The following is a 55345-nucleotide window of genomic DNA, read 5'->3' as shown; positions in this document are numbered from 1 at the left end:
CCGGCTGAAGGTCACCACCGAGCGGCCGGCCGAGACGCGGGCCGCCACGCTCTCCTTCTCCCGCTCCTGGGGCGAGAACTGGCTGCACGCCGGGACCGTCACCGCCCAGGGCACCGTCCGCGGCTTCTACGCCTCCGTCGAGGGCCGCGCCCAGGACGGCGACTTCTCGTTCGGCAGCCACTGGCGGCAGTACGCCCCGCTCGTCTCCGAGCTGAAGACCTCGAAGGGCGTCGCCCTGCATCCCGTGCCGTCCGGCTCGGGCAGCACCAACCTCGACGGCACCGGCCGGGCGGCCCTCGTCGACGCGGGCAGGGGAACGCCCGAGGAGCTCGAGGCCGCGGACGTCAAGGGCAGGATCGCCCTGGTCCTCGTGCCGGAGGGCGGCTCCGTGACCACCCTCGCCAACGACGCCGAGGCCGCGGGCGCCACGGCGCTCGTCGTGCACCGCACGGCCCCCGGCCGCTGGCAGCCGGCAGCCGGCTTCACGGGTGCCGCACTGCCGACACTCGCGATCCCGGCGGACGAGGCCCGCGCGCTGCTCGGCGAACTCGCCGCCGGCGAGGTGACGCTGCGCTGGAAGGCCACCGCGAAGAGCCCGTACGTCTACAACCTGTCCTTCCCCGAGGACGCGCCGGTCCGCGGCGACCGCACCTACCGGGTGCGCGACGACCGGCTCGGCAAGGTGACGTCGACGTATCACGCGATGGGCGTGGCGGGCGACTTCCTCGACAGCACGGGCGCCCACCTGCCCGACGGCACCTCGGCGTTCCTCGGCTTCACCGAGCCCGTCGCGGTGCCCGGTGAGCGCACCGAGTTCTACTCGGCGGGCGACGTCGCATGGGACCACTTCGTCTCCAGCAGCTTCCCCTGGGGCGAGACGATGACGGACCAGCGGCGCACCTACCGGGCCGGCAGCAAGCGCTCCGAGTCCTGGTACGACGGCGTGGTGGCCCCCACCGCACCGCGCGACGCCGAGGGCGGGGCGGCGCTGGCCGCCGAACGGCAGGGCAACCTGATCGGCTTCTCCGCGGCGATGTGGGGCGACGGCACGCACTACGCGCAGCCCGGTTCCTTCGGTGACATCGGCAATCTGGTCCTGCGCAGCGGCGGCGAGGAACTCGGCCGCAGCAGCTACCCGTTCGGGGCCTTCGAGGTGCCGGCCGGGGAAGCCGCGTACGAGTTGGAGCAGAACACCATGAAAACCGGCTCGCCCGCCCGGGTCTGGGAGCGGTCGCAGCAGGTGCAGACCGTCTGGACGTTCCGCTCGGAGCTCGACGAGAGCCAGTACTCGCAGGGACTCGGCATCCTCTTCCCCCGTTACGTCCTGCCGGAGGACGGGCTCAAGACGGTGGCCGCGCGGGACGGGCTGCGGATCGGCCTGGGCGTCACCGGCCATGCCGGGTACACCCCCGGCAGGCTGACGTCCGCGAAGCTGTCCTACTCCTACGACGAGGGCAGGACGTGGACCGAGGCGGACGTCACCCTCACGGGCGGCGGGGCCACGGCCACGGTGAACCACGCCGGTGCCGCCGGCCGGCAGGTCTGGCTCCGCAGCGAACTCACGGACGCCGCGGGCAACTCCGTGCGTCAGACCGTCTCCCGCGCCTACGACGTGCGCCCGTAGCGCCGTCGCAGGCCGGTGAACCGTTCGCCGGGCGGCCCCCCTTGAGGGTGCGCCGCCCGGCGGACGGGTCTGTCGGGAGCGTCAGCCGCCCGTCGCGGAATTCGCGGGCTCCGGTTCCGCCTTCCGGTCGGCCGGCTCGCCGGGCGCGTCGGACTCGTCCGGATCGGGGACGAACGGGATCTCGCCGTCGAGGACCTTGCGCGCCCGGACGCGGTCCAGGGCGCCCTCCCAGCGGGAGACGACGAAGACGGCCACGCAGTTGCCGAGGAGGTTGGTGACCACGCGCATGGTGTCCATGATGCGGTCGACCCCCAGCAGGAGCGCGACGGCGCCGGCCGGGATCACGCCGAGGGCCGACGCGGTCGCGGACAGGGCGAGAAACGCCGAACCGGGCACGCCCGCCATGCCCTTGCTGGTGAGCATGAGTACGAGGACCACCGTGATCTGCTGGCTCAGGGACAGGTCGACACCGACGGCCTGGGCGATGAACAGGGTCGCGATGGAGAGGTAGATGGAGGCGCCGTCCAGGTTGAAGGAGTAGCCCGTCGGCAGGACCAGGCCGACGGCGTCGTCACGGCAGCCGGCCTGGCGGAGCTTCTGCATCATGCGCGGCATCACCGTCTCGCTGGACGCCGTGCCCATCGCGAGGAGCAGCTCTTCGCGGGTGTACCGCATGAACTTCCACAGGCTCACGCCGGTGACCGCCTTCAGAGCGACGCCGAGCACCATCAGGAAGACCAGGGCGACGGCGTAGCACACCCCGATCAGCTTGCCGTACGTGGAGAGTGCGCCGAGTCCGTACTCCCCCACGAGGTGAGCGGTGGCCCCGAAGACCGCGAGGGGTGCCAGCCTCATGATGAAGCCGACCACGGCGAAGACCACTTCCTGCGCCTGCCCGACGGCCGGGAGGATCGCCGGCACCTTGGTCAGTCCGAGGTGCAGGACGGCGGCGCCGACGAGGCAGGCGAGGACGAGGACCTGCAGCAGGGAGTTCTCGGCGAACGCGCCGACCGCGCTGTCGGGCAGCGAGTGCAGCAGGAACTCACTGGTGGACGGCAGTTCGCCGCCGCCCGTCTTGGCGTCGACGGCCGCGGTGTCCAGCGACGCCGGGTCCACGTTCATCCCGTCGCCGGGCCGGACGAGGTTGCCGGCCACCAGCCCCACGACGAGGGCGACGGTCGTGGCGGCCTCGAACCAGAGCAGGGCCTTGACCCCGATCCGTCCGAACGCCTTCAGGTCCCCGGCCTTGGCGATGCCGGTGACCACCACGCAGAAGACCAGCGGAGCGATCATGGCTTTGATCAGCCGGACGAAGCCGTCGCCGAGCGGCTGGACGACGGTGCCCACGTGCGGCCACAGCGCTCCGACGAGGACGCCGGCGACCAGGGCACAGGCCACCTGGACGAACAGCGAGGTCCGCAGACTTCGGACGAGACGGCGCGCCAGGGACGGGCTGGCATTGCGCATGGACGCACTCCCCACACTCGCAAGATTCCATATAGCGAAAGAACCTTTTCGCTGTGTGGTCACTATGGTCGGCGGGCGGCCTTGGAAGAAGACCCGTGCGGCGAGCGACCGTAACTTTGGTGCATGATCCAAGGATCAAGCGGGACCACAGCACAACTCATCGGCATACGCACGCGAAGAGGGCATCCCGTACGCGGCCCCGGGGGCAGACGGAGCGCGCCGCCTTCTCCAGGAGGGTGAGCGGCTTCGGCGCACCGCCCGGCCGCCGGACGCGGGCACGGGCCGGCACCGGCTGCGCCGGTGTCACGCCGGCCGGACGTCCGGCGCCGCGTCGCCGCTCCCGGCCCCCGACGCCTTCACCAGCACCTCCCCGGCCGCCGTGCGGACGTACAGCACGGACCGCCCGGACCGACGGCGTTCCACCAGTCCCGCGTCCAGCAGCACCCGCAGATGCCCGCCCACCGAGCCCAGGCCCTTGCCGGTGACGGCGACCAGTTGCGTCGTGCTCATGGGGGTGCGCAGGAACACCAGCAGCGCCGCCCGCGCGGTGCCGACGAGCGCCCCGAGTGCGGCCGGGGCCGGGCGGCGGTCGTGGTCGTCGGCGAGCACGCCGAGACACGGGTAGACGACGGCGTACCGTTCCTGGCCCTCCCACGACACCCAGCTCGTCCTCGGTGTTACCGGCATGAAGAGCAGGTCGGCCCCGTCGGCGATCTCGCGCGGCGGGTAGGCGTTCGGGTTGACCTGGAGGCGGCTCTCCCCGATCCACCGGGCGCCCGGTTTCAGGGAGTCCAGCACCGCCGCCCAGCCTCCCCGGCTGACCTGCGCCGTCCGGGCGACCATGTCGGCCTCCAGGATGCGCCGCCGGCGCTGCCAGTACGGCCGTACGGTCTCGTCCCAGACGTACGTCAGCAGCGCGGTCGCCCGCTGGGGCAGGTCGTCGCGCTCCAGGGCGGCGGGCAGCGGGCCGCCGAGGGACACACGGAGGTCGGCCCGGGCCTGTCCCGCCCCGGTCGACCGCACCCGGGTCACGGTCTCCTCGAAGCTCTCGCCGATGCGTGAGGTGGGGCAGAAGAAGTCGGCGATCCAGGAGGTGCCGAGTGCCGCCCGGACGAGCGGGGCGGCCACCGGGTCGGCGGCGAGGCGCGCACGGTAGCCGGGCAGGTGGGTGCGCAGCCAGTCCTCCTCGCCCCGATGGGCACCGGTCCCCGCGTGCAGCAGTTTCAGGCTCGCGAACGTCTCGGCGAACGGCGAGAGCACGAACCGGCTGCGGGCGAGGGTGTCGGTGCCGATCTGCCACAAGCCCATGCCGACGACCTTTCGCGTGTGGGCGAAACAGTACCCGCGCTCCCCGTCCGGTCCGAGACTGCGGCGCATGCGCAGCTACCGCTCCCTGTTCCGCACCCCGGAGTTCACTCCGTTCCTGCTCTCCTTCGCCGCCTTCGCCGCGGCCCAGACGATCGGCGGTCTGGCCCTCGGCACGCTGGTGTTCCGGGCCACCGGCTCCCCGTTCCTGTCGGCGGTCAGCATGTTCGGCCCGCAGCTCGCTCAGCTGCTGGGCGGCGCGTTCCTGCTCTCGGGCGCCGACCGTCTGCCCCCGCGGGCGGTGCTGTGCGGTCTCGGGCTCGCCTTCGCGGCCGGTTCCGCGGTGCTGGCGCTGCCCGGTCTGCCCGTCGGGGCGGTCTTCGCGGTCGTCCTGGCGCAGGGCCTGGTCGCGTCGCTGGGCGGTGGGGTGCGCGGGGGCCTGATCAACGACATCCTGTCCAAGGACGGCTACGTCCTGGGACGTTCGCTGTACAACATGCTCTGGGGCCTGATGCAGATGGCCGGATTCGCGACGGGCGGCGCGCTGTTGGTGTTCCTGTCCCCCCGGGCCTGTCTGCTGCTCGCGGCGGCGGTGTACGCGGTGTCGGCCCTCGTCACCCGGCTGGGTCTCACGGCCCGGACCCCGCGGTCCCCGGGCCGCCCCTCCCTCTCGGCCTCCTGGCGCACCAACGCCGTCCTGTGGTCCTCCCGCTCCCGTCGCCTGACGTACCTCGGCCTGTGGGTCCCCAACGGCCTGATCGTCGGCGGCGATTCGCTCTACGTCTCCTACGCCCCCGAGGCCGCGGGCACGCTCTACGCGCTGGGGGCGCTGGGCATGTTCGCGGGTGACCTGGCGGTGGGCCGCCTGGTGCCGGTGGCGGTGCGCGCCCGCCTGGCGACGCCGTTGCGTCTGCTGCTGGCCGTGCCCTACCTGTTCTTCGCGCTGCGGCCGGGGGCGGCGCTGTCGGCGGCGGCGGTCACCGTCGCCTCCGTCGGCTTCGCCGCGAGCCTGGTCCTCCAGGAACGTCTGATGAAGCTCACCCCCGACGGCCTCGCGGGCCAGGCGCTCGGCTTGCACGCCACCGGCATGGCCGCGCTGCAGGGCCTCGGCACCGTCCTCGCGGGCGCCCTGGCCCAGCTGACCTCACCGGCCACGGCGATCACGCTGATGGCGAGCGCGTCCGTCACCGTGACCCTGACCCTCGCGGCACTGGGCCGGCACGGGGAACGCCGGCCGGCCGTCGCCGGGCGGGCGGAGGGCCGTGAGCCGGGGCTCCGGGTCGGTCAGTGAAGGGCGGGGTGGTAGACGAGTTCCTGGATGTGGCCGTCGAGGGTCCGGTGCTCGACGAGTTCCAGGTCGAAGTCGGCCGCGTCCCGGAAGACCGGGTCGAGTCCGGTCCGGCCGGTGATGACGGGGAAGAGCGTCACCTGCAGGCGGTCGACCAGGCCGGCGGCCATCAGAGCCCGGTTCATCGACAGGCTGCCGTGCGAGCGCAGCGGCACGTCGGACTCCTTCTTGAGCCGGGCGACCACGTCGACGGCGTCACCACGGGCGACGGTCGCGTCCGGCCAGTCGAGGGGGCCCTCCAGCGTCGTCGAGACCACCGTCGCCGGCAGGCCGCGCATCCTGGTGACCCAGGGGTCGCGCACGTCGGAGTCCTCGGTGCTCTCGGCCAGCATCTGGGTGAACAGCCGGTACGTGGCCGCCCCGAAGACCATCCGCTGGGCGGTGTCGTACAGCGCGAGGCGGTGGTCGAGCAGTTCGGGGCCCTGCTTGCCCCAGTAGCCGGTCCAGTCGCCGCCGGCGGCGCCGTAGCCGTCGAGGCTGGTGAAGACGTCGAAGGTGTAGGTCGCGGTCATGACACGCTCCTCGGGTGGGCTTCGGCAACCGTCACACCCTGGAGACCCGCCGCCGCGCCGTGACTCATCGGCGTTCCCACCCTCAGTGGTCACGATCACTCGGAGGGCGTACGGTGAACGGACGTTCGGGGGAACGCTTCAGCGGGGGAATGGATGGGGCACGGGGAGCGGGAGGGGCGCCGGGTGGTGCCCGGGGCGGTGGTGGCCGCGGGGGTCGTCGGGGCGCTGGCCGTCGCCGCGCTCGTGCTGCGGCCCGGCGAGGGGCTGCTGCACTCCGGCAAGGGGCCGCTCGGTCACTGGGGCTTCGTCGCGATCGGCCTGTCCGTCGTCTGGGCGGTCGGTGTCATGCACACCGGCCGGCGGCTTCGCCCCCGGATCGGCGCCGACTCCACCCGGCTGCCGCCGCGCGAGGAGCGGCTGCGGCAGGCCGCCGTGCCGCTGCTGCTCGTCGGGCCGGGTGTCATCGGCGTCCTGGCCCTGGTCCTGCACCGGTTCACGCACGACAGCACGGCGTCCATGCCGGTGGACCTCCTGCCGCCGCCCAGCTCACCACCGACCACACCCCCGGGCCGCAACAGGTCGATGCCCGAGGAGAGTTCGGGACACGCCCTGTCCCTGCCGTGGTACCTCCTGCTCGGAGTGCTGATCGCGCTCGTCGTCGTGGTCGTCACGGTGGTCGTCGTACGGCGACTGCGACGGTTCGGGCTGACGGTGCCGCCGCGCCCCGGTCCCCCGGGCGTCCCTTCTGAGGACGAGGACGCGCGGCTGCTGCTGTCCGCCGTACGCTCGGCCCGGCGCGCCCTGTCCGACGCCGGTGACGCCCGGGCCGCCGTCATCGCCTGCTACGCCGCGATGGAGGACGCCCTCGCCGCGTCCGGCGTGCGGCGGCACGCCGCCGACAGTCCCGCCGACCTGCTCACCCGCGCCGCCGCCGCGGGCCTCGCCCCGAGCCCGGCCGCGCCGCGTCTGACCGAACTGTTCCGCGAGGCCCGCTACTCCTCGCACCCGATGGGCGCCCCGCACCGTGAGGCCGCGGCCGGGGCCCTGGAGGACATCGCCTCGCATCTCCGGGACCGGGAGGCCGCACGGTGAACCGGACTGCAGGCAGGACCCCGGAGCCGGACGCGCTCCCGCTGCGCCGGCTCGGGCTGCTCGGCGCGGCGGTCGCAGGCTCCGGTGTCCTGCTCGTCCTGCTGCTCGACGGCCCCGTGGCGGCCGGCGCCGTCGTGACCGTGTTCGTCGTGGCGGCGCTGGTGGTCGCCCGGTACGTCGCCGGGGCGGGCGCCCTAGACCCCGGGCGGCGGGACGAGGTGCAGCTGTTGCGGACCCGCGCGCCGGGCATCGGCGAGTGGCGGCGGAACGTCGACACCGCCCTGGGTCCCGACGGCGCCTACTACTACCGCGCCGTGCTCCGGCCCGAACTGCGCCACCTGTACGCCGCCGCGCTCGCCGAGCACCACCATGTGTCGCTCGAGCAGCAGCCGGAGCGCGCCGCCGGGCTGATCGGTCCCGAACTGTGGCCGTGGCTGGGGCCCGAGCCGCCCCGGACCGGCCCCGACGGCGGCGTCCCCGTCGATGTGCTGCGCCGCCTCGTCGACCGGCTCGAAGCACTCGGCACACCCCAAGCCGCCCGTAGCCCCCGTACTCGTGAGGAAGAAGCGACGTGACGAGTCCCTCCACGCCCCCGCCCCGCACCGCCGGGCAGGTCGGCGAGCAGGCCGGTGCCGTACTGCGCGAGATCGGCCGCGCCGTCGTCGGGAAACCCGACGCGCTCGAGCACGTGATGCTGGCCGTGCTGGCCGGCGGGCACGTCCTCGTCGAGGACCTGCCGGGACTCGGCAAGACGCTCCTCGCACGGTCCTTCGCCACCACGCTCGGCCTGGACTTCCGCCGCGTCCAGTTCACGCCCGACCTGCTGCCCTCGGACGTCACCGGGGCGCCGCTGTACGACCAGCGCACCGGCGAGATGGTGTTCCGTCCCGGCCCGGTCTTCACCCACCTCCTCCTCGCCGACGAGATCAACCGGACGCCGCCCAAGACACAGGCCGCGCTGCTCGAGGCGATGGCCGAGTCGCAGGTGACCGTGGACGGCGAGACCCGGCCGCTCGCCGATCCCTTCCTCGTGATCGCGACCGCCAACCCGGTGGAGTACGAGGGCACCTACTCGCTTCCCGAGGCCCAGCTCGACCGGTTCCAGCTGCGGGTGCGGATGGGGTATCTGGCCGCCCGGGAGGAGCTGGCGATGCTGCGGGCCCGGGTCGACCGGGCCGCGCCCGAGGCCGTGCTCGACACGCTCGCGGGGCCGGCCGACGTCCTGGCGTGGCGGGCCGTCGTGGAGCGCGTGGAGATCGACGACGATCTGCTGGAGTACGCCGTCGCCCTGGTCGGCGCGACCCGCGACCATCCGCAGATCAGCATCGGCGCCTCGCCGCGCGGCGGACTCGCCCTGGTCCAACTGGCGCGCGCCCGCGCCGTCCTGGACGGCCGGGACTACGTCGTCCCGGAGGACGTCAAGAGCCTCGCGGTGCCCGCCCTGGCCCACCGGGTGTCGCTGCGGCCGGAGTTGTGGGTGCGGGAGGTGTCCACGGACGACGTGCTGCGCGAGATCGTCGACGGCGTCGGCACGCCGGCCACGCGGCGCACGGCCGCCGTGCCGTCGTGAGCCTGCCCGCGCCGCGGCCGAGCGCCGCGGTGGTCCGCGCCCTGGAGGGGCGCGCCTCACCGACGCAGCCGCCGCCCGCGCCGCCCGGCGGGCCGCGCCCGGGTGCGCGGACGCTGCGCCTGCTGACCGTCGCCGTCGTCGCGCTCTCCGCCGCCCTGCTGACCGGCCGGGCATGGCTGCTCGCGCTGGCGGCGGCGCCCCTGGTGCTGCTGGCGCTCGCGTTGCCGCGCGCGTACGCCCGGCGCGTCGAGACGTCGCTGACCGTCGAACCGCGTCGCTGCTTCGAGGGCGACACCGTCACCGTCCGCATCTCGGTGGCCCACGACGGGGGTGCCGTGCGGCTCGATCCCGGCGTCACGCTCGGCCCGGGCCTGCGGCTGGACGAGGTCGACGTCGGCACCGCCACGGTGACGCTGCGCCACACCGCGCTGCGCTGGGGGCGCTGGTCGCTCGGCCCGGTGGACCTCGACGTGTACGACGCCGGGGGCACCGTGCGCCGCACCGTGCGGGTCGAGGCGGCCGAGGTGTCCGTGTTCCCGCACGCCGCGCAGGCCCGCTTCACACCGATCCCGGCGCGGCTGCCGCAGCGGCTCGGCGAGCACGCCTCGTCCCAGACCGGCGAGGGTGTCGAGGTCATCGGGGTGGCGCCGTGGGTGCCCGGGGAGCGGCAGCGGCGCATCCACTGGCCGTCGACGACACGGCGCGGGGACGTGCAGCTGCACCGGTTCGCTGCCGAGCGGGCCGCCGACACGGTGATGCTGCTGGACGCCTTCGGGGACGTCGTCGACCCGGTGACCGGGGTGTCGTCCCTGGACGAGACGGTGCGCGCCGCGACCGGGCTCGCCCGGGCCTATCTGCGCACCCACGACCGGGTGGGCGTCGTGTCGACCGGGGGCACCACGCGATGGCTGGCGCCGGGCACCGGGGACGCGACGTTCTACCGCATCGTCGAGAGCGTCCTCGACGTCCGCAAGGACCGGCGGTTCGAGGGGCCCGGACTGGAGCGGGTGCCGCCGCCCGCGCTGCCGGAGGGGGCCCTCGTGTACGTGTTCACCCCGTTGAGCGACACACGGGTGCTGAAGGTGCTGCGCGATCTTCAGGGGCGGGGGCGCCGGCCGGTCGTGGTGGAGATCCCGTGCGGGGATCCGCAGGTCGAACCGGGTGACGAGGCGGGCGCGTTGGGGCTTCGGCTGTGGCACGCGGACCGGGACGCCATGCGGTTCGCCCTGCGGGACAGCGGGGTGCCGATGCTGCGGTACGTGGTGGGCGAGTCGTTGGATCCGGTGCTGGCGCCGTTGCTGTCGGGGCGGATCGGGAGTCGGGGGCGAGGGCGGTGACGGTCTCCGGTGCGGGGAGCGGTCTTCGGGAGCACGCCGGGTACTGGATCGGGACCGTGCCGGTGCGGTTGCTCGCGGTGGCGGCCGTCACGGCGGCGTGGCGGCCGTGGGCGACGGTGGACCGGGCCGGGTCCGCGGTGCTGTTCGGCTGCGCGGTGCTCTTCGCGTGGTGGGCCGCGCCGGCGGTGGACCGACGGCCGTCCCTCGGGCCGGCGCGCCGGGCGTACGGTCTGGTGCGGCACCGGACGACCGTGCTGGCGTGCGGCGTCGTGGTGATGGCCGCGAACGGGGAGCCGGCCCGGTGGGAGGGGGCCGGGGTGGCGGTGCTGCTGGTCGCGTACCTGGTGGCGAGCGAGGCCTGGCCGTGGCGTGGGGGGCGCGGGATCGCACGGGTGTGGGCGGAGGCGCTCGGGGCCTGCGCGGGAGCCGGGATGGTGCTGGCCGCCGCGGCGGCTCCGATGACCGGGGTGGGGTCCGGCGGCGGGCGGGTGCTCGCGGCGTCGGTCGTCGTGGGGATGCTGGTGGCCGGTGGCGCAGTGGTGCGTGCGTGGTGGCGGGCGGACGACCGGTGAATCGGGGCGGAGGACAGCGGACGGCGCGGGACTTCGTCCGTCGTGCTCTTCGCCACAGCAGCCCTGCAAATCACCGGGGCCGTAGTACGACGACCCCCTGGGTGACCTCCTCGCGCCCCCGCTTTATGATCGTTGACGAACCGTCGCCCCCCACGCCCCGTGACCCCGCTCCGGAAGACTCTTGACGACCGCGAACGCAGGAAACCACGCGGGTCCCGGCGGTGACACGTGTAACGAAAGGTGTGCTCCATGGCCCTCGGGCTGCTCCGACGCCGGCGTTCCCGCGGCACGTCCGGTGCCCCCTCGAGCCTCTCGGTCCCGCTGCCGCCGGGGGCGGGTGGATTCGGCGTCGAAGTCGTCGACCCCCTGGGACAGCCCATGGCGGGCGCCGAGGTGACCGTGACCGCTCTGGACAGCCACCGCGTCGCCACCCACGGGACCACGGACCCGAACGGCTGGTACCTGGCCACGCTGCCGGCCGGCTCCTACAGCGTGATGACGGTGGCCGAGGGCCTGTCACCGGCCCGCCAGAACCTCGACATCACCGCCGGAGCGGCGCTGCCGCCCGTGCGGATCGCGCTGGAGTCCGCCCGTCAGCCGGAACTGCCGACCGCCGGGACCTGGCTGTTCGATCCTCCGCACACCGCGATCCGCTTCATCGCCAAGCACGTCGGCATGGCCCACGTCCACGGCCGCTTCACCCGCTTCGAGGGCGGCATCCGCGTGGCGCCGAACATGGCCGACTCCCACGTCTCGGTGCGCATCGACGCCTCCAGCCTCACCACAGGCAACAACACCCGCGACAACCATCTGCGTTCCGCGGACTTCCTGGACGTCGAGCGCTACCCGCACATCGACTTCACCAGCACCCGGTTCGCCTACCGCGGCGGGTCCAAGTGGACGCTGCACGGCACGCTCACCATGCACGGCACCAGCCGTTCCGTCGGACTCGACACCACCTACCTCGGGACGGTGAACGGCGGCTACGGCGAGGAGCTGCGCTGCGCGGCGCTCGCCAAGGCGGAACTCCACCGTGAGGACTTCACGCTCAACTGGCGTTCCATGCTGGCCCGCGGCATCGCGGTCGTCGGTCCGACCGTCCAACTGGAGCTGGACGTGCAGGCGATGTACCGGACGCACGACACCCCCACGCCCCCGGAGTAGGCCACCGGCCCCTCCCCCGAGGCGGTTTCGGGGAAGGGGCCGGTGTCGGTGCGGCGCCGTGCTCAGTCGGTGACCTTCACCACGCCCTCCGCCGTGACGTCCGCGCCGGTGCCGTCCGCCGGTGCGGCGGTCAGCCGCCAGGTGTAGCCGCCGTCAGGCACCGGGGTGCCCGACTCGGAGGTGCCGTCCCAGGTGACGCGGACCGTGCCGAGGGTGCCTTCGCCCGTCCAGGTGCGGACGGTCTCGCCGGTGGCGCGGCGGGTGAGGGTCACCTGCCAGGAGGCCGCAGGCTTGGAGAGCCACCACGCGGCGGCCCACTCGCCGGCCGACGTCCGCGGAGCGGCGGTGCGGGCGACGCGCAGTGCGGACACCTCGTGCTGCGGCGCGGTGACGTGCACGGTGTCGTCCGCGTCGACCCAGGCCAGCTTGCCGGCGCCCGCGTCCACGGTCCAGGTGGAGCCGCGTCCGTCGCCCTGCGCGGGCTGCTTCAGCCCGGTGACGGTGCCCAGGTCGGCCGTGCCGCCGTCCGTCCGCAGTGCCGTCAGGCGCAGCGCGCCGGCGGCGTCGCGGTGGGCCGTGAAGCGGTCGCCCAGCAGGACGCCGGCCGCCGGGGCGGGGTAGGTGTGCCCGGTCGCCAGGTCGCGTACGCCCGCCGCGTCCTTCGAGGCGCAGCTCCAGTACAACAGGGTGCCGCTGTACTGGAGTTCGTCGGGGACGCAGGCGGTGCCGAGGTCGATGGTGCTGATCAGCGCGCCGGAACGCACGTTGATCTCCTTGACCTTGCCGGGGCTGTTGAGCGCCGGCTTGAACAGCCTCTTGTGGTCCAGCGCGGCGGCCTGCGCCGGCTGTTCGCGCACGACGAGGTCGCGGGCCGTGTCGACGACGTACTGCCGTCCGCCCGCCGCGTAGAGCACGAACTCGGGCGCGGTGTCCAGGATGCGGCCGTCCTTGCCCGGCAGCGGGAAGCTGTCCGCCGGATGGTCCGGGTCGTCGCCGGTCACCAGCACGTCGGCGCCCGTCACCGGGTCGGCGGTCAGCCGGGCCAGGCCCTCGTCGGTGCCGTCCGCGAAGCGGCCGGCCTCCAGGCCCGGGAAGTCGGCCGACGCCGCTCCGTCCACCGGGTCGAGACCGGTGCCGATGTTCTTCCCGTGCAGCGTCCGTGTGCCGGTGAGGGAGTTGACGTACCGCAGTCTCCCCCGGTCGAGGCCCAGTGCCGTGATCGCACCGTCCGCGGTCTTGGCCCGCGGCACCTGTCGCAGGGTCAGGTCGAAGACGAGCCCCGAGCCGTCCACGCTGAAGTGGTGCACGGCGCGCCTGCCGTCGGCCCCCTTGCCGAGCACGACCAGCGACCCGTTGCCCTCGGCGCGCAGGAACGCCTGCTCGAGGTCGCCGATCAGCGTCCGCTCGGTCTCCGCGCCGGCGAAGGGGGTGACGTGCAGCGGGCCGCCGTCGCCCTCGTACCACAGGACGTTGTCGCCCACCACGAAGGTGGTGACCCTGCTGTCGGGAGCCTGCGTGGCGAGGGGCACGATCCGCGGGGCGGCCGTGCTGCCCCTGGGCATGACCCGTACGCCCGGGGTGCCTTCCCGGGAGTACCAGCTCACGGTGTTCTGCGTGATCCGGAAGTTGCTCGCCTCACCGGTCACGGGCAGCGGGACGACCCTGCCGTTGTAGGCGGTGAGGGTGCCGTAGGCCTGGGTGCCGTCGGCGGTGCGGTAGCCGATGAGCAGTTGGTTGTCGAAGGCGCCGAACAGCGTCGGCTCGGCGCCGGTGGTGGCTCCGGCGGGCAGCTGGACCACGGGGTCGACCGCCGGGTCGCCACCGCGCGCGACGCGCAGCTGGTACGTTCCGTCGCCCTGGTCGACGGTGGCCAGCACCCAGCCGTTGGCGACGCGCGGGTTGAGGTATCCGGCGGGCACCTTGACGGTGCTGGTGTTGGCCGGGTCCTCGACGCCGATCCGCACGACGTCCGTGCCGCCGTCCGTGCGCGGCTTGGTGTAGACGACGCGGTTGAACCCGTCGTGACCGCGCACGACGGCGTCCTGCGGGACGCCCTCGAGCTCCGGGACGGGCTTGGTGGTCCTGTTGTACGTCGTCGTCCAGAGGTAGCTGTCGCCCTCGCGGTGGAGCACGCCCTGGGCGCCGGTCGCGAGCACCGTCTCCGTGCCCTCCCCGTAGGCGTCGGGCGCGGGTATGAGGACCTCGGCCGCCTCCGCGGCCTGTGCCGTGGCCGGCAGGACGGTCGTCAGTCCGGCGGCGAGGACGGCCGCGACGGCCGCGGCCGTGGTGGTGCGGCGGATGCGCCGGGCATGGCTGTCGGTACGCAGGTGTTGGGACACCTGAACCCCCTCGTATGGATGCGTCAACACCCGTTCTGGGTGTGAACTCGGTCAACAGTACGCCCCTGCGCGGGAGTTGTGCGGAAAACGTGTGTCACTCGTGTCGCAGAACTGTCACAGCGCTCGGGAGCGCGACGGCGCGACGAGGTGCCTCCACGCCGGCCCCTCGGCAGCGGGGCACCGGCGGGTGAGCCGTCAGGGTGGACCATGGCCGTTTCCGAGGGTTCCCGGCCATCCGGCAGCGGCGGGGACGGCCCCGTGCGGCGCACGCTGAGGACAGGTCCCGGACCAGGGGCCCCACCCACCGCCCTCAGGGAAGGCAGCCATGACCGACAAGATCGCCGGAATCGAGATCCCCGACAGCAGGCTCGCGCGGGAGGCGACGGAACTGATCCGCGACACCACGCCGCCGCTGATCTTCCACCACTCCCGACGCGTCTACCTCTTCGGCAGCCTCCAGGCCGCGGCGCTCGGCCTGCGGCCCGACCCGGAGCTGCTGTACGTGGCGGCGCTGTTCCACGACACCGGCCTGGTGCCCCCGTACCGCGGCGACGACCAGCGCTTCGAGCTGGACGGCGCCGACCAGGCCCGGGCGTTCCTGCTGGCCCGCGGCCGGTCCGAAGGCGACGCGGACACGGTCTGGACGGCGGTCGCCCTGCACACCACGCCCGAGGTGCCGTACCGGATGGCGCCGGAGATCGCGGCGACCACGGCGGGCGTCGAGGCCGACGTCCTGGGCCTCCGCCTGGGCAACGTCACCCAGGCGCAGATCGACGAGGTCACCGCCGCCCATCCCCGGCCGGACTTCAAGCGCCGGATCCTCGAGGCGTTCACGGAGGGTTTCCGGCACCGCCCCGACAGCACCTTCGGCACGGTGAACGCGGACGTCCTGGAACACTTCGTCCCCGGCTTCCGGCGCGGCGACTTCGTCGAGGTCATCCAGAACTCCGCCTGGCCCGAGTGAGCGCCCGGCGGCGCTGCGACCGGCCCCGACGCCGCCCGTACGGCCGTTGCTAGTCTCCCCGGGTGGAGATTCCGGGAACCGAAGAGATCCGTGCGCTGCACGAGAAGTACGCGCCGACGGCCGAGGCGTTCGACCTCGTGCACACCCACTGCGAGATCGTGTGGGGCATCGCCGAGCAACTGCTCGCCTCGCCGCACCTCGGCCATCTCGACGCCGCACTGGTCCGCGCGGGCTGCCTGCTGCACGACATCGGCGTCTACCGGCTCTACGGGGCCGAGGGGCGGCTGGACCACGGCAACTACATCCGGCACGGGCTGCTCGGCCACGAGATCCTGGAGGAGGAGGGTCTCCCGGAGACGCTGCGCCGCTTCTGCTCCCACCACACGGGGGTGGGGGTCACCAAGGAGGACGTCCTGAGTCAGGGGCTCCCCCTGCCCGTCGCCGACTACCTCGCGGTGACGGCCGAGGAGCGACTGGTCATGTACGCGGACAAGTTCCACAGCAAGTCCAGGCCCACGGCCTTCCTGACCCCCGACGAGTACGCCGCGCACGTGCGGCGCTTCGGCGAGGAGAAGGTCACCGCCTTCCAGGCGCTGCGTGCGGAGTTCGGCGATCCCGAGCTGACCGACCCGGTGCCGGGGGCGGACCGGTCCGGGCCCGACGCGGCTTCCTCCCTGGTCAGGACGTCTGGGTAGGCTGGGAACGGCAGCACACCGCGAATCAGGTCAGGAGCAGACGTGAGCGAGCCGGCGTCCATCGCCCAGCAGCAGGAAATCGCCCGGGAACTCCAGGTGGCGGAGAACTTCGACGCCGAACGGGAGATCGAACGCCGGGTGGCCTTCCTCGCCGAGCGGCTGACCTCGACCGGTCTTCGGTCGCTGGTGCTCGGCATCAGCGGCGGGGTCGACTCCACCACCGCCGGCCGGCTGTGCCAGCTCGCCGTCGAGCGGGCCCGCGCGGCCGGTCACGAGGCGCGTTTCTACGCGATGCGGCTGCCCTACGGGACCCAGGCCGACGAGCACGACGCCCAGCTCGCGCTCTCCTTCATCCAGGCCGACCACGTGCTGACCGTCGACATCAAGCCGGCCAGCGACGCCGCGCTGGCGGCCGCGGTGGCCGCGGACGTCGCCTTCCGCGACGCCCACCACCAGGACTTCGTCCTCGGAAACATCAAGGCCCGCCAGCGCATGATCGCCCAGTACGCGGTGGCGGGGGCGCACGACGGCCTGGTCGTCGGCACCGACCACGCCGCCGAGGCCGTCTCCGGGTTCTTCACCAAGTTCGGCGACGGCGCCGCCGACCTGGTCCCGCTGACCGGTCTGACCAAGCGCCGGGTGCGCGCCGTCGCCGACGCGCTGGGCGCGCCCGCCGAGCTGGTGTGGAAGACGCCGACGGCCGACCTGGAGACCCTGGACCCGGGCAAGGCCGACGAGGTCGCCCTCGGGGTCACCTACGACGACATCGACGACTTCCTCGAAGGCAAGCCGGTGGACGAGGCGGCCTTCGAGAAGATCGTCGCGCGCTACCGCCTCACCGAGCACAAGCGTCAGCTGCCCGTCGCGCCCTGACGGGCCCGCCGTATCGCGGGCGTATCGAGAAGCGCATACGCCCGCGCAACGGCTGTCCGGCTCCCATGGGGGTCATGGACCACCACACATCCCTGACAGCACCGCCCCGCCGCACGACCGGGTTCGTGCTCCCCGTCGCGGCGGCCGCCGCCCTGGCCGGCGCCCTGTTCGTCATGCGCCGGCCGCTCATGATGTCCGCCCCCAGTTGCATGGCCGGGCGGTGGCACGGCTGCCTCGACACGTTCAACGGCGTGGTGCTCGTGACGCTGGTCACGCTCCCCCTCGCCGCGCTGGTGGCGTGGGCCCTGGCGCGCGTCCGGCGTGCCGCGGGCGTCGCGTCGGCGTGGCGGATCTCGTCGGCCGAGGTGGGCATGGTCCACGGGACGGTGCCGTTCCTGTGGCTGACCATGATGCCGGGCGGCGGGGCGGGCGTCGCCCCCGCGCGGGTGAGCCTCGTACCGCTGCGGGACCTGGTCACCATGGGGACCCTCGGCATCGTCGGCAACCTGCTGGTCTTCGCGTCGCTCGGGTTCTTCGCCCCCATGCGATGGGCCGCCCTGGCGTCCGTGCCGCGGGTCCTGGCGCTCGGGGCCGGCTGCTCGGTCCTGGTCGAGACCGCGCAGTACGCCCTGCGACTGGACCGGGTGTCCTCCGTGGACGACGTGCTGGTCAACGCCTCCGGGGCCGCGCTGGCCGCGCTGGCGTCGCGTCGCTGGTGGCGCACCGCGGCCCCCGCACCGTCGGGCCGGTCCCGCCCGGCGGCGACGGCCGCCTGAGCGACGGCCCCGGTACGTCCGCGTCTTCTGCCGCGCCTTCTCATACGCCGGCGATATGCGCGGTGTCTAGGCTGCATGACATGCGCGTACTGATCGTGGAGGACGAGCCCTACCTGGCGGAGGCCGTCCGTGACGGTCTCCGGCTGGAGGCGATCGCCGCCGACATCGCCGGCGACGGGCACGCCGCCCTGGAGCTGCTCGGCGTCAACTCCTACGACCTGGCGGTCCTCGACCGCGACATCCCCGGCCCCTCCGGCGACGAGGTCGCCCGGCGCATCGTGGCCTCCGGCAGCGGCATCCCGATCCTCATGCTCACCGCCGCGGACCGGATCGACGACAAGGCGTCCGGGTTCGAGCTCGGCGCCGACGACTACCTCACCAAGCCGTTCGACCTGCGGGAGCTGGTCCTGCGGCTGCGGGCGCTCGACCGCAGGCGCGCGTACGCCCGGCCCCCGGTCCGCGAGATCGCGGGCCTGCGCGTCGATCCCTTCCGCCGGGAGGTCTTCCGCGACGGCCGCCATGTCGCGCTCACCCGCAAGCAGTTCGCCGTGCTCGAGGTCCTCGTCGCCGCCGAGGGCGGTGTGGTCAGCGCCGAAGAGCTGCTGGAGCGGGCCTGGGACGAGAACGCCGACCCCTTCACCAACGCCGTCCGCATCACGGTCTCCGCCCTGCGCAAACGGCTCGGCGAGCCCGGGATCATCGCCACGGTGCCGGGCGTCGGCTACCGCATCGCCGACGGCCCGAGCCCCGGCACCTCCCGTCCGGGCAGCGCCCGTGCCTAGACTCCCGGGGCTCAGTGTCCGGCTGAAACTCGCCCTCAGCTACGCCGGGTTCCTCGCCGTCGCCGGGGCGCTGCTGCTGGCCGTGGTGTGGTGGTTCCTGCTGCGCTACGTGCCCGACAACTCGCAGGGCCTGCTCGGGGTCTCGCCCAACCGCTTCCTCCTCGTGCGCACTTTCGCCCCCGCCGCGGCCGTGGCGATGGCCTTCCTGCTGCTGTTCGGCCTGGTCGGCGGGTGGTTCCTCGCCGGCCGGATGCTCGCACCGCTCACCCGGATCACGGCCGCGACCCGGCTGGCCGGGCACGGGTCGTTGTCCCACCGGATCCGCATGCGGGGCCGCCAGGACGAGTTCCGTGAACTCGCCGACTCCTTCGACTCGATGCTCGGGCAACTCGAGTCGCATGTCGCCGAGCAGCAGCGGTTCGCGGCGAACGCCTCGCACGAACTGCGCACCCCGCTGGCCGTCTCGCGGACGCTGCTCGACGTCGCCCGCAAGGACCCCACGCGCGACCGGGACGAACTCGTCGAACGCCTGTACGTCGTCAATGCGCGGGCGATCGACCTCACCGAGGCCCTCCTGCTGCTCAGCCGCAGCGACCGCGGGAACGTCACCCGCGAGAGCGTCGATCTGTCCCTCGTCGCGGAGGAGGCGGCGGAGACCCTGCTGCCCCTCGCCGAGCGGCGCGGGATCACGCTCGACGTCACCGGCGGCACGGCACGGACCAGCGGCTCGGCGGAACTCCTGCTGCGGCTGGTGACCAACCTCGTCCAGAACGCCGTCGTCCACAACCTCCCCGCCGGCGGCACCGTGACGGTCGGCACCGCGACGCGGGGGGACTTGTGCGTGCTGCGGGTCGAGAACACGGGTCCGCCGCTGCCGCCCGAGCTGGTGCCGACGCTCGTCGAGCCCTTCCGGCGCGGATCGGACCGCGTGCGCACCGACGAGCACGCCGGCGCCGGCCTCGGGCTCGCCATCGTGCACAGCATCGTCCGCGCCCACGGCGGCACCCTCGACCTCGTCCCTCGCCCCGCCGGCGGTCTCCTCGTCACGGTGCGGCTTCCCGGCACGGTGTAGGCGGCCCGCGGGCCCGGACGACGAGCGGTGCCCGGGTGCACGTCCGGGGTCAGCGGAGGTCGATCAGCCGGTACAAGGGGGTCCCGTGCGCCCACCGTCGCAGCAGGGCGCCGTCCATCAGACGGATGTCCCCGCTCGCCCGCGCCCACCGGACGTCGCGGCGGGTGAACCTGCCGCGGTGCACGACCAGGCGGAGCCGTCGCGGGCGGCCGCCGCGGCGCGCAGGGGCGAGCGGCGGGTCCTCGTCGGGGAGCGGTTCGGCGACGGGGCGGAACGCCACCTCCAGCCGGTGTCCGCGGTGGTGGCGGGCCTGCACGCGCGGCCGTACGCCGTCGTCGGCCGCCCGCCGCACGGCCCAGCCGTCCCGGCGGAGCATGCGGCACACGGCCAGCGCGAGACCGTCGGCGTCCAGCTCCGCGATCTCCTGCGGCGTGTAGTAGCCGCGGCGGCGCCGGGACAGGGGCCGGCGGCGCCCGACGGCCACCGGCACGACGACCGCCACGAGGGCGAGCACGGCCGCCGGGACCGCCGGGCCGATCCAGCGGCAGGCCACGACGAGGCCGGTCAACGCGCCGCACGCAGTGAGCACCGTTCCGGTCAGCGCGGGCAGCACCTCCCGCAGCTCGGGTCCGTACTCGCCCCGGGCACGCAACAGGCGTACCGCCTGCCGCCGCCGGGCCCGCCTCGACTCCTGTCCGCCGGTTCCCGGGCGGCTCCATGTCACCGGGCCAGCTCCCCCCAACCCTCCGCACCTGCGCGTGGACGAGGCATACCCGTGGCGGCGGGGAGCATCCCCGCCGGGGGTGACTTTCGGACAGGTCTCCCTCCATCCGCGAGTACGGCCGGATGCGGCCCGCAAGGCGCAACACCCGGGCGCCCCAGCGAGCGCCGGACCGGCGGGCGGGAGACGGTGAGGACTATGAACCGTCACCGACGCCCCCGCCGACGGGCCCCGTGGATCGCCGGCGGTGCCGCCGTGCTCGTCCTCGGCGGCGTCGGCGTGTGGGCGTGGACGGCGCGGGACGACGGTACGCCGAGTCCGCAACCGTCGGCATCGGCCGACCTCTCCCTGCCGACCTTGGCGCCGCTGCCGTCACTGACCCCGACGACCGAGATCTCGAGCACCGCGCGGCCGAAGCCGTCCCGTACCAGCGGCCCTGACCGGACCGAGCCGGCCGGCCCCAGGCCACCCGCGTCGCCGGGCGACCGGACGTCCCGGCCCCGAGGCACCGCCGCCGCCCCGTCGGACGGGCGGACCCCCGGGGCGGTGCCCCCTGCCTCGGCGGCGCCCTCACGGCCCGGGACGGCCCCGCGGCGGGAGGCTACGCCGTCGCGGTCCCGGGCAGGCGCCGGTACCCCGACGACCGCGCGGACGCCCCGCACGACGGCCGACCGCTCCGCACCGGCGGCGCGGACCCGGCCCGCCTCGCGTCCGGAGACGACCCCGGCGCACCCCCGTACCGGCACCGCGGCCCCGACAGCCGGGCGGACACCGAAGACGCCTGCCAGTCCGCCCGCTCCGCCGCCCTCCCGGACGGTCGAGACACCCGGACCGTCCGCCCGGACACAGAGGACACCCGGCCCGTCCGCCCCGAGGAAGACACCCGCTCCCGCCGCCTCCCGCAAGACACCCGCACCCTCCGCGTCCATGAAGACACCCGGTCCCGCCGCGTCCAGGAAGACGACCGGTCCCTCCGCACCGCCGCCCACCCGGAGTACGGCACCATCGCGGCCGGAACCGAGACCGTCCGGAACGTCGGTTCCCCGCACGCCGGGACACCGGCCCGCCGCGTCGCCTGCGCCGACGCCGGGCGACGGCGGGGCGGTGACCACGACGTGGTACACGTCCCCGGCCGCGGTGGCCGCCGCCGAGCGGATGGCCGCTGAGGGAGTGGTGGGCGACCCCGCGTGCTCCATGGCCGCCGTAGGACAGCCGGACCCGCTCCTGCTGCCCCGGACCGGCCGTATCGGTATCGGTCGCAGCGGCGGCTACACCTGCCTGATCGCCTGAGGCGGACCCCGGACATGCGCCCGCTGGTGGGGCGGACGTGTCCCGCCCCACCAGCGCCCCCGTCCCCCCTTTTCACGTGGCCGGTGGCCGGTACGGCCCGCTCCCACGGGCCTCCCGTGCCACAGAGACTGCCGCCCGCCCGCGGGCCGGGGCAATGCCGGGCGGACGTCCCGGACAGCGCAGGGCTGTCCGGGCTGGTCAGGGAAGTGCCCGCAGCCTGTCCCGGACAGGCTGCGTGGCCGAACAGAGCATTGCCCCTCCTGCCGTCGTCGCAGCAGGATGACCTTCATGGGGAACCTGGGGGAGCTGTCGCCGTACGAAGCGAAGGACGCCGCGGGCTTCGTCGAGTCGATGCGCCGGCTCAAGGCGCTATCCGGGCGGACCTATCGGGAGCTGGAGGAGCAGGCCGCCCGCAACGGCGACGTCCTGGCGCGCAGCACGCTGGCCGACCTCCTGAGACGGACGAGCCTGCCCCGGCCCGAGCTGCTGGCCGCGTTCGTCCGCGCCTGCGGGGACGAACGGCGGGTCGGCGCGTGGCTGGACGCGAGGGAGCGGATCGCCGCGGGCGCCGGCACAGGTTCCGCCACACCCGGCACCGCGCCGGACACCGGGACCGACACCGACACCGACACCGACAAGCCTCAGTCCGCGGAACCCCCTGCCGAGCGGCCACGCCGCAGCAGGGGACGTACCGTCGCACTCGTCACGGCGCTCACGCTCCCGCTGCTCGCCGTGGCCGCCTGGGGACTGCTCCCCCACGGCGCCGACGGGTCCGACGCCTCGGGGACCGCCACCGACGGCTGGGTCACCGTCCGCCCCGTCCGCACGCCCGACCTCTGCCTGACGGACGGGCGGGACCGCGCGGGCGCCTACGGCAGCGCCGTCGCCGTCCAGCTCCCCTGCGCGCGGAGCACCGTGCCGCGCACGTATCTCGAACCGGTCGGTGAGGGCCTCTACCGCATCCAGTGGCACCACCCGGAGGAGGGGAAGGGCTGCCTGACGGTGATGGGGCCCGGTCCGGTGAAGGGGATGCTCGAGCCCCGGAACGACTGCGTCCACGCGACCCTCTTCCGCCTGGAGGCCGGCGGAGGGGGCGAGGGCGTCCGGATCCTTCCGGCCACGGGCAGCCGGTGCATCGGCATCGCCGACGACCTCACCGTCGAGGGCGCGGAGGCGGTCGAGGAGCGCTGCACCGGCGAGGCCGATCAGCGCTTCCTGGTGCGGGCGGACTGACCGCCGCCGGTGCCGTCGCCCGGTCCGGCGACGGCACCGGCCCGCCGCGTCACGGCGACACGTCCTCCAGCCGCCGCCCGGCCGTCTCCTCCGCGCAGGCCCCCGCGACGACCGCGCCCGTCAGGGACACGGCGGCCAGGGTGAGGAAGACCGTGCCGATGCTTCCGCCGGCGTAGACCGCGCCGACGACGATCGGGCCGAGGATGACGCCGAGGCGGTTGAGCGCCCCGCCCACGCTGCTGCCCAGGGCGCGCATGCGGGTCGGGAAGAGTTCCGGCGTGTAGAGGTAGAGGCAGATGTTGGAGCCGAAGAAGAACACGGCGGCCACCGACGTCCAGACCAGGACCTGCGCCGCGGTGCCGGCTCCGAGACAGGCGAGGACGAGCAGGACCGCGCCCGAGCCGCCCAGGCAGCCGGTGATCACCCAGCGGCGGCCGGCCCGGTCGACGGTGAGGGCCGCGAGCAGACAGCCCAGCAGTCCCGCGCAGGACGTGACCGTGGAGTACAGCAGGGCGTCGGACAGCCCGAGGTCGTAGCGGTTCTGGTAGATGGTCGGCAGCCAGGACATGATGCCGTAGTTGACGAAGTACCCGGTGAACCACAGGATGCCGACGACCAGGGTGCGGCGCCGGTAGCGGCCGCCGAACAGGCCGCGCAGTCCGCCGGCGGACTCCGCCCCGACGGGGCCGCCTGTGACGGGCACGGGCGGGGCGACGGGGGGCAGGGGCGCGTGTGTCGCCCGTTCGACGGCCGTCTCGATCCGGGTCATGACGGCGGCGGCCTCCCCGGCCCGGCCGCGGTCGGCGAGCCAGCGCGGCGATTCGGGCACCATGCGGTGCACGACGTAGGCGAGGACCCCGGGCAGCGCGGCGAGTCCGTACATCCACCGCCAGCCGAGCACCGGCACCAGCCAGGCCGCCACCAGGGCGCCGACGGTCAGACCGGCCGGGAAGACCAGCTCGTAGAGCAGGACGAAGCGGCCCCGTTTGTGGCTGCGGGTGATCTCGGCGATGAAGGTGGCGGCCACCGGCACCTCCCCGCCGATCGCCAGGCCCTGAACGAAGCGCAGCGCCATGAACGCCTCGGGAGAGGGGGCGAAGGCGAGCGCCAGGTTGGCGACGCTGGACAGGGCCACGCACAGGGCGATCACCCGGACGCGGCCGATGCGGTCGGCGATGCGCCCGGAGAGCAGGGCGCCGACGAGCATGCCGATCGAGCCGACCGTGAGCAGCAGCGTGGTGGCGGAGGTGGACAGGCGCCACTCGGCGCGCAGCTCGGGCAGGGCGTAGGCGATCAGGAGCTGGTCGAACGCCTCGAAGAAGGTGACGGCGCCCACCACGAGGCGCACGGTGACGTGCCAGCGGGACAGGGGGAGCCGCTCGAAGCGGGCGGCTATGGAGGCTCGGAGCGTGCTGTCGGGTACTGCTTCGGTCGTCATGCGAAGGGACTCCGCTGGTCGCAGGGGCGGGGGACGGCAAGCGCGGGAGCAGCGGCGAAGAAGAGCGGGGCAGCGGCCGAGGGAACGGCAGGTAAGCGCCAAGCTTCTAAGCGCTTAAGTTGTATCGCTGGCGAGCCGGACCACGTCAAGGCCTGAAGCAGCGAATTAACGGGCGATCTGTTCGGAGGCACCTCTTGCGTCCCAGATATTTAAGCCCTTAGATTTCTAGCGCTTACCCAAGTATTGCTCAGCCAGCTCCCCTGAACCTCGTGCAGGAGGCCCCGTATGGCCCGAACTCCCCCGGACGAAGCGCTTGTTGCGGGCCGGTGGCGGCGCGGCTCGGGCGCCGCGACGGTGACCCTCGACCCGGCCACGGGCCGGGCCCTCGCCACGGTGCACGCCGTGACGGCCGAGGAGGTAGCCGAGGCGGCGCGGGCCGGGGCGCGGGCCGCCGCCGCCCCCCGCTGGCGCGATCTGCTGCCGCATGAGCGGGCCCGCCTGCTGCACCGGATCGCCGCGCTGATCGAGCAGGACGCCGAGCACCTGGCCGCCCTCCAGACCGCCGACACCGGCAAGGCGCTGACCGAGACCCGTGCGCTGGTGGCGAGCGCCGCCGCCACCTTCCGGTACACCGCCGCCGCCCTGGAGACCGCCGAGGACGCCCTCACCCCGTCCCGCGGCGCGTACGTGACCATGAGCGTGCACGAGCCGATCGGGGTGGTCGGCGCGATCAACCCCTGGAACTCCCCGGTCGCCAGCGACGCGCAGAAACTCGCCCCGGCGCTGGCCGCGGGCAACGCGGTGCTGCTGAAGCCGGCCGAGTGGACCCCCCTGGTGTCACTGGCCCTGGGGCGGCTCGTCTCGGCGGCGCTGGAGGAGAGCGGCCTGCCGCCGGCCCTGCTGTCGGTGCTGCCCGGCCCCGGCCGGGTGGTCGGCGACGCGATCGTGCGGGACCCGCACGTCGGCAAGGTCGCCTTCACCGGCGGCACCACCACCGGCCGCGCCCTGGCCCGGGCCGCCGCCGACAAGCTGATGCCCGTCTCCCTGGAGCTCGGCGGCAAGTCACCGACCGTCGTACTGGCCGACGCGGACGTCGAACAGGCCCTGGCCGGCGTGATGTTCGGCGTGTTCTCCTCCAGCGGCCAGTCCTGCATCGCCGGTTCGCGGCTGTTCGTGGCGCGGAGCCTGTACGACGACTTCGTCGGCGAACTCGTCGCCCGCGTGCGGAAACTGCGCGTCGGCCCCGGCACCGGCCCGGACACCCAGGTCGCCCCGCTCGTCCACCACGCGCACCGCGACCACGTCGCCGGCTATGTGGACCTCGCCCGCGAGGAGGGCGCCCGCGTGCTGTGCGGCGGCGGTGCGCCGGGCGGACCCGGATACGCGGACGGCGCCTACTACCTGCCGACCGTGCTCGACGGGCTGCCGGGCGACGCGCGCGTCTGCCAGGAGGAGATCTTCGGTCCGGTCCTGGTCGCGCTGCCCTTCGACGACGAGGAGGACCTGGTCCGCCAGTCCAACGACTCCGTCTACGGCCTCGCCTGCGGCATCTGGACCCGCGACCACCGGGCCGCGTGGCGGATCGCCCGCCGCGTCGACGCGGGCACCGTCTGGATCAACACGTACAAGCAGTTCAGCATCGCCACCCCCTTCGGCGGCATGAAGGCGAGCGGCCTCGGCCGTGAGAAGGGCCGCGACGGAATCCGCGCCTACCAGCGCCAGAAGTCCCTGTACTGGGGAACCGCCACCGCTCCCCTGCCCTGGGCCGGCTGACACTTCCGGAGAAGATCACATGTCCCCTGACCCGCACGCACCTCCCATCGCCCGGCTGCGCGCCCTGCGCTCCGTCGAGCTGCTCACCCGCGACTTCGCCACCGCCACCGACTTCTACGAGGAGGCGTGGGGTCTCGAGGTCGTCGAGTCCGGGCACAGCACGAGCTGGCTGCGCGGCACCGGCCCCGAACACCACGCCCTCCAGCTGACCCGCTCGGAGCGGACCGGCCTCGGCCGGCTGGCGTTCGCCGTGGCCACCCCGGCGGAGATCGACGAGGCCGCGCGGCGCCTGGAAAGCCGCGGCATCCGCCCGGTGGCGGGTCCCGGCCCGCTCGACCAGGCCGGCGGCGGATACGGACTGCGCTTCCACGACCACGAGGGCCGGCTGATCGAACTGTCCGCCGACACCTGGGCCGTCCCGCCCCGCGGACAGGACGACGCCGTGCCCGTCGGCGTGACCCACGTCGTGCTCAACACCACCGACATCGACGCCTCCGTCGCCTTCTACCGGGAGGTCCTCGGCCTGCGCGTCTCCGACTGGTCCGAGCACCAGATGGCGTTCCTGCGCTGCAACAGCGACCACCACTGCGTCGCGTTCAACCGGGCGCCCTGGGTCTCCCTCAACCACGTCGCCTACGAGATGCGCTCCGTCGACCACTTCATGCGGGGCATCGGACGGCTGCGCCACCACGGTGTCGTGCCCCAGTGGGGCCCCGGGCGGCACGGCCCGGGCAACAACACCTTCTCCTACTTCACCGACCCGGCCGGCCTGGTCTGCGAGTACACGTCCGAGGTCGCGCAGGTCGTCGAGGACCGCTGGATCTGCAAGGTGTGGCGGCGCGTGCCCGAGCTGTCCGACCTGTGGGGCACCGCGGGCCCGCCCTCGAAGCTCATCCGCGCCCACATGGCCGGGACCCCGGACGGCAGCCCCGTCCTGCCGCCGGTCGACGCCGAATCCCCCGTCCCCTCCGTCCCCTCCGTCACGGAAGGAGCCTCCGCATGAGCGGCAGGGTGTTGAAGGCCGGCCTGGTGGGCTGGGGTGCGATCGGCCGGGTCGTCGGCGCCGCCCTCGCCGCGGGCGAGGTGCCCGGAGCGGTGCTGCACCGCGTGGTCGACAACCGCCCTCTGGGCGAGGCCGCGCCGGTCGAGCAGGTGTCCTTCGAGGAGGCGATCGCCGACTGCGACCTGATCGTCGAGGCCGCGGGACAGGGCGTCGTCCGCGAGTGGGGCGAGCGGGTGCTCACCGCCGGCACGGACCTGCTGGTCGCCTCCACCGGCGCCCTCACCGACGAGGATCTCGCCAAACGCCTCCTCGGCGCGGGCCCCGGCCGGCTGTACTTCACCGGCGGCGCGGTCGGCGGCCTCGACCTGCTCCAGGCCGTACGGGCGCTGGGACCCCTGGACGAGGTGACCCTGACGACCACGAAACTCCCGGGCACCCTCGAACAGCCCTGGATGGACGGCGAGTTGCTGGACCGACTGCGCACCGCCACCGGGCCGGTCGAGGTGATGCGGGGCACCGCGCGCGAGGTGCCGGTGAAGTTCCCCCGGTCGACGAACGTGGCGGCCTCCGTCGCCCTCGCCGTCGGCGACCTGGACGCCGTCCGGGTCCGGGTCGTCGCCGACCCGGCGGCGGTCCGCACCCGGCACGTCGTCGAGGCCTCCGGCCCGCACGGCGCCTACCGCTTCGAGGCGTCCCACACCCCCGACCCCGACACCCCCGCGACCAGCGCGGTCGTCCCGTACGCGGTTCTGCGCTCCCTCGGCGCGATCGCCGGACGGCCGGGGCAGATCCTGTGACCGCCCCGACCGCCCCGGCCGAGGTCCACGTCGAGGAGGCGGGCACCGGCGGACCGCTCCTGCTGTGCCTGCACGGCATCGGCTCGTCGTCCGCCTCCTTCGCACCCCAACTGGCCGCGCTGTCCGACGAGTTCCGCATCGTCGCCTGGGACGCCCCAGGCTACGGCCGCTCACCCGACCCGGACGGGCCGCTGGACCTGGACGGCTTCGCCGACGCCGCCGCCGAGGTCGTCCGCCGGCGCGGCGGCCCGGCCCATGTGCTCGGTGTGTCCTGGGGCGGGGTCGTCGCCCTGCGGCTCGCCGTGCGCCATCCGGAGCTCGTCGCCTCCCTGATCGTCGCGGACTCCAGCGCCGGCTCCGGCACGGACCCCGAGAAGGCGGCCGCCATGCGGGCCCGCGTGCCCGAGCTGGAGCGGCTGGGCGCGCGCGGCTTCGCCGAACGGCGCGGGCCCCGCCTGGTCTCCCCCGGCGCGCCCGCCGGCCTCGTCCGCCGTGTCGTCGACATCATGGCGGCCGCCGTGCGGCTCCCCGGGTACGCCCACGCCGCCGAGTCGATGGCCTGCGCCGACCTGCGCGCCGACCTGGCGCACGTCACCGCCCCGGCCCTCGTGCTCTGCGGCGACCAGGACCGGGTCACCGGACCGGACGCCGCCCAGGCACTGGCCGGGGGCCTGCACAAGACGGCCTACGTGATCGTCAAGGACGCCGGTCACCTGGCCCACCAGGAACAGCCCGAGAGCTTCAACGCCTGGGTCCTGTCCCACCTGCACATCGTCACCAACCAGCGCACCACCCACCTCACGGAGGACTGACCATGCCCCTCGAGACCACCGAGTACGACAACGGCGGCGACCTCGCCGAGTACACCGACTCCCTCATCGCGAGCAAGGACTCGCGCGAGCCCGACTGGGGCACCCTCTCCTTCCAGGAGAAGGCCGGCCCGCAGTACAGGCGGGCGCAGATCCGCTACGTCGGCTCCGGCGCCACCGGCAACCACGACGACGACCGGCGGATCATCCCCTCCGGCGGGTTCACCTTCTCCAACATGCTGCTCCCGCCCGGCGCCGAGGGCCCGGCCCACACCCACCACGACGTGGAGGAGGCGTTCTTCGTCCTGGAGGGGCAGGTCCGGGTGGGCATCCACCGGGGCCCGGACGAGGCCGAGTACCGCACGCTCGGCTACCGCGACATGATCGTGGTGCCGGCCGGTGTGACCCGGTCGCTGAAGAACGAGGGGGACACCGACGCCTTGTTCTGCGTGATCATCGGCACCCGCAAGCCGCAGGTGCCGACGTACCCGGAGTACTCGCCGCTGTACGGCGTCACCCGTGACTGACGCGGTGCGCACGGTCGTGGTGACCGGGGCGGGCCGTGGCCTGGGGGAGGCCATGGCCCGCCGGGCCGGCGCCGACGGGCACCGTGTGGTCGTCGCCGAGCTGAACGAGGAGTGGGGCGAGCGCACCGCGTCCGCGATCCGCGCCGCGGGCGGCGACGCCCGGTACGTCCCCTGCGACGTCGCGGACCCCGCCTCGGTCGCCGGCCTCGCCGAGGCCGTGGCCCCGCTCGGCCCGGTGTGGGGCCTGGTGAACAACGCGGCCCTGGCCAACGGGGTGGGCGGCAAGGAGTTCCAGGACATCGACGTCGAGGTCTGGGACCGGCTGATGGCCGTCAACGCGCGCGGCCCCTGGCTGGTCGCCAAGGCCCTGCACCCCCTGCTCGCCCGGCCCGGACGCATCGTCAACATCGCCTCCGACGCCGCCCTGTACGGCTCCCCGCGCCTGGCGCACTACCTCGCCTCCAAGGGCGCGGTCGTCGCCCTGACCCGGGGCATGGCCCGCGAGCTCGGGGAGCAGGGTGTCACCGTCAACGCGGTCGCCCCGGGCCTCACCGAGTGCGAGGCCACCGAGTCCGTCCCCGCCGGACGCCACGCGCTTTACGCCGCCCACCGCGCGATCTCCCGCCCCCAGCAGCCGGACGACCTCGTCGGTCTCGTCTCCTTCCTGCTGAGCGAGGAGTCCCGCTATCTCACCGGCCAGGTGATCGCCGTCAACGGCGGCTTCACCATGCACTGACACACAGGAGCGACTCATGGATCTCGGTCTCGCCGACCGGACCGTCCTGGTCACCGGCGGCAGTTCGGGCGTCGGCCTGGCCACGGTCCGCGCACTGCTCGCCGAGGGGGCCAACGTGGCCGCCTGCGGCCGGGACGCCGGCCGTCTCGCCGACGCCGCGGCGCGCCTGGACGGCGGTGACCGGCTGCTGACCGCGGTGTGCGACGTCCGCGACGCGGACGCCGTGCGGGGCTTCGTCGACCGGGCGGCCGAGCGCTTCGGCCGGGTCGACGGGCTGGTCAACAACGCGGGCCAGTCCCGCATGAAGCGGCTCGACGACACCACGGCGGAGGACTGGCGCGACGAACTGGAGCTGAAGTTCGCGGGCGTCCTCCATCCGCTGAACGCCGCCCGCCGGCATCTGCGGGACTCGGACGCGGCGAGCGTCGTCAACGTCAACGCGGTCCTCGCCAAGCAGCCCGAGCCCCGCCTGATCACCACCGGTGCGGCCCGCGCCGGCATCCTCAACCTCTCCAAGTCGCTCGCCGTCGAACTCGCCGCCGAGGGCATCCGGGTCAACTCGGTGTGCCTCGGGCTGATCGACACCGGGCAGTGGACCCGGCGGCACGCCGCCGAGGACTCCGGCCTGGACTACGCGCGGTGGCAGGCGCGGCTCGCCGCCGACCGGGGCGTGGCGCTCGGCCGGCTGGGCCGCGCCGAGGAGGTCGCCTACGCCGTCGTGACCCTGCTGTCACCGCGCGCTTCGTACATCACCGGAACGGCCGTCGACGTCTGCGGCGGTGTCGGCCGCGGCATCCTCTGAGAGGCACGCATGACCTACCGCAACGGGGGCGACCTGCTGGTCGCCGTCCTGAAGGAACTCGGCATCGACACGGTCTTCGGCATCGTGTCCGTGCACAACCTGCCGCTCGTCGAGGCCGTCGACCGGGAGCTTCGCTTCGTGCCCGTACGGCACGAGGCGACCGCCGTGAACGCCGCCGACGGCTACGGCCGGGCCCGCGGCGGCCTGGGCTGCGCGCTCACGTCCACGGGTACGGGCGCCGGCAACGCGGCCGGCTCCCTGGTGGAGGCGCTCGCCTCGGGTACGTCGGTGCTGCACGTGACCGGGCAGATCGAGAGCCGCTACCTGGGCGAGGGCCGGGGCTTCATCCACGAGACCAGGGACCAGCTCGGCATGCTGGCCGCCGTGTCGGCGTACGCGGCGACGGTGCCCGACGCCGCGAGCGCGGGGCGCCTGCTCCGCGAGGCGGCCGCCGCGGCGCTGGCCGTGCCCGGCGGACCGGCCAGCGTGGAGTGGCCGGTCGACCTCCAGTACGCGGCCCAGCAGGACACCCAGGGGACGCCGGCCTCCGACGGGGCCTCCGCTGTCCCGGACCCCGCCGAACTGGCCGGTGCGCGGGCCCTGCTGGCCGCCGCCCGGCGCCCGCTGATCTGGGCGGGCGGCGGCGCGAACCGGGCCCGGCCACAGCTGCTCGCCCTGCTGGAGGCGACCGGCGCCGGGCTGATCACCTCCAACTCCGGGCGCGGCTCGGTCCCCGAGGACCATCCGCAGGTCATCGGCAACTTCGCCACCACGCCGGCCGTACGCTCCCTGCTGGCCGACGCGGACGCCCTGGTCACCGTGGGCACGCACTTCCGCTCCAACGAAACGGCCGACTACGGACTGGAGCTGCCCGGCGCACACGTCCAGATCGACGTCGACGGGGCCGCGCTCGGCCGGGTCTACCCCGTCCGGCACGCCCTGCACGGCGACGCCGCCCGCGTCCTGCCCTCGCTGACCGGGGCCGCCGTACCGGCCGACCCTGCCTGGACCGCCCGCGTCGGCGCCGTGCGCGACGAGGTCAGGGCGGCACTGCGCGAGGGCATCGGCCCGCAGGCGGCCGTCTGCGACGCGCTGGCCGCCGCCCTGCCGCGCGGCGCGGTCGTCGCCCGCGACGTGACGATCCCGTCCTCCACCTGGGGCAACCGGCTGCTGCCGATGCACGACCCGCGCGCCAACGTCTTTCCGCGCGGCGGCGGCATAGGCCAGGGGCTCGGCATGGGCATCGGCGCCGCGCTCGCCCGCCCCGACGAGCCGACGGTGGTCGTCGCCGGGGACGGCGGCCTCGCCGTCCACCTCGGTGAACTGCTCACCCTCGCCCAGGAGCGGCCCCGGCTCCTCCTGCTCGTCTTCAACGACGGGGGCTACGGCGTGCTGCGCAACACGCAGGACCGCTACAGCGACCGGCGCTCCGGAGTCGACCTGCACACCCCCGACTTCGCGGGGCTCTCCGCCGCCTGCGGACTGCCGTACGCGCGGATCGCCGCGGAGGCCGACGCCGACGGCGTGATCCGGGACGCCCTTGCCGCGGACGGTCCGGTCCTCGTCGAGGTGGACCTGGCGGCACTCGGCCCGATGAAGACGCCCTTCACCCCGCCCGTCTCGATCCCCACCGCGTAGGGAGGCCCCTCGATGAGCGACACCGATGAGCGGCGGCTCGAACTCCTCGTGCGCCGCATGACCTGGGAGGCGGACGGCGTGCTGTCCGTCGAGCTGGCCGACCCGGCGGGCAAGCCCCTGCCCGCCTGGTCCCCCGGCGCCCATCTGGACCTGCGCGTCGGCGGCCTGGTCCGCCAGTACTCGCTGTGCGGCGACCCGGCCGACGGCGGCTCCTACCGGATCGCCGTCCTGGACGAGCCGGCCTCGCGCGGCGGTTCACGCCACGTCCACACGAAGCTGCGTCCCGGCCAGACCGTGGAGGTGGCCGGCCCGCGCAACCACTTCGCGCTGGAGCCCGCCGGGTCGTACGTGTTCGTCGCCGGCGGCATCGGCATCACCCCGATCCTCGCCATGGCCCGCCAGGCGGACCGCGACGGCATCCCGTACCGGCTGGTGCACGGCGGGCGGTCGCGCGCCTCCATGGCCTTCGGCGACGAACTGGCCCGGCTCACCGGCGGCGAGGTCACGCTCGTCCCGCAGGACGAGCTGGGGCACATCGACCTGACCGCCGCCCTCGACGGTCTGCCGGCCGACGCGCTGGTGTACGCCTGCGGGCCCGAGCCGATGCTCGCCGCGGTGCAGGAGGCGTGCCCGGAGGGCCGGCTGAGGCTGGAGCGGTTCGCCGCCCCGGCGGTGGAGCGGTCCGGCGACGACACCGCCTTCGAGGTGGAGTGCCGCCGGTCGGGCCTGACGGTCCCGGTGGGCGCGGAGACCTCCGTCCTGGCGGCGGTCGAGGCGGCGGGCGTGTCCGTCCCCTCGTCGTGCCGCGACGGCATCTGCGGCACCTGTGAGACCCGGGTCGTCGCCGGCACCCCCGACCACCGCGACTTCCTGCTCTCCGAGGCCGAGCACGCCGCCGGCGAGACGATGATGATCTGCGTCTCGCGCTGCGCCTCCGACCGGCTCGTCCTCGACCTGTAAGCCCTGTCCCGTCGTCCTCACGGAGGCCCTCATGACCGCAGGCACCTGGCCCTGCCTCGACCCCCACCAGTCCCGCACCCACACCCCCACCCCGTACGAGACGAAGCTCGCGCGCACCCTCGAGGAGATCTTCACGCAGGACGGCCACGGCCTCGCCGACGTCGTCGCCGGGCTCAACGCCCGACAGGTGCGCACCCCCGACGGCGCGCCCTGGACCGAGGAGACCTTCCGTACCGAGATGCACCGCCTGGGAGCCTGAGATGAGCCTGACCACCGACGTCACCGCCGACCACGTCTACGCCCACGGGCTGCGCAACCAGTGGCATCCCGTCGTCCCCTCGCACTTCGTCGAGCCCGGCGGCATGCGCAGGGTCACGGCGCTGGGCGAGGACTGGCTGCTGTTCCGCACCGCCGACGGCACGCTCTCCCTGCTCGCCGACCGCTGTCCCCACCGCGGGGCCCCGCTCTCCCTCGGCAAACACCTCGGGGACCGGGTGGCCTGCTGGTACCACGGCGTCGAGGTGCGGGGCGACGGCACCGTGTCCTCCGTGCCGGGGCTGCCCGGCTGCAGCCTGGAGGGCAAGAAGCTGGTCCCCTCCCTGCCCGTGCGCGAGGTGGCCGGCGCGATCCTGGCCTACTTCGGCGACGAGCGGCATCCCGAACCCGCGCCTCTCACCCTCCCCGAGCCGCTGACGGACCCGGACATCGCGGCGTTCCTGTGCTACGCCGAGTGGAACGTGCCGTGGCGCTTCGCCGTGGAGAACCTGATGGACCCGATGCACGGGGCGTTCCTGCACCACGAGTCGCACACGATGTACGACGGCGACACCCAGGCCAAGTTCCGCATCCGCGAGACCGACCGCGGCTACTTCTTCGAGAAGACCGACCAGCGGGGCGTCAACTTCGACTGGGTGGAGCTGTGCCGGACCGGCGTCGACTGGGTGGACCTGTCCATCCCGTACCCGCCGTCCGCGGGCCCCGGCGGCCCGTTCGGCATCGTGGGCATGGCGTGCCCCGTGGACGCCGGGCGTACCGGCGTCTTCTTCTGGCGCTATCGCCAGGTGTCCGGCTGGGAGCGGGACACCTGGCGGTTCCTGTACCGGACGCTGATCGAGGAGCGGCACTGGGAGGTCCTGGAACAGGACCGGGTGATGCTGGAGGCGATGCCGGCCGACGCCGACGGGTTCGAGAACCTCTACCAGCACGACCTGGGCGTGGTGCGCCTGCGCCGCCTGTACCGGCAGCAGGCGCAGGCGCAGGCCGCCGGCTGACCGGCCGGGAGCGGCCGGTCACGGAGGAGGCGGGCGGTGCCGGGGGTTCAGCTCCCGCCGTCCCCCGCCTCCGTCTCGGCCGAGGCGACGATGGAGCGCTCCAGCTTGGAGAGCAGGCGGGCCAGTTGGCGCCGCTCGGCCGGGGACAGGTCCGTCAGCATCCGGCGTTCGTTGTCCAGGTGCTCGGCGAAGACCTCGTCGACCTTGGCCAGGCCCGCGTCGGTGAGCCGTGAGTAGACGACCCGGCGGTCACCGGCGTCGCGTTCCCGCACGATGAGGCCGTCCTTCTCCAGCCGGTCGATCCGCAGGGTGACACCGGCCGAGGAGATCAGGCCGCTGTCGGCGAGCTGTCCCGCGGTCAGCCGGTAGGGCTTGCCGGCCCGGCGCAGCGCGGTCAGCACGTCGAAGCCGGCCACGGCCAGCCCGTGCCGCTCGATACCGGCGGCCAGTTCGGTGTGGTAGCGCAGGAAGGTGCGGTGGAGCCTGGCCAGCACCTCGAGGGGGGACGTGTCCAGTTCGGGCCGCTCCCGGGCCCAGTCCTCGATGATCGCCGCCACGGCGTCCCGTCGGGCCGCCCTCTTCACCGCCATGCCGCGCCTCCCCATGTCACCGGCCGTCGCGGGCCTCCTCCAGAAATCTTAGCCCTGAAATACCTGGCCGCCGGGTGGGGGTGCGTGCGGAGGGGCCGCGCTGGCGCGGGCTACCGGGGCCGCTGGACGAAGAACTCGTTGCCGTCGGGGTCGAGCATCAGCACCCGGCCGTTGCCGTACACACCGGTGCCGGTGCCGGTGGCGGCGCGCTTCGCCCCGAGCGAGACCAGGCGGTCGGTCTCCGCCTCCCGGTCGCCGTCGGCGGGGAGCGTGAGCTCGAGGCACAGCCTGTTCGTGCCGAGCTTCGGTGCGACGGGGGGCCCGCCCCAGGTGATCTTCGTGCCGCCGTCCGGCGACTGGATCGCGGTCTCCTGGTCCTGGTCCCAGACCAGCGGCCAGCGCAGCGCCTCGCTCCAGAAGTAGCCGACCTCCTGCGTACCGTCGCAGGCCAGCGCGCCGATGACGCCGGTGTCGGCGAGGAACGCGTTGCCCGCCTCTATGACGCAGAACTCGTTGCCGTCCGGGTCGGCGAGCACCACATGTCCCTCGTCGGGGCGCTGGCCCACGTCGATGTGGCTGCCGCCGAGTTCCAGCGCCCTGGCCACCGTCCGCCGCTGGTCCTGCGGTGAGGTGCTGGTCAGGTCGAAGTGGGCCCGGTTCTGGCCGGTCTTCGGCTCCTGGCTCGGCAGAAAACGGATGCCGAACCCGCCGGGACCGGGGGGCAGGATCGTCACCTCGCCGTCCGCGTCATCGGCCGGCCCCCAGCCCAGGACCCCGGACCAGAACCGCGCGAGGGCCGAGGGGCGGGTTGCGTGGAAACAGATCGCGGACAGCTGACTGGTCATTCCGGGGTATCTCCGATCCACCGACGGCCTGCGCGGGGCCTCGTCTCTCCCCCGCGAGCGCAGCGTAGGGGCGGCCGCGCGGCACCCGCATCCGAGTTTCCACCGCGGGGAGAGCCGTCATGACCGAGGTGGGTATCGAGGTGTCGGCCTCACCTATAGGTGACATGGCTACCACGTCTTGGACTCTATACACGCACGTCACACAGGGTGGTTCGTGTCGGCACGAGGGCCGGCTCCCCACACGAGCCCCCTACCGTAGGGAGTGATCCATGCGTGATCTCCCCGAAGGCGTCCAGCGTTTCCAGCGGAACGTCCACCCGCGCAAGGCGGACCTGTTCGCGCACCTGGCCGGGTCCCATGCGCCGCACACGCTGAGCCGCTGGACCTCGGGGAGCTCACCGACAGGGAACTGGTGTTTCTCAGCGGCGACTTCGCGTCCCGCGGCCACATCGACGCGTACTTCACGGCGCACCGGGTCACCCCGCGCATCGTCATGGAGGCCAACTCCGTCCAGGCCCTCGTCGAGATCGTCCAGCGGACCCCGCTCGCCGCCGTCCTCCCCGACGCCGTGACCCATGACCACCCGCACCTGAGCCCCGTCCCGCTCCGTCCGGCCCTGCCGCCGCGCGAGGTCACCCTCCTGCGCAGGACCCAGGCCTACCGCAGCGCGGCCGTACGTGCCTTCACCCGGCTCCTCGACGACGTGGTGGGACGGCGCGGGTACCGCGCCGCCGGACCGGGGCCGGCCGTCAGGCCGCCTGGGTGAGTTCCGCGCGGCCGAAGAGGATCGCGTAGCCGGACGGGAGCTGGGCGAGGATGCGGTCGAGCAGATCCGGGCCGGCGAGACGGGCGACGACGCCCAGGACGGAGCCGACGTCCCAGCGGGTGGTCGCCAAGGTGCCGCCGGTACGGGTGGCGAGGTCCCTGACGAAGGCCCAGCCGGTCATGGCGTCGGTACCGGGGATCTCCGCAGCGAAGATCCGGCCGGCTTCGCGGGGCAGCCGGGCCGCCAGCTCGACGCGCTCCTCGCCGGTGATGCGCCGGCCGAGGGCGCCCAGTACGGCGCGGACGACCTTCTCGGCTCTCTCACGGGTCGGGTACGCACCGTTGTAGCGGACCTGTTCGACCAACTGGACGTAGGACATGGCCGGTTCGGTGGTGGTGATTCCCGCCGGGGCCGTCTTCGACTGCATCGGTGAAAGGGTGCCTTTCTTGCTCGTGGGTCCGGTCTGACGGTGTCGGCCGGCGTCAGTCGCCGGTGGTGCGGGGCGCGTTCGGGGGCGTGGTGTCCTGCGGCCTGCCGAAGAGCAGGTCGTAGCCGGGCGGGAGCTGCAGCAGCACGCGGCGGGTCAGTTCCTCGCCGGCCGCGTCGGCGGCCACGCTGAGCACGGCGCCCACGTCCCAGAACGCGGTCTGTTCCGTGGCCCCCTCGATCCACGCCGCGGTGGCCCGCACGAACCGGTCGGCGGACAGGGGTTCGGCGGCCCGGAGCGGGTTGAGGAGGATCAGGGCGAAGGTCTCCGGGAGGCGGGCGGCCAGTTCGGCGCGCACCTCGCCCACCAGGTGTGCGCCCAGCAGCCCCAGCACGGTGCGCGCGGCCCGCTCCGCCTCGACGCGGGTCGGGTACTCACCGCGCTCCTGCACCTGGTCGAGGAACACGTTCCACTGCATGGCCATCGGGTTCTCCTTCCGCCGGGCGGTCCGTGCGGACGCGCGGAACCGAGGACGGAGGCCGGACGGTGCCGAGGGAGCGAGTCGTCCGGCCCCCGTCGCTGCCGCCGGGGGGCGTCGTCCGGCTCTCAGCCGGCGATCTCCTTGCGCTCCGCGCCGCCGCCGATGGTGATCTTGCGCGGCTTGGCCCGCTCGGCGATCGGGACGCGCAGCGTGAGCACGCCGGCCTCGTAGTCGGCGCTGATGTGCTCGGTGTCGAGGGTGTCCGCCAGCATCACCTGACGGGAGAAGACGCCCAGGGGGCGTTCCGAGAGCTCCATCTGGACGTCGTCGCCCTTGGTGACGGGGCGGCGTTCGGCCCGGACGGTCAGCATGTTCCGTTCGACGTCGATGTCGATCGCGTCCCGGTCGACACCGGGCAGATCGAGAGCGATGACATAGGCGTCACCCTCGCGGTAGGCGTCCATGGGCATCGCCGTGGGGCGCGACCAGGTGCCGGACGCGTTGCCGAGCAGCTGCTGGGTGAGCCGGTCGAACTCACGGAAGGGGTCGGTGCGCATCAGCATCGGAAAACACCTCCAGTTCGAGCAGATCGCTCATGCGCTGGTTCCTGTATTTCTTGTAGCATGTCATCGAAACGATGACAAGCGCGTCCGTCATCCGAAGGGTGACATGACCGAACGGAGGTGACCATGGCCCCGGATCCCCAGGAAACTTCTGCCCGGCCCGCCTCCTTCCTCGCCGCCGAGACAGCGCTGGCGGCGATCGAGGAGGCCGTGCACAGCGCCCAGTCCCCGCGGTCCGCGGAGCAGCCCGCCGCCGAGGTCGGTTCCGACCAGGCCCTCGCCGCGCTGCTGCTCCTGCGTGAGCTGCGCACCCAGCTCGCGGGGTGGGAGACGGGACTGATCGAGACGGCACGCGCGGCCGGCGCCAGCTGGGCCGACCTCGCCGAACCCCTCGGAGTCGCCAGCCGGCAGGCCGCGGAACGCCGCTATCTGCGCCTGCGGCCCGGGGCCCCCGGCACCACCGGCGAGCAGCGCGTGCAGGCCACCCGGGACCGCCGCGCCGCCGACCGCGCCGTCTCCGCCTGGGCCCGCGGCAACGCGGCCGACCTGCGTCAGCTCGCCGGTCAGATCGCCGCCCTCACCGGCCTTCCGGCCGAGGCCCGCACCCCCCTCGTACGGGCCCTGGGACATGACGACGCCGCCGGCCTCATCGGCCCCCTGACCGGCGCCCGCGACCATCTGACCGCCGACCACTCCGAGCTGGTCGCCCGCATCGACACCCTCACGCGTCGCACGGACCGTCTGCGCGAGTCGGGGAACGGTGAACGCCGGTCGCCTGCGCCCTAGCGAAGGCGAGCAGCGGGGCGGCCGTCCGCGGCGGATCCTCCAGCAGGGGCGAGCGTCCGAGGCCGGACAGCATCTCGATCCGTGCGCCCGGTACGGCGCGGTGGTCGGAGGCGGACGAGGAACGCCACCTGCGGTCGTCCTCGCCGAAGAGCACCAGGAGCGGCTTGCCCAGATCCGCCGGCCGGTCCGGCAGCGTGCGCTCCTCCAGGCAGGCGCGGGTGGCTGCCGCCGAGGCGGTGAGCGTGTGCGGGGTCATGCCCCGACGCCAGGGTGGAGCCCCGGCAACCGACGACAATGCCGCAGATGTGCGCACCACGCCCCGCGACGCCGGCGTGATCCGAACGACAGGCCCTGGGTCAGGACGCGTCGCGGGACGAGCACGAAGGTCTACAAGTGCCGCGAAGGGGAACTCCGAGTGGCACAGCTCGCCGTCTTTCGGCTCCGGCCGAGTCCTTCCCGACGGCGGTGACCAGGTGGCCGTCGTCACGAGGAGGCGCCGTGACCGTTCGCATCGGCGTGGAAGAGGAGTTCCATCTCGTGCAGATGGAGACGGGCCTGCTGGCGGCGCGTGCCGACGCGGTGCTCGACGGGCTCCCCGAGCAGACCTTCACCACCGAACTGCAGCAGGCGGCCGTCGAGACGAACAGCGCGGTGCACACGTCCCTGGACGATCTGTACGACGACCTGACCGGCGCCAGACGGACCCTGGACACCGCGGCCTCCGCCCACGGGCTGGCCGTCGTCGCCGCCGGCACGGCCCCCCTCGGCTTCCCCGGGGACACGCCGCCCACGCCAGGGGTCCGCTACCGCCGCATGACCGACGAGTACCGGCGGGTCGCCGACGAGCAGCTGATCTGCGGAGCACACGTCCACGTGGACGTCCCCGACCGCGACACCGCGGTACGGATCATGTGCGAGGTGTCACCTTGGCTGCCCGTGCTGCTCGCCCTCTCCGCGAGTTCCCCGTTCTGGGCGGGCGCCGACACAGGTTACGCGAGCTGGCGCACGATGCTGTGGCAGCGGTGGCCCACCGCGGGGCCGATCGGCTGCTTCGCCGACGCCGCCGCGTACGACACCGCCGTGCGCAGCCTCGTCGGCTCGGGCGTGATCAGCGACCCGGGGATGATCTATTACGACATCCGGCCCTCGGACCACCACCGCACCCTCGAACTGCGTATCTGCGACTCCTGCCCGCGCGCGGAGACGGTGGTGCTGGTCGCGGGGCTCTTCCGGGCGCTGGTGACCGAGGCGCGTCAGCGGCTGGAGAGCCCGGCCGCTCCCCGCTGCCGGGGACGGCACGAGTGGCTGCGTGCCGCCACCTGGCGGGCGGCCAGATCCGGACTCGAAGGGAATCTGGTCGATCCGGAGACGGGCCGCGAGGCGCCGGCAGCCCACGTCGTCCACGGTCTGCTGCGCAGGGTGCGCCCGGTGCTCACCGCGAACGGTGACTGGCAGACCGTCCGGTCGCTCGCGGAGCGGGCGCTCGCGGACGGCAGCGCCGCCCGCCGTGTGCGCCGGCTCGCCGAGCGGGAGGTCCTCCTGGCCTGCACGGACCTGCTGATCACCGAGACCCGGGGAGCCGGGCGCCTCAGCCGCCGGCCCGCTCGGCGCCTGGCCGGACGCGTGTGAGGCGGACACACCGCAGGAGGTGCCGCAGCGCGCACCACAGGACACAGGAACGGGCCCGAACCACCGCCCCCACCCCGAAGGAGACACAGACCCATGTCGACCAGCCTGGCCCAGATTCCGACGGTCGGGACCGAGCGGAGGCCGTGGACGCGGGCCGTCGCCGAGCACCGGGGAGGTGGTGCGTGATGTGCGGCCTCAGCGGAGAGATCCGCTTCGACGGCGGGCGGCCCGATCTGGCGGCCGTACGGCGCATGGGCGACCGCCTGGCCCCTCGGGGACCCGACGGCCACGGTCTCTGGTCGCAGGGCGCGGTGGCGCTGGCCCATCAGCGGCTGAAGATCATCGATCTGTCCGACCAGGGCGCACAGCCGATGACGGACGCCGCGCGGGAGGTGACCGGCGTCTTCAACGGCTGCATCTACAACTACCGGCAGCTGCGCGAGGAGTTGCGGGGCCTCGGTCACCGGTTCCGGTCCACCTCCGACACCGAGGTCGTCCTCGCGGCGTACCGGCAGTGGGGCACCGCCTGCGTCGAGCGCTTCCACGGCATGTTCGCCTTCGCGGTCGTCGAACACCGCACCGGCCGGCTGGTCCTGGGCCGTGACCGGCTCGGCATCAAGCCGCTGTACGTGGCGCGTACGCCCGGGCGGCTGCGGTTCGCCTCGTCGCTCCCGGCCCTGCTCGCGGGCGGCGACGTCGACACCTCGCTGGATCCGGTGGCCGTCCACCAGTATCTGAGCTGGCACGCGACCGTGGCTGCGCCCCGTACCGTGCTGGCCGGGGTGCGCAAGCTCCCTCCCGCCACGGTGCGCGTGGTCGAGCCGGACGGCACGCAGCGGGACCGTCGCTACTGGCAGCCGGCGTACACCCGCCGGCCCGAGTACCGGGACATGACCGCGAGCGAATGGCGTGACGCGGTCCTGGACGCGCTGCGCACCGCCGTACGCCGCAGGATGGTCGCCGACGTGCCCGTGGGCGTGCTGCTGTCCGGCGGGCTCGACTCCAGCCTGATCGTGGCCCTGCTCTCCGACGAGGGGCAGCGGCACCTGAAGACGTTCAGCGTGGGCTTCGAGTCGGAGGGCGGCGACGAGGGCAACGAGTTCCGGTACTCCGATCTGGTCGCCGGCGAGTTCGCCACTGACCACCACCGGCTGATGGTGCCCTCCGAGCGCGTGTCCACGGCCCTGGACGGGGCGATCGCGGCGATGAGCGAGCCGATGATCAGCCATGACGTGGTCGCCTTCCATCTGCTGTCCGAGCAGGTGTCGAAGGAGGTGAAGGTCGTCCAGAGCGGGCAGGGCGCCGACGAGGTGTTCGCCGGCTACCACTGGTATCCGGACCTGGCCTCCGTCGCCCGCGAGGAGGAACCCGAACGGTACGCCGAGACGTACTTCGACCGGCCGCACGCCGATCTCGCCCGGATGCTGCGGCCGGACATGCTCCCGGCGGACGACGTCTCCGGCGACTTCGTGCGGGAGCACATGGCCGTGCCTGGCGCGGAGACGGCGCTGGACGCGGCGCTGCGGCTGGACACGCACGTCATGCTCGTGGACGACCCGGTGAAACGGGTCGACAACATGACGATGGACTGGGGCCTGGAGGCCCGGGTGCCTTTCCTGGACCACGAACTGGTGGAGCTGGCCGCGGCCTGCCCGCCGGAGCTCAAGCTGGCGGACGGCGGCAAGGGGGTGCTGAAGGAGGCGGGCCGCAAACTGCTGCCGCAGGACGTGGTGGACCGCCCGAAGGGATACTTCCCGGTCCCGGCGATCACGCATATGGCCGGGCCCGTCCTGGACCGGGTCCGCGAGGCCCTCGAGGCCCCGGAGGCGAAGCGGCGCGGGCTGTTCCGGGAGTCGTACCTCGCCGAGCTCCTGGCGGCTCCCGGTGAGCACCGCACGAAGCGTGGGGCGAACGCCCTGTGGCAAGTGGCTCTGCTGGAAATATGGCTGCAGACGCACGGGATATGACCCGCGGGCGCGCCCGGTACGACGGCGACGGGACCGGCACGGTGTCCGCACGCCGGGACACGGGCGACCGGGACTCCCCCCGTGCCGCACCCGCCCGGGTCCCCCTGCCCGACGCCTCCGGGCCCCGGGACGGCACGACCCGGCTCGTCGCGCACGGCTGCTGGTACCCCTCGGCGGACCCGGCCGGGACCCGGGTGGCGTTCATCTGCGACCGCGGGGGTGTGCCCCAGCTGTGGACCGGGCCGGCCGACGGCGACGAGGTGCGGCTGCTCGACTCCGGGCCGGACCCCGTCCGGGAGGTGTCCTGGTCGCCCGACGGCCGCTGGATCGCCTACACCACGGCCCCCGGCGGCGGCGAGCACCAGCGGGTGCTGTGCGTACGTCCCGACGGTTCCGGCCGCCGCATCCTGGCGGGGGCCGAGCCCGGCACCTCGGCCTATCTGGGCTGCTGGGCCCACGACGGGTCGGCCGTCGCGGTCACGGTGGCCGTCCCCACCGTCCCCGCTCCCCCCGCGCGGGACACGGCCGGCCTCCCGGACGGGGCCGGCGGGCCCACCGGCCGCCTGCCGGCCGTCGGCTGGTCCGGCCGCGAGGGGGAAGCTGTCCTCCTCGGCACGACGACGATCACCGACGTGGAGCCCGGGCCGGCGACCCGCTCCGCCCGCTCCGGTACGGAACCCTCCGGCCGAACGCCCGCGACGACCGCCTTCGGTGACGGCCTGTCCGCCTACCTGATCGACCCCGACGGGCAGGCCGCGCCGGTGCTCCTCGCCACCGAGAAGGACGCGGCGACGCTGCGCGTGTGCGATCTGAGCCGCGACGGCCGGCTCGCGCTGGTGCGCCGCGGCCCCCGCGGACGCCGTGAGGCGGTGGTGGTCCGCACCGCCGACCTCACCACCACCTACGTCGTCGCGGTGGCCGACGGCGACCCGTGGATCGGCAGGTTCTCCGCCCGGGCGGACACCGTCTGGCTGCGCAGCGACGCCGGCCGGGAGTTCGCGGCGCTGATCGCGGCCGGCCTCGACGAACGGGGCGGCCCGCGGGGGTGGTCCGTCGCGGCGGAACGGGAGGGCGCCGACCTCGAACTCCTGCAGTTCGCCCAGGACGGCCACACCGCCGTCCTGACCTGGAACATGCTCGGCGCGAGCGACGTGGAGATCGTCGACACCCACCCGTCCGGCACGGAAGGGGCCGTCGTCGGGCCACCGCATCCCGTGCCCCTGCCGCACGAAGTCGTCACCCGCGCCGTGCCGTTGGGCCCGGCGGGACTGACGCTCGCGCTGTCGGGCTCACAGCGCCGCCCCGGCGTGTGGCTGCTGACCGAGGGCGTGTCCCTGCTGCGCACCCCGTGGTCGTCGAAGGACGAGGACGCCGTCCCCCCGGGCCGCCCGCCGGTACGCCCGGTGCCCCTGAGGCCGACCGCGCGGGACGGGCTGAGCCTGAACGGCTGGTACTACCGGGCGCCGGGCCGCGGACCGGCGGAGCCGGCGCCCTGTGTGATCCACCTGCACGGCGGCCCGGAGGAACAGGAACGCCCCGTCTTCAACCCGCTCTACCACGAGATCCTGGGCCGGGGCATCGACATCTTCGCCCCCGACGTCCGCGGTTCCTCCGGCCACGGGCGGTCGTTCGTCGACGCCGATCTGGGCGCGGGCCGGTTCGCCGCGCTCGACGACATCGCGGACTGCGCCGGCCACGCCGTACTGGCCGGACCCGCCGACCCCTCGCGCCTGGCCGTCATGGGCCGCTCGTACGGCGGCTACCTCACCTTCGCGTCGCTCGTCCGCCACCCCGGCCTGTTCCGCACCGGGGTGGCGGTCTGCGGCATGTCGGACTTCGCGACGTTCTTCGAGGGCACCGAACCCTGGATCGCCCAGTCCGCGGCGTACAAGTACGGCCATCCCGAACACGACCGCGAGCTGCTGCGCGCACTCTCGCCGATGAGCAGGATCGACGCCCTGCGCGTCCCCCTGCTCGCCGTGCACGGGGAGCACGACACCAACGTCCCGCCGCGCGAGTCGGAACAGTTCGTCCGGGCCGCCCGCGAACGCGGCCTCGTCGCCGAACTGCTCACCCTGCGCGACGAGGGCCACGACTTCCTGCGCGCGGAGAACAGACGCCTGTTCCGCCGCACCGCGGCGGACTGGCTGCAACGCCATCTGAACGGCTGACCGCCGGGTGCGCGGTTGCTACTCCGTGGTGTCCGCCGGGCGGTCGGCGAAGATGCCGTTCAGCATGCCGGTGGCCTGGCCGACCTCGATGAGGTAGCCGTCCGGGTCCCGGAGGTAGCAGCGCAGCTCCGCCTTTCTGTCGAGGGGTTCCGTGAGGAACCGCGCGCCCTTGGCGGTGGCGGCCGCGTAGAAGGCGTCGATGTCGGCCACGCGGACGTTGAGGAAGCTCGAGACCGTGTCCTCGGTGGTCGGAGGCTCCAGCGTGACGCCGGGTTTGTCGGGTGTCGGGCCGCCGCCCGGGTTCATGATGATCCAGCTGTTGGCGACCTTGACGATGGCCGGGTTCTCCTCGAGGACGACTTCTCCGCCGAGGATCTCGGCGTAGTAGCGCCGTGAGACGGCGACGTCGCGGACGGTGAGGAAATGGGTCAGGATCAGCCCCTGCTCGGGCGCTGGCAGGTTGCCTCGTGTCGTCATCGTGGCGTCCTTCCGGGCGGCCCCCGTGGTCGTTCCGGCCGAGTGACCCCTTTCGCCGTGGATAGGCATGGGGCACCCCCGGCGTCGGCCGACGGCAGGGGGCCCCGGCGCGTCAGAAGTGGGTGCCGCCGTCGATGCGTATCTCGGTGCCGGTGATGAACGCGCCGTCCTCGGAGGCGAGCATGGCGACGACGCCTGCCACGGCCTCCGGTCCGGCGAATCCGTCCCCGAGCGCCGGGGACAGTTTGGCGAACAGGCTCCAGTCGGTGTCCTCGGGCAGGCCGGGCCCCTGACTCTGCCTGCTCTCGCCCGACCCGTCGGTCATCCCGGAGGAGATGGAGCCGGGCTGCACGGCGGTGAAGCGGATGCCCTGCCTGCCGTATTCGGCCGCCAGCGCGTGGGTCATGGACTGGATGCCGCCCTTGCTTGCCGCGTAGGCCGCCATGTACGGGTGAGCGAACGCCGCCGAGGTCGAGCTGAAGTTGACCACGGCCGGCGCGTCACCCGCCAGGAGCGCCGGGATCGCCTCGCGGATCATCAGGAACGTGCCGGTCAGGTTGACCGCGATGACGCGGGTGAAGTCGGCGAGCGACGTGGCGTGGGTGTGCGAGGAGCGCAGGATGCCGGCCGCGTTGACCAGGACGTCGAGGCCGCCGAGGGCGGCGAGGGCGGAGGCGACGCCCGTGCGCACGGACGCTTCGTCGGAGATGTCCAGGACCAGCGTGGTGAGCCGCTCGGCGTCGGCGCCCGCCTTCGCGTACGTGTCCTTCAGCCCCTTCTCGCTCACGTCCGCGGCGACCACCTCGCCGCCCTCGGCCAGCAGGCGCAGCACGGTGGCCTGGCCGATGCCGGAGCCGCCTCCGGTGATCAGCGCGCGACGTCCTTGAAAGCGGTTCATGGGGGTCTCCCTGTGGTGCGTGTGCCGTGCATGTGCGGCGGATGTGCGGTGTGTGCGGTCGGCGCGGCTCGCCGCGCGGGATGTCCACCGTACGCCTTAGTGGCACGTTTTGACACCATGGCGCGACATGCCGGTGGGACGTGCGGACGCGTACGCTTCACCCATGAACCAGTCCCGGCCGCCCCGCTCCGCCCCGACCTCGCTGACCGAGCGCCGCAAGGCGGCGACGCAGCTGGACATCGCCCGTGCCGCGGCCGAGCTGTTCACCGAGAAGGGGCCCGACGGCACGACGGCTGAGGAGATCGCGGATCGCGCGGGCGTCGCCCTGCGCACGTTCTACCGGTACTTCCGCAGCAAGCAGGACGCTGTCGGGCCGCTGCTGTCGTCCGGCGGGCACCACTGGCGGGCCCTGCTCGCCGAGTCGGGTTCGCAGGTGTCGCTGGCCCAGGCCCTGGAGTCGGCCGCCGTCGCGTCCCTGGCTCCTCCGGGGCCCGCGGCGCAGGACGAAGGACTGCGCTGGACCCGCGGACTGCTGCGGGCGGCCCGGAACGACCCCGCGCTGCGCGCCGTCTGGTACCGGGTGAATCAGGAGTCGCAGGAGCAGTTGCTCCCGATCGTCACCCGTCTGGCGGGGCCGGACCCCGACCCGCTGGAGGTACGGCTGGTCGCCGCCGCGGCGACCGACGCGATCCGTGTCGCGCTGGAGACCTGGGCGCTGACGGACCCGGAGGACGGGGAGACGGTCTCCCCGGCGGAGCTCGTGGTGCGGTGCCTGCGGGAACTGACCGGCGGCCTGCGCCTGTTGAGGGCCTGATCGGCGGTACGCCCGGGCGCGAGGGCGGGTGCGGCCGGCCGAGGCCCCGTCCTACAGCCGAGGCGCGGACGTCAGCTGAGGCACAGGCCGAGGAGGCAGATCTCCGTCGGCGACGTCGACAACAGCGGGGGGTTCTCCTGGGTCGCGCCCGGGTTCGTGCCCTCGCCGGACGCGGGTGCCGACGGCTGCTCCGTCGTCGTCCCGGACGGTGCGGAGGGAGTCGTGGAGGCGGTGGACGGAGGGGTGCGCTGCGGCTGCGGGACCGACGGCGCGGCCGTGTGGGCCGCAACGGCGGCCTCGGGCGGAGCGCTCGGCGCTGCCGTGCGGGGCGCCGCGGTGCGGGGCGGTGCCGCGAGGGACTGCTCTCGCAGGGCGTCGGACGTCGCCGAGGACCGCGGCTGAGACGCCGCCGGGGTCGACCGGGGCGTGCGCTGCACGGCCGACGGTACGGACACCGGACGGTCCTGGTCGGGCGTCCGCTCCTGCGCGACGCCCATGCTCCGCTCGTCCGGCGCCACGGCCGCCTCGGCCCGGGCCGGGGTGTTCCGGTCCATCGAGGCGATGGTCAGGCCGCCGCCGACCAGTGCCACCGCACTCGCCACCGCCGCCCGGCGCTTGTTCTTCTTCCACCGTTCCAGCTGGCGCCGGCGTGCCGCACGTCCCTGCGGCGCGGGCGGCGCGTCCTCGACGCCGGCGGCGGCGTGCGGCGACTCGCCCGCGGCCGCGCCGGTGTCCGGCGTGTCGTCCTCGTGACGCACGTGCCAGGACATGCCGGTGGCCGCGGCACCCGGGTAGGCCGCCGGTGCCGGCGCGGCGTCCGGCTCCGCCAGGGCCGGTCCGCCGTGGCCGTCGACGGCGCGGGGGGCTATGTCCGGGGCGTAGGCGCCGCACCCGGGGCACACCAGGGCGCCGTTGAGATGCCGCCGGCATGAGGAGCAGTAGTCCATGTGCGGTTTTCCGGTCTTCCTGGTTCGACGTGCCGTCGGCCTGCCTGGGCCGCGGCCTGATCACGTGCGTACAGGCGCTGGAGCAGCCAGCAACGCTAACGAGGCTTTGGCAAGGCCGGGTGCAGGCCGTGTGATGCTCCTGCGCGGATTCCTCTGCACGGATTCCTCCCGGGGGCGTGCCGGGATCAGGTCGGGTCGCCCGCCTGGTCCTGCCCGGTCAAGTGGGCGACGAACACGCTGCGGCCGTCGGTCGCCTCCTGCGTCTGGATGCACAGGCTGATCTCGACCTGCCGGCCGTCGCGGCGCAGGGCCGGCACGGCCACCGGCCGGCCGAGGATGCGGGACTGGCCGGTGAGCAGCAGCGAGGTGAAGGCGGCGACGTGCCGGTCACGCAGGTGTTCCGGAATGATCACGGTGATCCGCCGGCCGATGAGGTCCTGTGCGGGCCAGCCCAGCAGATGTGCGGCCGCCTCGTTCACGGCGATGATCCTGTTGCCGTCGTCGGCGGCGATGCCCGGGGTGTCGCCGGCCTGAAGACGGCTGGGGTCCCACGGCGCCAGCTCGGGAGGTGTGGTGCTGGGTTCGCGGGCGACCTGCGTCCATGCCGTGGGCGCCCGCCCCGCGAGCTGGTCCGTGATCTGGCCTAGCAGCCAGTGGTTGGCGGCGCGGATCTGCGGCAGGGCCGGACGGGTCAGCAGCCGGCCCTGACGCGCCGTCTCCTGGGCCGCGTCGAGCACACGGTTCAGGGTGAGGACGTCGTCCCGGGCGTCGGCGGGGACCCGCAGGCGCACCGTGTACAGATCCCCGTGACGGCTCTCCTCCGACGCGGCGGACAGCGCCGCGTCGACGAGATGATTGGCGTCGTGCGCGGTCAGGAGGTCCGCCGACGGGACGTCGGACCGGTCGTCGGCGAAGGCCGCGAGCAGGCATTCACGCAGCAGTGCCCCGCGGTGCTGCCGGGCCGCCTCCTGCAGCGCGCCGGGCGCATCGCCCAGCTCCACGGTCGCCGTCGCGGTGGCGGGCGCGTCGGGGAGGGTCCACCCGGAGGTCGGCGGCTCCGGTGTGTCGGGCCACAGTTCGAACCAGACCGTCTTGTGGTCCTCGCCGACGAGGACACCGTGGCTGGAGGCCATCTCCTCGACCATCGCCAGGCCCCGCCCGGTACCGGCGTACGCCGTACCGCCCTTGTGGGGCACCAGGCCCCGGCCCGGCTCCCGGTCACTGACGTGGACGTGCACGCGCCCGTCCGCGGCCCAGGCCCGTACCTCCACCTCGGTGTGGGCGTGCACCACCGCGTTGGTCACCAGTTCGCTGACGAGCAGTTGCGCGGTGTCCGCCGCGTCCGGGGCCACCCCGTCCAGCACGTCACGGACGAACCGCCGGGCCTCGCCGGCACTCTGCGGGTGCGCGGGGAGCCGGCGCACCGGCGTACTCGCGGGGCCAGGGATCGCCATGCCGCCAGTGTGCCCCTGGCGGTGACGCCGTCCGTCACGGTGCTCACCCATCCGGGGTGCGGCCCGCTGTCACGTGCCGGGGGCGCGGAAGGCGACCTCGCGCCGGGCGGCCTCGTCGATCTCCTCGACGGTGAGGAGCGGGGTGGCCCGGGTCCGCAGGCCGCCGCCGGCCTTGACGGCGAGGCTGACGGCGGCCATGGAGACCGCGTCGGGGAAGTCGACGATGAGCACGGTGTCGTCCTCCCCGAAGGCGTAGTACATGGCCTCGACCCGACCGCCGAGGCCGGTGACCGCCTGTTCGACGGCGGCGCGGCGGCCGCTCGCGCCCTCCGCGAGAAGGCCCTTGGAGCCCTCGGACGTGTAGGTGGCCTGGATGAGGAACTTCGGCATGGGGACGCTCCGTGACCCTCGCTCGTCGGTGTACGGGTGGCCTTCCCGCCGCCCGCCGCCCACCGGTCGGCGAAGGGCCGGATTCACCCGTTGGGGGCGCCATTGACGCGCGTAGCCCGGTGCCGCACGCTGGGCTGCGGTTGTTGTCGTCGGCTCAGCGGTCGGGAGGCCGGGATGTTCAGACGTATGTCACGTTCACTTCTCACGCTTGTCATGCTCATGGCTGGCACGGCGGTCGGAATGGGTGCCACCGCCGGCACGGCGCACGCCGACTCCTGCTACACGTGGAACCGCACGCTCTCCCAGGGATCCTCCGGCAGCGACGTGACCCAGCTCCAGATCCGGGTCGCCGGCTGGGTGACCTCCGGCGAACGGCTCTCCTACGACGGCCAGTACGGCGCGCGGACCGCCGCCGCCGTCAAGAAGTTCCAGGCCGCGTACGGACTGAGCGCGGACGGGGTCGCCGGACCCGCGACCTTCAGCAAGATCTACACGCTCCAGGACGCCGACTGCACGCCCGTCCACTTCACCTACGCCGAGCTCAACAAGTGCAACTCCGACTGGTCCGGCGGCGCGGTCTCCGCGGCCACCGCCAAGTCGAACGCGCTCAAGACCATGTGGAAGCTGGAGGCGATGCGGCACGCCCTCGGCGACGTCCCGATCACCATCTCCAGCGGCTTCCGTTCCCGCGCGTGCAACAACGCGGTCGGCGGCTCGGCCACCAGCCGTCACCTGTACGGCGACGCGGCCGACCTGGTCGGCTCGCCGTCCTTCTGCCGGCTCGCCCAGCAGGCCAGGACGCACGGCTTCTCGGAGATCCTCGGCCCGGGCTACCCCGGCCACAACGACCACACCCACGTTGCCTTCGACCCGTCGCCTTACTGGTCGGCCCCCACGTGCGGGATCTGACGCACGGCGCCGTCACCGGTCCCCGGCCCTGACCGAGCACGCGGGACCCGGGCTGCTCGGCTACGTCGGCGCCGGCTCGGCCGGTCCGGGCAGCCCGCCCGGACCGGCTCCCGGGACCGGCCCGCAGGCTTCGTCGGCGCTCTCCCCGAGGAAGCCGCCCGACTGGTGCCGCCACAGCTTGGCGTACGCGCCGTTCCCCGCCAGCAGGTCCTCGTGGGTGCCCTGCTCGACGACGCTGCCGCGGTCCAGGACGACGAGCCGGTCCATGCCGGCGACGGTGCTCAGCCGGTGGGCGACCACGAGGGCCGTCCGCCCGTCCATCAGCCGCCACAGAGCGTCCTGGACGAGGAGTTCGCTCTCCGAGTCCAGCGCGCTGGTCGCCTCGTCGAGCAGCAGGACGGGGGCGTCACGCAGGATGGCCCGGGCCAGGGCGACGCGCTGGCGCTGGCCGCCCGACAGCTTGACCCCCCGCTCCCCCACCAACGTCGCGAAACCGTCGGGGAGTTGGTCGGCGAACTCGGTGACGTGCGCGGCCGCGGCCGCCGCGTGGATCTCGTCGTCCGTGGCGCCGGGCCGGGCGAAGGCGATGTTCTCCCGCAGGCTGCGGTGGAACATGGCGGGTTCCTGCGGTACGTAGGCGATCAGTGAGCGCAGGTCGGACTGGCGCAGCCGGCTGATGTCCTGACCGCCGATCAGGATGCGCCCGCCGTCGATGTCCGACATCCGCAGCAGGAGTCGGGTGAGGGTGGTCTTGCCGCCGCCGGACCTGCCGACGAGTCCGATGCGTGCGCCCGCGGGCACGTCCAGGTCGAGTCCCTGGAAGATGGGTTTCGCTCCGGCGTGGGAGAAGGTCACCGCCTCGAAGCGGATGCCGGTGTCCCGTGGCAGGAGCGGTTCCGGCGCCGGCGGGTCGAGCACCGTGGGCGGGTCCAGCAGCAGCTCCGTGAACTGGGCGGCCTCGGTCATCGAGCTCTCCAGGCGCCGGTAGATCTGGTTGAACTCGAACATGATCTGGGTCGCGTTGGAGTAGTAGGTGAAGGCGACGACGACCTCCTCCACCCCCTGGTCCGGGCTGCCGAAGGCGATGGCGGTCACGAGACCCAGCACGTTGGTCAGCACGGACATGGGGGCGATCAGGGTGTCGACGCGCAGGTTGCCGTAGTCCCAGGACCTCAGGGTCAGGCGCCGGGAGTCCGCGACCCGGCTGCGGTGCTCCTCGGCCTCCCGCCGCTCGGCCGCGAACGCCCGGATGGTCTCCATGTTCGTCAGGCTGTCGGCGACGTGGCCGGAGACCCGGGCGATCGCCGCCTCACGGTCGTTGACGAGCCGTTGCCGGCGGCGGATCAGCGGGGTCGCGGCGAGGACGGTCAGCGCGATCATGGCGAGCAGGCCGGCGACGAGCATCGGTTCGTAGCTCCACAGCACCACGGCACCGAACACCAGGGGCACGAGACTGCCCACGATCCGGTACGTCACCGTGTCGACGAAGTCCTCGAAACGCTTGCCGAAGCTCAGCACCCGTTTGGTCAGGGACCCGGCGAAGTTGTCGTGGAAGAACGCCGCGTCCTTCGCGAGGAGTTCGTCCATGCCCTCCACGTACAGGTGTTCCATGCCGAGGGCGTCCACCCGGTTCAGACAGTGCTGCCCGACCCGCCACACGGCCTCGGCCAGCAGCAGGGTCACCCCGAAGCCCAGCACGTATGGCAGCGCCGGGGCGAGGGTGAGTCCGCCGTCGCCGGCGGCCTGTCCCGCCAGCTTGGCGATCAGCAGCGGTGCGACGTAGCGGATGCCGATGTTGCCCACGGCCGGCAGCAGCAGCGCGGGCAGGGCCGACCGGCGTAGTCGCAGCAGTTCCCGGCCGTAGCGGCGCAGCGCCAGAACGACCGCGCTCCTGCCCGGTGTCGGCGCCGGTGTGTCCGTCGTTCCCATCACGCTCCCGGAGGTTCGGAAGCAGGCAGTCTCCCGTCAGGCGGGGCCACGGGTCCAGGCATTTACCGCGGACCGGCGAGAACCGGACATCTCCGCATCTGGCATGGCTGCACTTGCGTCCCGGATCACCCGGGGGGCGCCCCCGTTTCGAGGCGGTCGGCACCGGCATCCGTCGGGGAGCCCGCGGACCCGGTCGCCGCGGCCCCGTACGGAACCGGGTGGACCGGCCGGCCCACCAGACCCTGATCGCCCGTGTCCCCGTGCGACGGCCGCCGGCGTCCAGCAGGTGCCCCATGCGTTTGACCGCGGCCGGGAGCCGGTGGCCCGCCACGGTGAGCCGATGGCCTCCACCGACATGGGCAACGTGTCCCGCGTCGTGCCGTCCCTCCATCCCTGCATCGGGTACGACACCGCGGGTGCCCTCCAGCACGCCGAGGACTTCGCCCGCCACGGGACCGGCCCCGGTGCCGACCGCGCCGTCCTGGACGGCGCGACCGCCCTGGCCCGGGTCGGGGTGGATCTGGCCGTCGACCCCGCACAGCGGGATCGTTTCCTGCGCGGCGTGGCCCGTCGCCGGGCGGCGTCCGCGGCGGGGTGACGCCGGCAGGCGCGGGAGCCGCGGTCGCGGTTCCCGCGCCTGTTCCGTCGTGCGGCGACCCGGACGTACGGCGGTGACGACGGGGCATACGGGATCCCGAGCCCTGACGTCGCCGACCAGTGGGAGTCCTCGTGCTGCCGACCCTGCACACCGCCCGCGCGTGCGGCGCGGTCGCCGTCCTGCTTCTCGGGTGCGCCGGCTACGCGGCCGCGTACCATCCGCTGCTGTCCCTGCCGGGCCTCATCGGCGTGGCCGTCTTCGCCTGGTGTGCCGCCGATGCCCGTGCGCAGCACCAGCGGCGGATCACCCGGGCGCTGCGGGCCGAGCGGCTCGCCCGGCCCCTCCCGGCGGGACCACTCGCCGCCCCGGCACCGTGCTGCGCCTTCTGGCGCTCCGCGGGCACGCTCGCGCACGGGCCGGGGTGCACCCGGTCCGCGGCGGCCCACCGCGCCGCCGTCCACGACTGCTGCGAGCGGTGGTGGACCTCACTGGGCGGCCTGCACGACGCGGCCTGTCGCCAGGATGCCGACGCCGCTGCGGCCCACCGGCGGTCGGACGCGTCGTCCTGACCGCGCGTCACCGTACGCCGTCGCGTGCGGTGTTGACATGACGGCTCGGAAAGGGCTTGAGTCCGACGTCATGAGCCACCACGTGAAGACGTTCCACGCCGTCGAGATCGGTGACGGCGGTGACGGAAGATGGGCCGGGCACGTCCGCCCGGCGATGGCCGCCGCCGAGGACTGGCTCACCGATGAGGCCCGTACCCCGGAGGGCTCGGCCCGGGCCCAGCGGCTGTTCGAGACGCACATGCCCGAACTGGTTCCGGCACTGGACCGGCTCGCCGGCCAGCTCGACCGGCCTTGGGCCAGGACGTTCCTCACCTTGGCGGCGGTACGCCCGTTCTTCTCCGGCTGCACCCAGACCGGGACCGGAGGCACTCTGCTCAGGAACTACGACTTCGCCCCCGAGGCCTGCGAAGGCACCGTCGTCTCCTCCCGCTTCCTGCGCCCGGTGATCGGCATGCAGGAAGCGGGGTGGGGGCTGCTGGACGGCATGAACGACGCCGGTCTCGCGGTGTCGCTCACCTTCGGCGGCCGGTTCGTCCACGGGCCCGGATTCGCCCTTCCCATCGTGCTGCGCTACCTGTTGGAGACGTGCCGTACCGTCGACGAGGCGGTGGAGCGGCTGCGCGTCATACCGGTCGCGATCCCGCAGAACGTCACCCTCGTCGATCCGGAGCGCACGGCGACGGTCCACGTGGGCCCCGACATCGCGCTCATCGAGACGCCGGACTCCTGTGCCGCCAATCATCAGCATCTGCCGGTGCCGGACGAGCAGGAGCGTTTCAGCCGGACACAGGAACGGCTGGCCGCCGTGCGGGCCGCGGGAGCCGACGTCGCCGCGATGCTGCGACCGCCGCTCTACCAGTACGCGTACGACGAGTGGCTGGGCACCGTGTACACGGCCCACTACCGCCCCGCCGAGGGCCGCGTGACGTACCACTGGCCCGGTGAGGAGGAGTGGGAGCTCTCCCTGGCCGGCTTCGCTCCGGGATCCCGCACCGTCACTCTGGGCCGGCCGCACGGTGACGGCGGCCGCTGATCCGGCCGCCGAGCGGCCGCCGCAGCTGAACCCCCTCGACCTGCCGCCCCCTGTAGATCACCGGATATGGAGATTCTCTGCCACCACCGTGACCGGCCCGGGTCCGCGGCACTGCGCGACGAGTTGGCGGAAGAGCACTGGTCCTCCACGGACCGGCACGCGCAGGAGATGATCGCCCGCGGCCCGACCGTCGCCGCCGACGGCGAGACCCCACGGGAAGCCTGCACGTACTCGACCTGCCCGACGCCGCCGCCCGGGCCTTCGCCTTCGACGAGCCGAACCATCAGGCCGGTGTCCACCGGGACGTGCTGCTACGGCGCCGGCGCAAGACCCTGGGGCGCGCCATGTGGGAGTTCCCCGGCGGCCGGACCGGCGGCGACCGGTTCCCGGTGCTCGGATTCGGCGCGGGGCAGGCCGCCGACCTCGCGGTACCGCCCGGCGCGGACGAACTGATCGCCCACGGGCCGCTGTTGTCCGACGACGGTGCCGCCTGGCTGGGCACGGCGCTGCTGGTCCGCGCCCCGGACCCGGAGGCGGCCCGGTCTTTCCTGACCGAGGACCGGTACGCGGACATCGATGTCCGCGACTGGGAGTTCGGCGGGCGTCGTTCAC

General features: G+C 73.8%; 54 protein-coding genes and 4 pseudogenes (1 of these 58 running past the window's edge). 39 read left to right on the top strand and 19 right to left on the bottom strand.

What is annotated here, in order from left to right; translation table 11 throughout:
• Nucleotides 1–1624: the end of a S8 family serine peptidase gene (locus tag AB0E77_RS16960; RefSeq protein WP_361570800.1), read on the top strand. Its footprint begins 2144 nt before the window's first position; 1624 of the gene's 3768 nt are visible here — the last part of the coding sequence; its start codon lies off the left edge, out of view; its stop codon occupies nucleotides 1622–1624.
• A gap of 81 nt (nucleotides 1625–1705) precedes the next feature.
• Here AB0E77_RS16960 and AB0E77_RS16955 read toward each other — a convergent pair whose 3' ends face one another.
• Both AB0E77_RS16955 and AB0E77_RS16950 read right to left on the bottom strand, forming a co-directional pair.
• Nucleotides 1706–3091, bottom strand: coding sequence for a cation:dicarboxylase symporter family transporter (locus AB0E77_RS16955; RefSeq protein WP_361570798.1), 1386 nt, complete (start codon nucleotides 3089–3091; stop codon nucleotides 1706–1708).
• A gap of 303 nt (nucleotides 3092–3394) precedes the next feature.
• Nucleotides 3395–4399, bottom strand: a complete 1005-nt coding sequence (locus AB0E77_RS16950) for a helix-turn-helix domain-containing protein (RefSeq protein ID WP_361570794.1) — start codon at nucleotides 4397–4399, stop codon at nucleotides 3395–3397.
• A gap of 67 nt (nucleotides 4400–4466) precedes the next feature.
• Here AB0E77_RS16950 and AB0E77_RS16945 point away from each other — a divergent pair, with 67 nt between their 5' ends.
• Nucleotides 4467–5687 carry an MFS transporter gene (locus tag AB0E77_RS16945; RefSeq protein WP_361570792.1) on the top strand — a complete coding sequence of 407 codons (1221 nt, stop codon included), beginning with the start codon at nucleotides 4467–4469 and terminating at the stop codon, nucleotides 5685–5687.
• On the opposite strand, the gene AB0E77_RS16940 is transcribed toward AB0E77_RS16945, so the two are convergent.
• The gene (locus tag AB0E77_RS16940) at nucleotides 5681–6256 is read right to left on the bottom strand and encodes a dihydrofolate reductase family protein (RefSeq protein WP_361570789.1); all 576 of its coding nucleotides are present in this window, start codon (nucleotides 6254–6256) and stop codon (nucleotides 5681–5683) included. The genes AB0E77_RS16945 and AB0E77_RS16940 overlap by 7 nt on opposite strands.
• Nucleotides 6257–6409: 153 nt before the next feature.
• Here AB0E77_RS16940 and AB0E77_RS16935 point away from each other — a divergent pair, with 153 nt between their 5' ends.
• From AB0E77_RS16935 to AB0E77_RS16910, 6 genes are all read left to right on the top strand, one after another.
• Nucleotides 6410–7348 (top strand): DUF4129 domain-containing protein, encoded by a 939-nt coding sequence (locus tag AB0E77_RS16935; RefSeq protein WP_361570786.1) that lies wholly within the window; start codon nucleotides 6410–6412, stop codon nucleotides 7346–7348.
• On the top strand, nucleotides 7345–7923 hold the full coding sequence (locus AB0E77_RS16930; protein ID WP_361570784.1) for a hypothetical protein: 579 nt from the start codon (nucleotides 7345–7347) through the stop codon (nucleotides 7921–7923). The genes AB0E77_RS16935 and AB0E77_RS16930 overlap by 4 nt, the downstream gene beginning before the upstream one ends.
• Nucleotides 7920–8918 carry a MoxR family ATPase gene (locus AB0E77_RS16925; RefSeq protein ID WP_361570782.1) on the top strand — a complete coding sequence of 333 codons (999 nt, stop codon included), beginning with the start codon at nucleotides 7920–7922 and terminating at the stop codon, nucleotides 8916–8918. The genes AB0E77_RS16930 and AB0E77_RS16925 overlap by 4 nt, the downstream gene beginning before the upstream one ends.
• Nucleotides 8915–10255, top strand: a complete 1341-nt coding sequence (locus tag AB0E77_RS16920; RefSeq protein ID WP_361570779.1) for a DUF58 domain-containing protein — start codon at nucleotides 8915–8917, stop codon at nucleotides 10253–10255. Before AB0E77_RS16925 ends, AB0E77_RS16920 begins: the two co-directional genes overlap by 4 nt.
• Nucleotides 10252–10827, top strand: a complete 576-nt coding sequence (locus AB0E77_RS16915; protein ID WP_361570776.1) for a hypothetical protein — start codon at nucleotides 10252–10254, stop codon at nucleotides 10825–10827. The genes AB0E77_RS16920 and AB0E77_RS16915 overlap by 4 nt, the downstream gene beginning before the upstream one ends.
• Nucleotides 10828–11076: 249 nt before the next feature.
• Nucleotides 11077–11991 (top strand): YceI family protein, encoded by a 915-nt coding sequence (locus AB0E77_RS16910; protein ID WP_361570773.1) that lies wholly within the window; start codon nucleotides 11077–11079, stop codon nucleotides 11989–11991.
• 62 nt (nucleotides 11992–12053) lie between these two features.
• Here AB0E77_RS16910 and AB0E77_RS16905 read toward each other — a convergent pair whose 3' ends face one another.
• The gene (locus AB0E77_RS16905) at nucleotides 12054–14330 is read right to left on the bottom strand and encodes a FlgD immunoglobulin-like domain containing protein (RefSeq protein ID WP_361570772.1); all 2277 of its coding nucleotides are present in this window, start codon (nucleotides 14328–14330) and stop codon (nucleotides 12054–12056) included.
• Nucleotides 14331–14655: 325 nt separating this feature from the next.
• Between AB0E77_RS16905 and AB0E77_RS16900 the strand changes: the two genes are divergently transcribed.
• From AB0E77_RS16900 to AB0E77_RS16875, 6 genes are all read left to right on the top strand, one after another.
• Complete coding sequence (locus tag AB0E77_RS16900; protein ID WP_361570769.1) at nucleotides 14656–15294, top strand: HD domain-containing protein; 639 nt, start codon at nucleotides 14656–14658, stop codon at nucleotides 15292–15294.
• Nucleotides 15295–15356: 62 nt separating this feature from the next.
• On the top strand, nucleotides 15357–15989 hold the full coding sequence (locus AB0E77_RS16895; protein WP_361570766.1) for an HD domain-containing protein: 633 nt from the start codon (nucleotides 15357–15359) through the stop codon (nucleotides 15987–15989).
• A 42-nt stretch (nucleotides 15990–16031) separates the two neighbouring features.
• Nucleotides 16032–16862 (top strand): ammonia-dependent NAD(+) synthetase, encoded by an 831-nt coding sequence (nadE, locus tag AB0E77_RS16890; RefSeq protein WP_361570763.1) that lies wholly within the window; start codon nucleotides 16032–16034, stop codon nucleotides 16860–16862.
• A gap of 74 nt (nucleotides 16863–16936) precedes the next feature.
• The gene (locus AB0E77_RS16885; RefSeq protein WP_361570760.1) at nucleotides 16937–17638 is read left to right on the top strand and encodes a VanZ family protein; all 702 of its coding nucleotides are present in this window, start codon (nucleotides 16937–16939) and stop codon (nucleotides 17636–17638) included.
• 80 nt (nucleotides 17639–17718) lie between these two features.
• The gene (locus AB0E77_RS16880) at nucleotides 17719–18420 is read left to right on the top strand and encodes a response regulator transcription factor (protein WP_361570757.1); all 702 of its coding nucleotides are present in this window, start codon (nucleotides 17719–17721) and stop codon (nucleotides 18418–18420) included.
• Nucleotides 18413–19492, top strand: a complete 1080-nt coding sequence (locus AB0E77_RS16875; protein WP_361570754.1) for a HAMP domain-containing sensor histidine kinase — start codon at nucleotides 18413–18415, stop codon at nucleotides 19490–19492. The genes AB0E77_RS16880 and AB0E77_RS16875 overlap by 8 nt, the downstream gene beginning before the upstream one ends.
• A 49-nt stretch (nucleotides 19493–19541) precedes the next feature.
• On the opposite strand, the gene AB0E77_RS16870 is transcribed toward AB0E77_RS16875, so the two are convergent.
• Nucleotides 19542–20216, bottom strand: coding sequence for a hypothetical protein (locus AB0E77_RS16870; RefSeq protein WP_361570752.1), 675 nt, complete (start codon nucleotides 20214–20216; stop codon nucleotides 19542–19544).
• 203 nt (nucleotides 20217–20419) lie between these two features.
• Entirely contained in the window at nucleotides 20420–21202 is a 783-nt protein-coding gene (locus AB0E77_RS16865) for a hypothetical protein (RefSeq protein WP_361570750.1), read from the bottom strand.
• Between the two features lie 115 nt (nucleotides 21203–21317).
• Between AB0E77_RS16865 and AB0E77_RS16860 the strand changes: the two genes are divergently transcribed.
• Both AB0E77_RS16860 and AB0E77_RS16855 read left to right on the top strand, forming a co-directional pair.
• A complete protein-coding gene (locus AB0E77_RS16860; protein ID WP_361570747.1) occupies nucleotides 21318–21503 on the top strand; it encodes a hypothetical protein in 186 nt (61 codons plus the stop codon).
• A gap of 288 nt (nucleotides 21504–21791) precedes the next feature.
• Nucleotides 21792–22736, top strand: a complete 945-nt coding sequence (locus AB0E77_RS16855; RefSeq protein WP_361570745.1) for an XRE family transcriptional regulator — start codon at nucleotides 21792–21794, stop codon at nucleotides 22734–22736.
• Between the two features lie 49 nt (nucleotides 22737–22785).
• Here the strand turns inward: AB0E77_RS16855 and AB0E77_RS16850 are convergent, their stop codons facing one another.
• The gene (locus tag AB0E77_RS16850) at nucleotides 22786–24174 is read right to left on the bottom strand and encodes an MFS transporter (protein WP_361570742.1); all 1389 of its coding nucleotides are present in this window, start codon (nucleotides 24172–24174) and stop codon (nucleotides 22786–22788) included.
• A gap of 285 nt (nucleotides 24175–24459) precedes the next feature.
• Between AB0E77_RS16850 and AB0E77_RS16845 the strand changes: the two genes are divergently transcribed.
• The 11 genes from AB0E77_RS16845 to AB0E77_RS16795 are packed head-to-tail and all read left to right on the top strand — an operon-like array spanning nucleotide 24460 to nucleotide 34490.
• Complete coding sequence (locus AB0E77_RS16845) at nucleotides 24460–25947, top strand: aldehyde dehydrogenase family protein (protein ID WP_361570739.1); 1488 nt, start codon at nucleotides 24460–24462, stop codon at nucleotides 25945–25947.
• 19 nt (nucleotides 25948–25966) lie between these two features.
• Nucleotides 25967–26950, top strand: coding sequence for a VOC family protein (locus AB0E77_RS16840; protein WP_361570735.1), 984 nt, complete (start codon nucleotides 25967–25969; stop codon nucleotides 26948–26950).
• Entirely contained in the window at nucleotides 26947–27747 is an 801-nt protein-coding gene (locus AB0E77_RS16835) for an aspartate dehydrogenase domain-containing protein (RefSeq protein ID WP_361570732.1), read from the top strand. The genes AB0E77_RS16840 and AB0E77_RS16835 overlap by 4 nt, the downstream gene beginning before the upstream one ends.
• Complete coding sequence (locus tag AB0E77_RS16830) at nucleotides 27744–28559, top strand: alpha/beta fold hydrolase (RefSeq protein ID WP_361570729.1); 816 nt, start codon at nucleotides 27744–27746, stop codon at nucleotides 28557–28559. Before AB0E77_RS16835 ends, AB0E77_RS16830 begins: the two co-directional genes overlap by 4 nt.
• A 2-nt stretch (nucleotides 28560–28561) precedes the next feature.
• Entirely contained in the window at nucleotides 28562–29083 is a 522-nt protein-coding gene (locus tag AB0E77_RS16825) for a cupin domain-containing protein (protein ID WP_361570726.1), read from the top strand.
• Entirely contained in the window at nucleotides 29076–29819 is a 744-nt protein-coding gene (locus tag AB0E77_RS16820; RefSeq protein ID WP_361570723.1) for an SDR family oxidoreductase, read from the top strand. The genes AB0E77_RS16825 and AB0E77_RS16820 overlap by 8 nt, the downstream gene beginning before the upstream one ends.
• 16 nt (nucleotides 29820–29835) lie before the next feature.
• A complete protein-coding gene (locus AB0E77_RS16815) occupies nucleotides 29836–30621 on the top strand; it encodes an SDR family oxidoreductase (RefSeq protein ID WP_361570721.1) in 786 nt (261 codons plus the stop codon).
• Between the two features lie 9 nt (nucleotides 30622–30630).
• On the top strand, nucleotides 30631–32259 hold the full coding sequence (locus AB0E77_RS16810) for a thiamine pyrophosphate-binding protein (protein ID WP_361570718.1): 1629 nt from the start codon (nucleotides 30631–30633) through the stop codon (nucleotides 32257–32259).
• A gap of 12 nt (nucleotides 32260–32271) precedes the next feature.
• Nucleotides 32272–33219 (top strand): PDR/VanB family oxidoreductase, encoded by a 948-nt coding sequence (locus AB0E77_RS16805; protein WP_361570715.1) that lies wholly within the window; start codon nucleotides 32272–32274, stop codon nucleotides 33217–33219.
• Nucleotides 33220–33250: 31 nt separating this feature from the next.
• Nucleotides 33251–33478: a recombinase-like helix-turn-helix domain-containing protein gene (locus AB0E77_RS16800; RefSeq protein ID WP_361570713.1), complete on the top strand. Its 228-nt coding sequence runs from the start codon at nucleotides 33251–33253 to the stop codon at nucleotides 33476–33478.
• 1 nt (nucleotide 33479) lies between these two features.
• On the top strand, nucleotides 33480–34490 hold the full coding sequence (locus tag AB0E77_RS16795) for an aromatic ring-hydroxylating dioxygenase subunit alpha (RefSeq protein WP_361570710.1): 1011 nt from the start codon (nucleotides 33480–33482) through the stop codon (nucleotides 34488–34490).
• 47 nt (nucleotides 34491–34537) lie between these two features.
• Here the strand turns inward: AB0E77_RS16795 and AB0E77_RS16790 are convergent, their stop codons facing one another.
• Together AB0E77_RS16790 and AB0E77_RS16785 are read right to left on the bottom strand one after the other, a co-directional pair.
• A complete protein-coding gene (locus tag AB0E77_RS16790) occupies nucleotides 34538–35080 on the bottom strand; it encodes a MarR family transcriptional regulator (RefSeq protein WP_361570708.1) in 543 nt (180 codons plus the stop codon).
• A 110-nt stretch (nucleotides 35081–35190) separates the two neighbouring features.
• Nucleotides 35191–35925: a VOC family protein gene (locus AB0E77_RS16785; RefSeq protein ID WP_361570705.1), complete on the bottom strand. Its 735-nt coding sequence runs from the start codon at nucleotides 35923–35925 to the stop codon at nucleotides 35191–35193.
• A 269-nt stretch (nucleotides 35926–36194) separates the two neighbouring features.
• On the opposite strand from AB0E77_RS16785, the pseudogene AB0E77_RS16780 reads away from it, so the two are divergent.
• Nucleotides 36195–36299 (top strand): annotated as a pseudogene (locus AB0E77_RS16780) (carbonic anhydrase); the annotation flags it as partial.
• Between the two features lie 2 nt (nucleotides 36300–36301).
• Nucleotides 36302–36691 (top strand): annotated as a pseudogene (locus AB0E77_RS16775) (LysR substrate-binding domain-containing protein); the annotation flags it as partial.
• Here the strand turns inward: AB0E77_RS16775 and AB0E77_RS16770 are convergent.
• The 3 genes from AB0E77_RS16770 to AB0E77_RS16760 form a co-directional block, all read right to left on the bottom strand.
• Nucleotides 36675–37118 (bottom strand): DUF2267 domain-containing protein, encoded by a 444-nt coding sequence (locus tag AB0E77_RS16770; RefSeq protein ID WP_361570702.1) that lies wholly within the window; start codon nucleotides 37116–37118, stop codon nucleotides 36675–36677. The pseudogene AB0E77_RS16775 and the gene AB0E77_RS16770 overlap by 17 nt on opposite strands.
• Before the next feature lie 55 nt (nucleotides 37119–37173).
• Nucleotides 37174–37602, bottom strand: coding sequence for a DUF2267 domain-containing protein (locus AB0E77_RS16765; RefSeq protein ID WP_361570699.1), 429 nt, complete (start codon nucleotides 37600–37602; stop codon nucleotides 37174–37176).
• Between the two features lie 122 nt (nucleotides 37603–37724).
• The gene (locus tag AB0E77_RS16760) at nucleotides 37725–38162 is read right to left on the bottom strand and encodes an Hsp20/alpha crystallin family protein (RefSeq protein WP_361570696.1); all 438 of its coding nucleotides are present in this window, start codon (nucleotides 38160–38162) and stop codon (nucleotides 37725–37727) included.
• A 126-nt stretch (nucleotides 38163–38288) separates the two neighbouring features.
• On the opposite strand from AB0E77_RS16760, the gene AB0E77_RS16755 reads away from it, so the two are divergent.
• On the top strand, nucleotides 38289–38948 hold the full coding sequence (locus AB0E77_RS16755) for a type III effector protein (protein WP_361570693.1): 660 nt from the start codon (nucleotides 38289–38291) through the stop codon (nucleotides 38946–38948).
• Here the strand turns inward: AB0E77_RS16755 and AB0E77_RS16750 are convergent.
• Nucleotides 38884–39210, bottom strand: a pseudogene (locus tag AB0E77_RS16750) (alpha/beta hydrolase); the annotation flags it as partial. The gene AB0E77_RS16755 and the pseudogene AB0E77_RS16750 sit on opposite strands and share 65 nt — an antisense overlap.
• A 236-nt stretch (nucleotides 39211–39446) precedes the next feature.
• Here AB0E77_RS16750 and AB0E77_RS16745 point away from each other — a divergent pair.
• From AB0E77_RS16745 to AB0E77_RS16735, 3 genes are all read left to right on the top strand, one after another.
• A complete protein-coding gene (locus AB0E77_RS16745; protein WP_361570691.1) occupies nucleotides 39447–40577 on the top strand; it encodes a glutamate--cysteine ligase in 1131 nt (376 codons plus the stop codon).
• Between the two features lie 185 nt (nucleotides 40578–40762).
• Complete coding sequence (locus tag AB0E77_RS16740) at nucleotides 40763–42544, top strand: N-acetylglutaminylglutamine amidotransferase (protein WP_361570689.1); 1782 nt, start codon at nucleotides 40763–40765, stop codon at nucleotides 42542–42544.
• Nucleotides 42541–44715 carry a prolyl oligopeptidase family serine peptidase gene (locus AB0E77_RS16735; RefSeq protein WP_361570686.1) on the top strand — a complete coding sequence of 725 codons (2175 nt, stop codon included), beginning with the start codon at nucleotides 42541–42543 and terminating at the stop codon, nucleotides 44713–44715. The genes AB0E77_RS16740 and AB0E77_RS16735 overlap by 4 nt, the downstream gene beginning before the upstream one ends.
• Before the next feature lie 18 nt (nucleotides 44716–44733).
• Here AB0E77_RS16735 and AB0E77_RS16730 read toward each other — a convergent pair whose 3' ends face one another.
• Nucleotides 44734–45192, bottom strand: a complete 459-nt coding sequence (locus AB0E77_RS16730; protein ID WP_361570683.1) for a VOC family protein — start codon at nucleotides 45190–45192, stop codon at nucleotides 44734–44736.
• A 112-nt stretch (nucleotides 45193–45304) separates the two neighbouring features.
• Complete coding sequence (locus tag AB0E77_RS16725; RefSeq protein WP_361570680.1) at nucleotides 45305–46090, bottom strand: SDR family NAD(P)-dependent oxidoreductase; 786 nt, start codon at nucleotides 46088–46090, stop codon at nucleotides 45305–45307.
• Between the two features lie 163 nt (nucleotides 46091–46253).
• Here AB0E77_RS16725 and AB0E77_RS16720 point away from each other — a divergent pair, with 163 nt between their 5' ends.
• Nucleotides 46254–46904, top strand: a complete 651-nt coding sequence (locus AB0E77_RS16720; protein WP_361570677.1) for a TetR family transcriptional regulator — start codon at nucleotides 46254–46256, stop codon at nucleotides 46902–46904.
• A gap of 71 nt (nucleotides 46905–46975) precedes the next feature.
• Here the strand turns inward: AB0E77_RS16720 and AB0E77_RS16715 are convergent, their stop codons facing one another.
• The 3 genes from AB0E77_RS16715 to AB0E77_RS16705 form a co-directional block, all read right to left on the bottom strand.
• A complete protein-coding gene (locus AB0E77_RS16715) occupies nucleotides 46976–47851 on the bottom strand; it encodes a hypothetical protein (protein ID WP_361570674.1) in 876 nt (291 codons plus the stop codon).
• Between the two features lie 185 nt (nucleotides 47852–48036).
• Nucleotides 48037–49305, bottom strand: coding sequence for an ATP-binding protein (locus tag AB0E77_RS16710; protein WP_361570671.1), 1269 nt, complete (start codon nucleotides 49303–49305; stop codon nucleotides 48037–48039).
• A 69-nt stretch (nucleotides 49306–49374) separates the two neighbouring features.
• Nucleotides 49375–49695: a GYD domain-containing protein gene (locus AB0E77_RS16705; RefSeq protein WP_361570668.1), complete on the bottom strand. Its 321-nt coding sequence runs from the start codon at nucleotides 49693–49695 to the stop codon at nucleotides 49375–49377.
• Between the two features lie 174 nt (nucleotides 49696–49869).
• Here AB0E77_RS16705 and AB0E77_RS16700 point away from each other — a divergent pair, with 174 nt between their 5' ends.
• Nucleotides 49870–50604, top strand: coding sequence for a D-Ala-D-Ala carboxypeptidase family metallohydrolase (locus tag AB0E77_RS16700; RefSeq protein WP_361570665.1), 735 nt, complete (start codon nucleotides 49870–49872; stop codon nucleotides 50602–50604).
• A 60-nt stretch (nucleotides 50605–50664) separates the two neighbouring features.
• Here AB0E77_RS16700 and AB0E77_RS16695 read toward each other — a convergent pair whose 3' ends face one another.
• A complete protein-coding gene (locus tag AB0E77_RS16695; protein WP_361570662.1) occupies nucleotides 50665–52533 on the bottom strand; it encodes an ABC transporter ATP-binding protein in 1869 nt (622 codons plus the stop codon).
• Between the two features lie 340 nt (nucleotides 52534–52873).
• On the opposite strand from AB0E77_RS16695, the gene AB0E77_RS16690 reads away from it, so the two are divergent.
• From AB0E77_RS16690 to AB0E77_RS16675, 4 genes and pseudogenes are all read left to right on the top strand, one after another.
• Nucleotides 52874–53131: a hypothetical protein gene (locus tag AB0E77_RS16690; RefSeq protein WP_361570659.1), complete on the top strand. Its 258-nt coding sequence runs from the start codon at nucleotides 52874–52876 to the stop codon at nucleotides 53129–53131.
• A 131-nt stretch (nucleotides 53132–53262) separates the two neighbouring features.
• Entirely contained in the window at nucleotides 53263–53700 is a 438-nt protein-coding gene (locus AB0E77_RS16685; RefSeq protein ID WP_361570656.1) for a hypothetical protein, read from the top strand.
• A 70-nt stretch (nucleotides 53701–53770) separates the two neighbouring features.
• Entirely contained in the window at nucleotides 53771–54733 is a 963-nt protein-coding gene (locus AB0E77_RS16680) for a C45 family peptidase (protein ID WP_361570653.1), read from the top strand.
• Between the two features lie 66 nt (nucleotides 54734–54799).
• A pseudogene (locus AB0E77_RS16675) lies at nucleotides 54800–55341 on the top strand (YciI family protein); the annotation flags it as partial.
• Between the last annotated feature and the right edge of the window lie 4 nt (nucleotides 55342–55345).

This window comes from Streptomyces sp. NPDC032940, assembly GCF_040636935.1.
Taxonomy (GTDB): Bacteria; Actinomycetota; Actinomycetes; order Streptomycetales; family Streptomycetaceae; genus Streptomyces.
Note: the sequence above shows the minus strand (reverse complement) of the source record. Positions and strands in the feature narration are given on the sequence as shown.

Coding starts and splice junctions, on each gene's coding strand:
- AB0E77_RS16955 (WP_361570798.1), bottom strand. CDS start 3,091: ATGCGCAATGCCAGCCCGTCCCTGGCGCGCCGTCTCGTCCGAAGTCTG.
- AB0E77_RS16950 (WP_361570794.1), bottom strand. CDS start 4,399: ATGGGCTTGTGGCAGATCGGCACCGACACCCTCGCCCGCAGCCGGTTC.
- AB0E77_RS16945 (WP_361570792.1), top strand. CDS start 4,467: ATGCGCAGCTACCGCTCCCTGTTCCGCACCCCGGAGTTCACTCCGTTC.
- AB0E77_RS16940 (WP_361570789.1), bottom strand. CDS start 6,256: ATGACCGCGACCTACACCTTCGACGTCTTCACCAGCCTCGACGGCTAC.
- AB0E77_RS16935 (WP_361570786.1), top strand. CDS start 6,410: ATGGGGCACGGGGAGCGGGAGGGGCGCCGGGTGGTGCCCGGGGCGGTG.
- AB0E77_RS16910 (WP_361570773.1), top strand. CDS start 11,077: ATGGCCCTCGGGCTGCTCCGACGCCGGCGTTCCCGCGGCACGTCCGGT.
- AB0E77_RS16900 (WP_361570769.1), top strand. CDS start 14,656: ATGACCGACAAGATCGCCGGAATCGAGATCCCCGACAGCAGGCTCGCG.
- AB0E77_RS16885 (WP_361570760.1), top strand. CDS start 16,937: ATGGACCACCACACATCCCTGACAGCACCGCCCCGCCGCACGACCGGG.
- AB0E77_RS16880 (WP_361570757.1), top strand. CDS start 17,719: ATGCGCGTACTGATCGTGGAGGACGAGCCCTACCTGGCGGAGGCCGTC.
- AB0E77_RS16855 (WP_361570745.1), top strand. CDS start 21,792: ATGGGGAACCTGGGGGAGCTGTCGCCGTACGAAGCGAAGGACGCCGCG.
- AB0E77_RS16850 (WP_361570742.1), bottom strand. CDS start 24,174: ATGACGACCGAAGCAGTACCCGACAGCACGCTCCGAGCCTCCATAGCC.
- AB0E77_RS16845 (WP_361570739.1), top strand. CDS start 24,460: ATGGCCCGAACTCCCCCGGACGAAGCGCTTGTTGCGGGCCGGTGGCGG.
- AB0E77_RS16840 (WP_361570735.1), top strand. CDS start 25,967: ATGTCCCCTGACCCGCACGCACCTCCCATCGCCCGGCTGCGCGCCCTG.
- AB0E77_RS16835 (WP_361570732.1), top strand. CDS start 26,947: ATGAGCGGCAGGGTGTTGAAGGCCGGCCTGGTGGGCTGGGGTGCGATC.
- AB0E77_RS16825 (WP_361570726.1), top strand. CDS start 28,562: ATGCCCCTCGAGACCACCGAGTACGACAACGGCGGCGACCTCGCCGAG.
- AB0E77_RS16815 (WP_361570721.1), top strand. CDS start 29,836: ATGGATCTCGGTCTCGCCGACCGGACCGTCCTGGTCACCGGCGGCAGT.
- AB0E77_RS16810 (WP_361570718.1), top strand. CDS start 30,631: ATGACCTACCGCAACGGGGGCGACCTGCTGGTCGCCGTCCTGAAGGAA.
- AB0E77_RS16805 (WP_361570715.1), top strand. CDS start 32,272: ATGAGCGACACCGATGAGCGGCGGCTCGAACTCCTCGTGCGCCGCATG.
- AB0E77_RS16800 (WP_361570713.1), top strand. CDS start 33,251: ATGACCGCAGGCACCTGGCCCTGCCTCGACCCCCACCAGTCCCGCACC.
- AB0E77_RS16795 (WP_361570710.1), top strand. CDS start 33,480: ATGAGCCTGACCACCGACGTCACCGCCGACCACGTCTACGCCCACGGG.
- AB0E77_RS16790 (WP_361570708.1), bottom strand. CDS start 35,080: ATGGCGGTGAAGAGGGCGGCCCGACGGGACGCCGTGGCGGCGATCATC.
- AB0E77_RS16785 (WP_361570705.1), bottom strand. CDS start 35,925: ATGACCAGTCAGCTGTCCGCGATCTGTTTCCACGCAACCCGCCCCTCG.
- AB0E77_RS16770 (WP_361570702.1), bottom strand. CDS start 37,118: ATGCAGTCGAAGACGGCCCCGGCGGGAATCACCACCACCGAACCGGCC.
- AB0E77_RS16765 (WP_361570699.1), bottom strand. CDS start 37,602: ATGGCCATGCAGTGGAACGTGTTCCTCGACCAGGTGCAGGAGCGCGGT.
- AB0E77_RS16760 (WP_361570696.1), bottom strand. CDS start 38,162: ATGCTGATGCGCACCGACCCCTTCCGTGAGTTCGACCGGCTCACCCAG.
- AB0E77_RS16755 (WP_361570693.1), top strand. CDS start 38,289: ATGGCCCCGGATCCCCAGGAAACTTCTGCCCGGCCCGCCTCCTTCCTC.
- AB0E77_RS16740 (WP_361570689.1), top strand. CDS start 40,763: ATGTGCGGCCTCAGCGGAGAGATCCGCTTCGACGGCGGGCGGCCCGAT.
- AB0E77_RS16735 (WP_361570686.1), top strand. CDS start 42,541: ATGACCCGCGGGCGCGCCCGGTACGACGGCGACGGGACCGGCACGGTG.
- AB0E77_RS16730 (WP_361570683.1), bottom strand. CDS start 45,192: ATGACGACACGAGGCAACCTGCCAGCGCCCGAGCAGGGGCTGATCCTG.
- AB0E77_RS16725 (WP_361570680.1), bottom strand. CDS start 46,090: ATGAACCGCTTTCAAGGACGTCGCGCGCTGATCACCGGAGGCGGCTCC.
- AB0E77_RS16720 (WP_361570677.1), top strand. CDS start 46,254: ATGAACCAGTCCCGGCCGCCCCGCTCCGCCCCGACCTCGCTGACCGAG.
- AB0E77_RS16715 (WP_361570674.1), bottom strand. CDS start 47,851: ATGGACTACTGCTCCTCATGCCGGCGGCATCTCAACGGCGCCCTGGTG.
- AB0E77_RS16710 (WP_361570671.1), bottom strand. CDS start 49,305: ATGGCGATCCCTGGCCCCGCGAGTACGCCGGTGCGCCGGCTCCCCGCG.
- AB0E77_RS16705 (WP_361570668.1), bottom strand. CDS start 49,695: ATGCCGAAGTTCCTCATCCAGGCCACCTACACGTCCGAGGGCTCCAAG.
- AB0E77_RS16700 (WP_361570665.1), top strand. CDS start 49,870: ATGTTCAGACGTATGTCACGTTCACTTCTCACGCTTGTCATGCTCATG.
- AB0E77_RS16695 (WP_361570662.1), bottom strand. CDS start 52,533: ATGGGAACGACGGACACACCGGCGCCGACACCGGGCAGGAGCGCGGTC.
- AB0E77_RS16690 (WP_361570659.1), top strand. CDS start 52,874: ATGGCCTCCACCGACATGGGCAACGTGTCCCGCGTCGTGCCGTCCCTC.
- AB0E77_RS16680 (WP_361570653.1), top strand. CDS start 53,771: ATGAGCCACCACGTGAAGACGTTCCACGCCGTCGAGATCGGTGACGGC.